Here is a 57,671-nt window from a genome sequence, read left to right on the forward strand (position 1 = left end):
TTGATAGTGTCCAGGACTCAGTTCTTTAAAAATAACTTGCCCTTTTGCATCGGATGTCGCAACAGCTACTAGCTCATTGTTTTCATTTCTAAGTTCAAATTCTGAATTGGCAAGTGGACGACCTGCTTCATCAATTTTAATAAACTTAATTTGTGCTTTATAGTTGATGAAATCATCAAGGGTTTTTTTAAGGCTTTGATTCGTTGATTTTGGTACAACGACATCAATCAATGTACTGTTTAAGACATAGCCATCTAAAGCACTAACCTCTTTAATTGTATATTGACCTTCATTAACATTTTTAAATTGTACATATCCTTCTGAATTACTTGTTGTGGATTGAATCACATTTTGATCTTCATCCACTAATTCAAATCTAACATTGCTTAAACCATTGTTTTTCTCATCCTTTTTAGAAAACTCTATGGATGCTTGGTAGTTTGTAGCTTCAACTTCTTTCACAACTTTTTTATCAGATTCATTTTCAATGGTAAATGTAATTTTTTCATTGTTGATTAAGTATGAATCAGGTGCCTTTACTTCTTGGAAGTAATAATCACCAGGTGCTAAGTTATCAACATTTATTTTACCTTCAACATTCGTTGTGTAAGTTCCCACTAAGTGCTCATTGTGGTATAAGTTAAACTTAGCATTTTCCAAGAACTTCGTTGAATCTTCACCATCAACTTTAATTAATTCTACAAATCCTTGATGGTTTTCAAAAGAATAAGTAAAACTTTCTGTCACCTGATCAGTATCAGAAATGACAAATTCTAGTTCACTTGTATTTAAAATATGATTTTCACTCGCTTTGATTTCTTTAACCTTATAAAAGCCAGGTAAGATTCCTTGTGAATGATTATTGAAGGTAGCAAGACCATCAGCGCCTGTGACATTGGATGTCTCGATTAGCTTCCATGTTCCATCATCAAGTTTTGAAAAAAGTTCAAATTGAGCACCATTTAGCTCTCCTTGACTCGATGATTCTTTTTTGATGTTGATTTTTCTAAATTTGTTTTCAACATGACCAAGATCATTTTCACTGTTTGTTTTAATCGTAATGTAGCCATTATGATCAGCAACTGGTTCTTCGAAGACTTTTTCAGAAATTACATGACCATCAACGGTTGAAATTTCTTTAATTAAATAACGACCTGCACGCATTTTGTCCGCTTTAACCATCCCTTGACTATCGGATGTTAATTCAGTGACAAAGACTTCTTTCCCACCTACCAGATAGTAAAATTCAAACTTAACACCTTCAAGGGCATTCCCGTTCTCACTTACTTTCTGAAAGCTCACTTGGGCATTCTTTGCAGTCGCTGCACCAGCAGAACTCAAATTACTACTTGTCACGCTATCCGTAACAGTAATGTCTTCACTGTCAACTGTATCTGCTTCCATTTTAACATCATTTTTTACATTGAATGAATGACCTTGTAGATTTTCAGGAGCTGAATACATGACTTGATAAGAAACGAAATAGGCTCTTTCGACTCTTGTTTTCCCATCAGGATGCAATTCAAGTGTAAAGGACTCATTTCCTTCAGTATCTGTGGTAAACACAACACTATAATCTGTTCCTTCTTGAAGGGCTTTCCCTTTTTCAAGCGCACCATTTGAAAATACGTTACTGTCATACACTTTAAGTGAATCTCTGACATAACTTTGATTCATATCCACTTGATCAATGACTTTAATATTTTCTAAAACAGACTGAGAAGCATTAATACGCATTTCCCAATTTAAGAATGGAGCAAGACCACCTGTTACTTGAGATTTACTCAAATGATTACCACTATTTGGAACCAAGACTTCTTCTTGGACCACGGTTGAGTTACCTTTATCATTCACCAAAATTGCTTTGTTAATGTAATCACCGGTGATTAATTTATCATTTAAATTTGCCTTGTATTTTAGTACAATACTCTCTTCTAATCCATGATCAACAGTAATCTTGAACTCTTTTTCATTTACTAATTCTTTGTCTGAAATGATTTTATCCGCCGACGTGTAAGCTAAACGCTCAAAGGCTAACGGATTTAAGTTCGCATTTTGATCATAATCAAATTTAGCATATTCAAAAATTAACGGTAACATAAAGTCTTGATTACCTGATAAAACGTCATATACTTTAGTACTTTCTGTTAATTTATTGGCATTAATGAATAAATACCATGTAATTTCTTTTGTCTCAGCATTATAGCGTCCAAATTTCGCCCCATCTTTTAATGAGTAATCAGAAATCGTTTGCTCAGCTGTCGATGATCCTTTGTAATGACCATCAGGCAAATCGCTATTTTCAAAATATAAATCAGCTTTATTGATCGCTTTTTTATCAAGTTTATAATCATTAGCATTGTTTGTATCTTCTGTATCAATCAAGCTCGTATCAAATGTTGAATAAAACGAGATAAAGAATTGACTATCACTTGATTCATTCATTTCAAGGGTAAAACCAGCATCAGTTTCTTTTAAAATGTATTCAGATGCTTCAACACGTTCAATTTTTTCCGGTCGAATACCACGATTATCTTTCGTAATCTTTGTAACTTCGATTGAATTTAAGTCAATATCATGACCTAAAGAAGCTAATGTGTCCGTAATTAAAATATTTTCCATCATTTGATAACTTTGGTTAATCGTAATTGTCCATGGAATTCTTTGATTTTTATAATCAACACGGCCAGCTCGTTTAACGATAAAACCATTATTTATTCCAGGTTTGGCACCCCCGATTTGAGTACCATCTAATTCAATCACGTTCATGAAATCATTAGGATTTGGATTAATGATGGTGTCTTTAATTTTTGTTTTATAAGTAATTTCAACAACATCTTTGATTTCTCCATAATTAAAATCAAAACCACCCTCTTTATTCTGGGTTAAATATTGTTGTGGGTTCTCAATCTTTTTACCGCCAATTTTAATTTCTAAACTTTCATCGATAAAATTCATAACATCGCCATTAAAAACATCAGTTAATGATGGGTTTTTTATGAGACGTTTGTCAGAATTATAAACAATTTTCCATGTCATTTCACGGTTAGCCATATCGTATCCTAATGACGATTTATGAGCAATTGGAGCGAATCTTAACTGAGCTTGAGCCGATACACGTTGAACTTGTTCGTCTGTTTCACTGTTTTTAATCACTGCATGATTATGAATAACTTCAGGATTTTTCTCATTTCCGGTTAGTGGAATTTCTTTATTATATTTCGTTTTAACAATTATTTTATAGGCCTCATTAATCGTACCTAAGTCAACCTTAACATCTTGACCATCAATCATAATGCCTTCGTTGACTACAAGTGTCTCAACAATTTCTCCACGTGGGTTATAAATCAATTTATAAACCTCAACACCATCTGGTAAAATTGTTAAAGCAGGATCAATGCTATCTTCAACCACAATATTTTCTAATTTATCACCATTACGGTTGACATTAATAGTCCATTCGACAAATTCTTTGTCCTTAACTTGACTTGTTTTTGAGTTATTATTTGCGACACGTTCTTCATCAATTACAACTGAGACATAATCCTCTAAAGTAAATGGATTTTTTATTTCAATTGTTTGTTTTTCTTCAAATAACTCTTCTTTCAGTTCAAACTCTAAATTAATGTGTCCTTCAACATCATTAAAAAGGTCACTACTTTTTAATTTAAACATCAACTGACCATTCTCAACTAAATATTGGCCAATTATTTCACCATCCAACATGACGTTCTGAAGTGGTCCATCTTGATTCACTGACTTAATGTCAATAACATCTGGGAGTTTAAACGTAAAAAAATCTCCAGTCACTAAAACTAAATCTGGATTAATCGCCCAATCAACGATGTAATTTATTTTTTTATTTTTAAATGATCCTGGTGTTAAAACTGTTCCATCTTCAAGTTCTTTACCATCAATCAATAATTTAAAATTTGAAAACTTTACATTGTCTTGATTGTCCTGAAGGATATTTTCGGGATCACGAAGATTTAATTCAGTTTCTGTAACAATTTCTTCTTCTTGAATTGCTTCCTCACTTAATGTTTCTTCTATTTTTTGATTGTTTTCATTGTTATGTTCTTCCTTAACAGAGTCTTCTTTCTCTATATCTGGGGATAAAGCGTTGATATCGGTTGTGCTTGGGGCTTCGACATCAGCATAAACGCTCATTTGCCCAATAAGCAACATAAAAACAAGTGCTATAGTTAGCACATTCTTTTTCTTCATCAATATTCTCCTTCTTCTAACTCTTTCGCATTCAATACTATATCACTTTATTTTTTTAAAATCATCTTTATCGACTATCATCTTTTTCCTACTTTTAGTAATTTTTGATAATCTATTACTCTATGGTCATGTTTTTCAGGAAATAATGTTTCATCATAATCACAATTTCTCAAAAGAAAAAGCATTAATCATTCGATCAATGCTTCTAATTCTCACTACTTTTTACTTTTTCTCTTGATAATTAATCCAATCATTGAAAGTATTCCACCAAGATATATTTGTGTCGAGAAACCCATTCCAGTTCTTGGAAGAGTTGGTTCTTTTTCGGCTGCTAATACATCACTATCGCTAGGTTTTTCTGGTTCTTTCGATTCGGGTGAAACTTCTTTTGGTTTGTCTGGTTTTGCAGGTGTTATTTCAATATTATGAAGTACAAATCCTTCATCTGCATCTCCGGACAATATGACATCATAATTGTCATAATATTTTTCAACAATTGTATAGTCTATGACAACACCATTCTCATCATAATCATTTAAATCATCAAGTGTATAAGTCCAATTTCCTTCATTCGTCAAGGTAACTGTATCGATCCATTTACCATTCGCGAGGATATCAACTTCCACACTTTCAAGTTGGGTTCCTTGCCATGTTTTTGTAATTTCAATTGAACGATTGCCATGATTTTTATTAATAATCTCAAAACTATTTTTTTCGTTTTCAATAATCTCTGCATTAAATAATTCTGCATCTATTTCTTCTATTGTATAGCTTATCTCTTGACCATTACTTTCATATCGATCAAGCCCCTCAAATTTATGCAACCATGAATTGTCATCACTCAATGTGACCGTCTCTATCTTTGTTCCATTTGCTAAAAGATGAATGACGACCTCATTGTTTGCTTTACCAATCCATTGTTTCTTTACACTAACTTCTGTTTGCCCTAAGTTTGTATTCGTAATAACAAAATCATTCTTACTTATTTCTTCGATTGTTGCATCATATTTCATCGCATCTTGTTCTTGAACTGAGTACTTAATTTCTTGACCTGTTTTTGTATACTTTTGTAAATTTTCAAATGTATAGGTCCAGCCTGTCTCTGCATTCAAGCTTACTTGATCCACCAATTTTTCATCCGCATACAAGTAAACTGTTGCTTCTTCTTTTTTCCCAATCCATTCCTTCGTAATTGAAACATCTGTTTCCTGAAGATTGTGATTAGTTATTTCATAGTTATTCAATGATACTTGAGTGACCGTGGCATTGTACAAATCACCATTTACTTCTTGAACTGTATAGTCAATTTCATGACCATCGGTATCATATTTATCGAGTTTATTGAATTCATGATGCCATGCATTTTCATCATTCAATTTAATTGTATCAATGAGTAAATCATCGGCAAATAAATTAATCTCTACAAATTCCTCAATTTTACCATTCCATATTTTTTTCACGTTAACGGAAGTTTCTTGAAGGTTCTTATTTGTTATTTCATATGAATTCTTTGCTGTTTCAACAACCTCATAATCAAAGTTTTTGCCATTGACTTCATCCACGGTATAGATAATTTCATGACCATGCTTATCGTATTTATCTAATTGTTTAAACCCATGACTCCATGAATTACTTTGATTGAGTTCAACTGTGTCAACAATATCCCCATTGGCCAACAAATTAATAATGACCGCGGACTCTTTTTTACCAATCCATCGTTTGGTGACGTTAACCTCAGTCTCTCCTAGGTTCTTGTTGGTAATTTTTGTGGTGTCACCAACAACTTTACTTGAAACATCAAAGGTTGCATCAAACACTTCTTTAATCTCATAACGGATATGACTGCCATCTTTATTGTAGACGTCTAAGTTTTTGAAAACATAAGACCAAACATTGTCTTTTCCTAATGAAACTTCTTTATATTTGACATTGTCTTTATAAAGTTCCACAGTAATTGGTCCCGTAATTTTACCAATCCAGTCTTTTTCAACTTTTCTTGATGTTGTTCCTAGATTTGTATTAATAATTTCAAAAGAATTAACATTTAATTCCTTGATTTCTGCATCAAAGTCTTGATCATTTAGCTCTTTAACAGAGTAAACGATTTCACGTCCGTCTTGATGATATTTATCCAAATCAATGAATGTATACTTCCAATCATTATCTGGGCTGAGTGTTATGGTCGAAATTTCTTGAAGATCTGCCAGCAAAGTAATTTCAACATCATTTTCTGCTTTCCCAATCCATGTTTTCTTAACATCTACCTGAGTTTTTCCTAAATTAGTGTTTTCAACTTGGAAATGGTCAGGTGCAAGTTCTTTAATACTTGCATTGTACTTCTCTGCATCCACTTCCTTAATGGTGTACTCTATCTTTTCACCAAGTCTAGTATACTTTTCTAGATTTTCAAAGGTATGTGTCCATTGATTTTCTTCTGATAATTTCATACTTTGAATTAAGTTATCATCTGCATAGAGTTCGATGGTTACTGATTCTTCTGCTTTCCCTTTCCAAAGTTTATCAACAGTTACCTTGGTTTTACCAAGATTTGTGTTAGTGATTTCATAAGAGTTGTGAGCAATTGTTTCTATCTTCGCATTGAATAAATCTCCATTAGTTTCTTTGACAGTATACGTAATTTCTTTTCCAGCCGCATCATATTTTGGTAGGTTCGTAAATGAATGTTTCCATTCATTCATATCGTTAAGATTCACTGTTTCAAGAAGTGTTTCATTCCCTAATAAATTGATTTCAACCTCTTCAGCTTTACCATTCCATACTTTCTTAACGTCTACTTGAGTTTGGCCTGTATTTGTATTAATGATTTCAAATGATTGAGCAGCGATTTCTTTTATGGTGTAATCATAACGACTACCATCTACTTCATCCACTGTATATTTTATTAAATTTCCATCTGCATCGAATTTATCTAAATCATTAAAACTGTGGAACCAGTCGTTTTGGTCATTTAAAATCACTTTGTCAAGAATTTGTTCGTTCGCGTACAACTCAATTTCTACCTCGTTCACCGCTTTACCAATCCATGTCTTTTTAACATCTACTTTTGTTAAGCCTAAATTAGTGTTGGTTATCTCAAAGGTATTCGGTTTTGTTTCCAATGTAACAGCATTGAATCGATTGCCATCCACTTCATGAACAGTGTAAGTAATTGTTTCACCATGAACGTCATATTTATCTAAGTGTTCAAATTTATGTTTCCATTGATTTGAAGCATTAAGAGCGACTGTTTCAATGACTTGGTCATTCGCTAATAGTTCAACATCTATTGACTCTTCAGCTTCACCAATCCATTTTTTGACGACTTCAACAGATGTATCTCCTAAATGTGTATTGATAATTTTATAACCATTGTCTTGTTCAATAATCTCAACATCAAATTGTTCACTATTCATTTCTTCAATCGTATAAATTGCTTCGGTCCCATCGTGATTATATTTTTCAAGTTTTTCAAAAGTAAAGGACCAATTATTGTCTTGGCTTAATGTAACATCATTAATCCCATTACCATTTTTATAGAGTTTTACAACCACAGGTCCTTCCTGTTTCCCAATCCATTCTTTGTTAATGTGGAGGGAGCGTTCACCTAAATTTTTGTTTGTAATAACAAATTCATGGGCTTTAATCTCTTCAATCAAACCCGAGTATTGTTCAGCATCTTTTTCTGCAACTGAATAATTAATTTCCTGCCCATTATCATCATAAAGACTCAAGTTATCGAAGTGATACTTCCAACCGTTTTCTTCTGATAAAGATACAGTTTTAATGACTTTCTCATTGGCAAGTAAGTCAACAACAACTTGTTCTGCTTTTGCACCAATCCATTCTTTTTTCACATCAACACTTGTTGAACCTTTGTTTGTATTAATCAGTTCAATATGATTAGTACTTTGTTGAACATTTTCAACATTATATTTTTCGCCATCGACTTCTTCAATTGCGTAAACAATTTCAGTACCATCGTGATTGTACAGCGGAAGATTTTCAAATTCATAGAACCAAGCGTTCTCCTCATTTAAGATCACTGTCTGATTTACTTTATGGTCAGCTAATAAGTTAACCTTGACCAAGTCTTCTTGTTTTCCAATCCAAGTCTTACTGATTGAGAGTGTTTTTATGCCGGTGTTTGTATTAATGATTTCAAATTCATTTTCACTAATTTCATTAATTTGAGCATCGTATTGATCACCGTTTACTTCTTCAACCGCATAGTTAATGATATGTCCGTCATCATCATACTTTTCTAAATTTTCAAATACATGGCTCCAATTGTTTTGATCATTTAACAGAACCTGATTAACTTTGACATCATTTGCCATCAAAGTTGCTTGAACTTCTTTTTCAGCTTTTCCAAGCCATGTTTTCTTGATACTAACGTTTGTTTTTCCCTTGTTTGTATTTGTTATGTTAAAAGTATTACCCTCTTGATTGATTTCAACTTTATACTGGTCACCATTCTCTTCGTCAAGAGTATAGTCAATGGTCTGTCCCATTGCATCATATTCATCAAGATTGCTAAAAGTATGGGTCCAATTATTCTTATCATTTAACTTAACGCTATCTCTTAACTCAGCATTTGCTAATAAATGAACGATCACTTCTTCTTTTTTACCAATCCATGATTTATTAATAACAATGTCTTTGCTTCCCAAATTTGTATTGATCACTTCAAACGAATTGTCACTTATTTTTTTAATTTTAGCATCGTATAACTCACCATTGCTTTCAGTGATTGTATACTCAATAGGCGTTCCATTGTTATCATATTTATGGAGTGCATCAAACGTCGTTGACCAATTGTTTGAACTATTTAAGACATGTGTATCTTTTAGACTACCATTCGCCATTAAATTCACTTCTACTTCATCAATTGCTTTCCCAATCCATGTTTTTTTGACTTCAACATTGGTCAAGCCTAAATTAGTGTTCGTGACTTCATAATTATTTTCAGAAAGTTCGTTTATCTTCGCATCATAAAGGTGCCCATTGACTTCTTTAATTTCATAATAAATCTTTGAACCATCATCATTATAGACCGGTTGGTTTTTAAACTCATGCATCCAATGATTACTTTCATCAAGTTGGACCGTTTCTATTTTTTTAGAATCTTTGTATAACTCAATGACAACATGATCTTCTTGTTGACCAATCCATTTTTTCTGTACATTTATTGATGTTTCCTTCAGGTTTGTGTTAGTAATTGTAAACTGACCATTCACGTGTTGAATGTCAACTTTTTCAAATTGATCACTACCAAGTTCTTCAATCGTATACTTTATTTCTGTTCCATCTGGATTAAATTTTTCTAAATTACTGAATGTATGGGTCCAATTATTATCGTGACTGAGTTCTATCTCCTTCAAACCATTTCCATTCTTAAATAACTTGATCGTAACAGGACCTTCAACATGTCCTCGCCATTTTTTATTCACTGTTAGATCTCTATCGCCAAGATTGGTATTAATTATTTCAAACGAATTTTTGTCTAATTCAACAATTTTTGCGTCATATAAATCACCATTTACTTCATTTACAGTATAGATAATCTCATTCCCTGCTGTGTCGTAAAGTGGTAAATCATCGAATCGATAATGCCAATTATTCGTATTATTTAAGACTGTTTTTGTTACAAATTGATTATTCCCCATTAGTTCAACTTCAACGAATTCACCAATTTCACCACGCCATGTCTTTGTGATATCAACATGTGTCTTACCAAAGTGTGTATTGATAAGTTTAAATCCTGTATCTGTTGATTCAATTTGATAGTTGTATTGCTCCCCATCAACTTCGTTCACAGTATATTTTATTTCTTCACCCTTTGCATCGTATGTATACAAGCCATCAAATACATGATGCCATTCATTATTCGGATTTAATTCAGCCGATTTTAAAACCTTCCCATTCGCCAAAAGCTCAACGATAACAGGTCCTTCAGCTTTTCCAATCCATTCTTTCGTTATTTCAATTTCTCTATCTACAAGATTTGTGTTAATAATTTCAAAGGAATTTCCTGATTGTATAATTTGCGGATTGTATTTTTCTGCATTAAGTTCTTCGACTTCGTAGACAATCGCTTTCCCTGCATTGGTTAACTTAGGAAGATTTTTAAAAACATGGTTCCATTGATTTGTGTCATCTAAAGTGACTGTATCAATAATTTTTTTATCTGCTAGTAAATTGACTTTAACAGCTTCACCTTGAAGCCCAAGCCATGTTTTTTTAACCGAAACATCGGTGATTCCGCGGTTATCATTAATAATGTCAAACCCTGTTGGAGTCTCTTTGATAACTGCGTTATATTTATCACTGTCGTGTTCCTTGATTGAGTATTCTATTATTCCCTTATCATCATACTCTGGTAGTTTTTCAAAAGTATAAGTCCAATTGTTTTCTTCTCGTAATTCAATTGTTTCTTTAATTTCACCATTGGCGAGTAAATCTACTTTAGCAAAATTTTCAACAAAACCAAGCCACTTTTTATTGATTGTTAATGCGGTCTCACCATAGTTTTTATTGATGATTTCATAATGATGATTACCAAGATTTTTAATTTCTCCTTGATACTTGTCTAAATCAACTTCATTGACAGAATATTCAATCACTTTCCCTTGTTGATTTTTTTCTTTTAAATTAGAAAACTCGTGTTGCCATTGGTTTTCTTCATTTAAAACAACCGTTTCTTTTACATGACCATCAGCAAGTAATTCTACTGTAACAGCTTCACCTATTTTTCCTAACCACGTTTTCGATACATTCACATCAACTGTTTTAGGAAGTGTGATGGGAACCGATAGAGGCCACATATGAATTTCAGATGTTGTATAAATATTCTTTACAATTTGGTTACCATTAATATTACCTGCCGTGTTATAAATTGTTGCATCTAAAGCTAGAATTTGACCTGTACTAAAAGCAGCACCACTATTTCCATTGTTTACAATAGTTGTTGCATAAGGATAATTATTAATAATGTTAATACCTTGAGCACTTGGGTATGAACCAAACGCTGAACCAGGATGCCAACCCGTTTCAATATTATTATGATGTTGACCCGCTTCACTTGCACCATACTTAATTGGCAATTCTCTAACTTGCCCACCTTTTAAGTAAGATATGATAGTGAGTTCAGTATCAAATATGCTCTTACTCTCAAACATTAAATAATCAATTTGATCATGCAAATGTTCTGGAATCACAATTTGTTGTCCTGGTTTAACCAAAACATATGTTTCCAAGCCTCGTTGTTTTATATCTTCTTCAGATATAGTAAATTCAGCAACTTGTGCCATTTTCTTTGATTCTGCTTTTAAATTGGAATATGCTTTATCCCAATCCACATAGGTATCAGTTTCATAAATTGCCTTTGATTCTGTATTCGCATTTTTACCATTAATTGTGTAACGCCAATTTTCGTACTTTAAATCATTAACAAGTCCAACATAAAAATTAATGGGTTGGTTAACAGAATACTTCATTTCAACTAAACCTTTAATGTAACTTGAATTTAGTGTTTTAAAGTCTCCTGTTGTGTCTGAAAAAGCGACACCGCCAACGCCCTTTGTATAGGTTAGCTTATTCATATCAATGGACGACACACTAAAAAGATCCTCTTGGGATATTATTGCACCGTTAATATGCATACTGGTGACATCACCAAAACTAAATACATTGTATTGACTAAAAATATGTTCTGCAGTGTATTGTCCACCATTTGACTCAAATGTATCATCGGTGGTTAATTCAACATTCGCAGTTTTAGTATTTGCTTCAGTTATAAAATCCATCTTAATACTTGTTATTAAAATAGTTAATGATAATAAAGAAATACCAATTTTCTTCATGTTTTTTCTAATAAAAGACACAGCGTCTTCCTCCTCTAACTCATCAATAATCTTCGACGCATAGTGGTATAGTCCACACCCGCGGTATATACCATGATATAATGTTTATACTCTAAGAGCAAATCATATTTTTATAAATAAATAAATAATTGATAATATTAAAAAAACTCCCTGATTAAGGGAGTTTAAGTATTTTACTTTAGTAGTGTTTTTTGTAATAGTCCATGAGGCATTTATATCCTTTTTCATTCACATGTAAGCCATCTTGATACAACTCAGTCATTAATTGTCCTTCTTCATTAAATAAAGCGGGGTATAAATTAATGAAGTTTACATCCAGTAATTCAAGATGATATTGATATTCTTTATTAAGGAGTTCAATGAGATCTCGTGTTCTCATCCCACGATTTGTCGATTGCATACTGTCGAGTTCATCAATGTTAGGTAACGTAGAAATTAAATTCAATTCTGCATCTGGTAAATTCCTTTTAAGAATATAAAACAAGCGTTGAACATTTTGGGCAATATCTCGAGGACTATCCATAACTGTTTGTCCAAGATCATTCGTTCCTATATGAAGGTAAACTTTCGCTGGTTCAAACTTAATAACAAGTTCGTCAAGCAAGCCTTCCAATGCTTTTGAACTCATTCCACCAATTCCATTATTAATAACAGGAACATTTGAAGGCATCAATTCCACTAATGAATCCCCAAAGAAGAGCGTTCCTCCTTTAGGTGTAGTTGATTGTTTATCGATAATTTTCAGTATTTTCTCTAAGACATCTTTTCTAAATTGATAAGTATCCATATTATATTTCATGTTTTCTTGCATAATAAGCCCCCTTTATTCCTTGATGTACGTTAATGTATCTTCAAGTAACTTTTGTTTTTTAGCAAACCCTTTATTTAAGAAATGGGAATAAATGATATCCATTAACACCAAGGCTGGAAATTGAGGTGAGATCACATTTCCAACATCTAAACCTTCGATGCTTGCACTCACTAACACTTCATCACAAACTTCAAACATTTTATCGCTTGGTAGTGCCGTAATCATAATCGTCTTAGCGCCCCGTTCTTTGGCCTTCTCCAAATATTGAACAAGATTTTGCCCACTCATCGATATCGCAATGACCACTGATTTTGGATCCATTAGGACACTGTTCATCTTCATGAGGTGTGTATCAACAACAGATTCAACATGAAGTCCTAAGCGCATAAAACGCATTTTAAACTCTCGTGCACATAAACCTGAATTTCCTTTTCCATATATATAGACATAATTTGAATTGTTAAGCATAAGAACGATACGTCGAATTTGCTCTTCATCAATCAAACTATAGGTTTGATTCAAAAGATCTTTATACGTAAACAAGACATTTTGAGTTAATAAATCAAACTTTATTTCTTCTTGATCTAAAAAACGTTCATAAACAAAAATGAATTCTCGATATCCTTGATACCCTAATCGTTGTGAAAAACGAGAAACTGTCGCTTCTGAAACATAATTCATTTTCGCAATATTTTGAGCACTAAAATCTATCTTCTCTCGATTATGCAAGAAAAAATCGGCTAATTCACGTTCACTTGATGAAAACTCATTATACTTATCCTGTATCTCTTGAATAATTGTATCGTTCACACTTTGTCTCCTAGCTTTTAATTTTGAGGTTTAGTCCAACTTCAAACATACGTTTCCATGGCATCCATACATTAATCGTTTCGATTTTTATAACTTGAGCTAACTTAAGTTCATTATATCGTATTTGTATTAATTTCGCTATTTCTTCTTCGACAAGTGCTTGTTTATCTTTAAAATTATAATAAGATAAACCATGGATTGGTAAATAAGCATTAACAATTTCTTGGCGGACCTCAGCTTGGTAAAAACCATCTTCTAATAAACGATAGATTATTGGTTCGTGTCGATTCTCATACGCCTGATCAAAAAAGTAAATACTACTCCCTAAGACTGTACCCAATGTATTGGAGTTAGTATTCCAACCTGCATATGCTAAAAGCTTGTCAAAAAGTTCAAACTCATCTAAGTATTTAATCAGTTGTAAATCACCACCATTTGAGAATGCAGAATCACAAATTGATACCTGGTATCCTTTGTCAATCAATCGGTTAATTTCTTTAACAAAATAAAGTAAATTTCGATGTGATGTATAAGTAATATCACGATTTTGTTGATCAAAAGCTTCTTCCATAACCTTTCCTGGAGCATTAATAGCTAAAATAAAATCGGCTTCCTCTGGACTATTTACAAGCATAGACTGTGTAACATCTAAATGATATTTCAAATTCTCATGCATTGGTCTATCTTCATAGTTTGGAACAATTGTAGGCCCTAAGGTTGAACTGTAGAATGCATAAACCTTGGTCAGTCTATTTTTTGTATCATTCAAGCAACGCGCGAGTAGAGATGTTCCGACTTCATCAGCGCCAGGATAAATATTAATCTTACTTTCCAAATCGTGCTGACTCAAATACTTGACAACCTTTTGTTGAGCAATGGCTGTATAGCCATACTCAGATGAATCATCTTGGGGAATAACTAAAAAATCAAGGATTCCTTCTTTGACTAAGCGAGCAACTTCAAGATTATAGTTTAAATTAAAATCTCGACGCCATTCATAATCTTGAAGATAGTTTTCTGGTATCTCAATTTCTTTTAGTTCCTTCATTTCAATGTCTGTTAGACTATCTCTGTTTTCTTTATCTTTAAGGTATGCCCTCCGATGCAAGGCATAGCCATGTGTTTCATAATAATCGGGTTCTTCCTCTGACGAATCATATTGAGGTGATCTCATAATGCATTCAAAGGCATACAAGTTTAAGGTTGGGTTTAATTTCTTGAGATTTCTAATCTTGTTGATGGACCACTCAACGTCTTCTTGACTTAAATGGTGAATTCTTGAGGGAATTAGCCCTCCAAATAACAAGGTATCGATACTAAGAACAGCCCCTTGAACTTGAGAAATATTTTCTTCAACAAAATGCCATAATTTCTTTATATCAGCGGATATTTTTTTTTCACCTAATAATTCTATGGGTGGAACAATGAGTTCAACTGCATCATTCCCTTTAACAATCTGTTGTGGTATTTCATAGTTACATGGTCTTTCATCTAAGGGTATATATAAAATTTTCATCTCTATCTCTCCTATCTAAAGATAAAGACCGCTTTACGGTCTTTGTCTTTCTATTTTTAATATTTCATCAAGTGCATCGAGTATCTCATGAATGTTTTTAGCTTTGGGGTGCTTATCTTTCCCAATTAAATATGCTTTTTCAGCAATATCAAACATCGAATAATCATTTTCCGAATCACCGATGGCATAAAGGGTCATTGACTCAAATAATTGAGTTAATGCTGCACCTTTTGAAACACCACGAGCCAGAATCTCAAGTGAGGTTTCTGATGTTTTAACAGCGTCCAACTGGTCGAATTTTTGTTCAACTAATTGACGTGCACTTTCAATTTCATCTTTATTACCAATCAGTAAGAACAAGACGACGGGTTGATTTAAAATAATCTCTTTAAAATCTGCTTTAATATGACTCGAATCATAAAACTCTTTTGGAAAATCTGGATCTCGGTCACTGTGCCAAAAACGATTACTAATGGTATTCATTTCAACTCGTATTGACAAGTCTTTGACTTGGTCATAGAACTGCAACGCCTGACTTGAATCAAGCAGTGTTGCTTGTAGTTTGTTGTTATGATAAATTACAGCACCATTTTGTGAAATGCGTCCATCAATGGGTAAGTGATATTGCAAGCATATATTTTGAATATCATGGTCAAGTCTTCCTGTATTGACTAATAATTTGAAGCCTAATTTATGAAGCTGATGAAGACGATCAATCGTGTCTTTACCACCAATAATCTGATTGTTCTCATCAATTAATGTTGAATCTAAATCAAAGGCAACGACTTTATGCATTAATTTCTCTTTGCTTATTCATAATCATAACAAATGGAGCATAAATTGCGACAGAAGCGACAAAAATTAATGAAGTGGTAAGTACCGCTCCCCAACTTCCTCCAGTTGACAAGAATGATCCTAAGATTGGTGGTGTCGTCCAAGGAATTAAAATATATGTATGACCCATAAATCCGATTGTGGTTGAAATTACCCCAATTAACAAGCCTGCCATAGTTGATAAAATCATTGGAACAATTAAAATTGGATTCATAACAACTGGCAAACCAAACATGATTGGTTCAGAAATATTGAAAAGTGCAGGTGCAAATCCTAACTTAGCAATGCTTCGATAATCTTCTCGACGAGAAACAATTAAGATTGCGACAATTAAGGCAAGCATATTTCCTGCACCACCCATGAATGCTACAGAATCTAAAAATGGTTTTGTAATAACATGAGTCATGGCTTGACCAGCTGTATGTGCAGCTTCATTTGCTGCTAAGCTTGTTAAATAAATTGGCTCTAAGATTGGATTGAAAATAAAGGCAGTATGGATTCCTAATCCCCATAAAAGCATATAGAGGAAATAGATAACCGTTAACCCAATTCCTGAACTTACAATGCTTGTAAATGGTGTTTGAATGACACTAAAGATTAAATCATTTAATGGCATTCCAATTTTGTTTGTGATAATTCGAATGATTGCGAAAATTAAAATTGTAAACATAACTGGAATTAATTGGTTAAATGATCGTGAGATTGATGGTGGAACTGTATCTGGCATTTTAATTACAAATGCTTTTACCTTTGAAAACAAACGAACTAGTTCGACCGTAGCAATCGCTGCAATAAATGCTGAGAACATCGATGCTGCACCGGTGTAGTGTGTATTAATATACTCTATTCCCATATCTGCATCAAATGTTACTGGCATCAGAATAAATAAACTGACAACCGCAATTGCAGGAACAACTGAACCTGTATCACCATAGCTTTCTGATAATGATTTAGCCGTTGTGAATGTTAATAATAAAGCCATAATTGACATGGTTGCCGGCACAACAACTGCCCCAAACTCTGTCAAAGAAGTAAATGGCATATTGAATAACTTATTTGTAAAACCATTTTCTCCAATAATAACATTATTGATAAGTACAAAGAATGATCCAACGATCATAACTGGTAGAATGGCTACAAACCCATCTCTAATTGCTGATAAATATCTGTTTTGTGCTAACTTATCAGCGATTGGTAGGAAAAAATCTTCTAATTTTTGCATCATAATTAATCTCTCTCCTTTTTATTAATTTCGTCTGCAAACCGTTTAGTGATAACTTGTGGTCGGGTAATAATTGAACCAACAACCACACTTTCACACCCCAATTCTAAAACTCTTCGAGCTTTTTGAGGTGTATCAATATTCCCCTCTGCAATAACAGGATGGTTCACGTTTTTAAGTATTTCGCGAATAATCTCAAAGTCATTGTCTTCAATTCTTAAGTCTTTGCTTTGGTTTGTATAGCCCACTAACGTTGTGCCTATGTAATCAAAGCCTATAGAATCAGCATGAATGGCTTCTTCAATGGTTGAACAATCGGCCATCAACAAGATATCTTGATGTTTCTCTTTAATTTTTTTTACCATCTCTTCAACTGTTTCACCACTGGGACGACGTGACTTTGTTGCATCCATTGCAATCACATCAACGCCACTTTCCACCAATGCATCAATTTCATCCATTGTTGGTGTGATATACACATCACACTCAGGATAATCTTGCTTAATAATGCCAATCACTGGAACATCAACGAGTTGTTTGATTTCTTTGATGTCCTCAATCGAATTTGCTCGTATGCCAACAGCACCACCTTCAACTGCTGCAAGTGCCATACGCCCCATAATAAACGAAGAATGCAAGGGTTCATCGTCTAATGCTTGACAGGAAACATGTAATCCCCTTTGTAATTTCATGGGTCCAATCCTCCTTTACGTCACCATTATTTATGGTTTATCTAGAAAAGACAAGAAAAAGAAAGCAGATTGAAACTACTTTCTAATTTTTTATTTAATTATTTTCTCACCGTTGTTATTAAATGTTTTCCATATCCACAACACTACCACCACTTGCTTTTCGTACATGGATTTGTTGAGGGATGATTTGTTTAAGTTCAGGAACATGGGAAATAATGCCAATAATCCTTTGTTCACTGGCTAAGTCCATCAATGTTCGTATTGCTTGGTCCAATGATTTTTCATCCAAAGTACCAAAGCCCTCATCGACAAACATCGCATCAAGGACAACACCTCCAATGGTTGATTGGGTAACATCACTCAAACCTAAAGCAAGTGCTAAGGACGCTTTAAACGATTCACCACCTGAAAGTGATTTCACTGACCTTTTCTTGCCTGTATAACGATCTAATACTTCTAAATCTAAACCACTTTGAGTTCTACGGTTGCTGGCTTCCTCTTGACGATACAGTTCAAATTGATCATTGGTCATTTTTTTGAAACGTTTATTTGCCTCCTGAATTATAAATTCAAAATAAGCAGATTGCACATACTGTTCTAAGGAAATTTTATCTTTTCCTTCCAGTTGTCCTCGACTTGTCTTGGACAGTAACGATACATTTTGATAACGTTGATTCAATTGCTTAAATCGAACACTAACCTCTTGATAATCTTGCAGCAATGTTTCGTGATTTTTTAAAGCATATTTTAATGCATCATTATGGTCTGTCTTACTCTTTATCTTTTGATTTATTTGTTCTTGTTCTATTCGATAGGCTTTGATATCTTTTTCTTCTTTTGATGATAATCGTTGCTCTAAATGGACAATTATTTCATTGAAACGTTCAGTATCTGTTGCATACTTATTAATTTTTCTTGTGTATTCATCAAGCATTGATTCTTGCTTAATCAATCGCTCAAACTCTTTTTTATCCTGAATATTATATTTAGCCAAAGCCTCTTCGAACTGTTTTGTTTGGTTGCTTAAGACCGTTTTATTCAGTTTACATTGTTTTTCATATTCAGTGATTGAATGATTTGTTTGATGACGTTCTTTCTCTAATCGTTGCAGATCCTTTTGATACACGTCTACCTTCTTTTCATCATGAGACAGTGACGCTTGATTAATTTTTACCTGCTTTTGTGCTTCGTTCATTGTCGGATAACGAAGTCCCTTTTGAATGGTTTTTAAAAGCTGTTCTTTTAGATTTACATCATTTTTCATGGTATGAATCTGACTTGATTCGATGGTTGTCTCTATCGCTTTCAACTTAATTTCAATCTGTTTTACATAGTCACGTTGCTTTTTTGCTTCTTTAACTTTTTGTTGTAATACGTTAAGTTTTTGATTGAGTGACTCAACGGTTGAGTGAATACGATGTGTAGACTCAACTTGTTCTTGTGCTGTCTTGCCATAGGCTGCCAATGATTGCAATTCAATCTCTTCTTGTTGAATTTGATTGTTAAGTGCAGCTAATGTTTCAGATAACTTATTTCTATTTTCAAGCAAAATGTTCAGTGCATCTTTCAATTGATCAAGTGTTTCCTTATCCACAAGAGTCTCACTCAATGAGCTTGGGCTAGGATGATCTAATGATCCACACACTGGACACGGTTTATCATTGATTAATTGTTTGGCTAACAGTCCGGCTTGTGAATGATAAAATGTCGTTTCAACATGAAGATATTCTGTTTGTTTTATATCGATATTCTTTTGTAATTCACTGTAATTTTGGCTCAAGCTATCTTTGTTTTTCTTGTTTTCTTCCAATTTTTTAAGTACAGTCTTTGCTTTATTTAGTTCAGCTTGTTGTCGCTTTGATTCTTCCAGTGACTGATTCAATTTGCTTATTTCAAGCTCAGCACCATGAATTGATTCGCTTTGCTTTTTTGCTTTTTCTAATGCTTGGTTTAAGACTACTTTTTGTTCTTTCGCATGCATTAATGTTACTTCTTCTTTAACCGTTTTTTCTTTTAACACCGTTAATTCTTTTTGATGTTGACCAAGTACCTCATAGTCTTTGAGTGTCTCAATCAATCTGTTCAAATCAATTTTTCGCTGATCAAAGGTTTCACGTAACTGAAGCATATCGGCTTCTTTAGCCTTTAAGTCTAGTTGTAGCTTATCCAATTCTTTAAGTTTTTGTTTACTTTCTAACAACTTGCTTTCTTCTCGTTTTAAGTCCATGCTCGTCTTCTTTAATTCAAGATAAATTGGATTGATGGATTGAAGCGAAATTTGGACTTGATCTCTTAATTTACTTAACCTTAAAATGTTATCTTTTTCTTGAAGATGGTTCATTTGTCGTTTTATTTGATCGTGATAACTTTCTAAGTCTTTATTATGTTGCTCAGCTGAACTTATTGTTTTAATGAGGATTTCTTTTTGTTTAGTTAGCGCCTCAATACCTTCTGTCAGTTCTTGAATCTGAACAGTGTTTTCAGTGATACTCTTTTTAAGATAATCTTCGACTTCAGTGATTAAAACATCTTCATCTTTACTCACTTTTTCTTTTATTTCTACAACTTTTTGTTCTTCTACTTTTAACTGATTTTTTAATTGTCGTTCATCATCTGCTAATTTATCTTGGATTTTTTCATAAAGACGGGTATCAAAGATTGTTCTAAATATTTGTGAGCGTTCACTACTGCTTGCATTTAATAGTTTTAAGAATTCCCCTTGCGCAATCATCACAATTTGTTTGAATTGTTTCGCATCAATCCCTAAAAGGTCAATGATGGTTTGATTTACTTCTTGAAGATTATCAATTTCGATGCCATTGGGTAAGATCAATGACGAGCGAGCAATTTGTTCTGTCAATCCAGTTCCTGATAACTTTTCTCGCTGATAACGTGGGTTTCGACGAATTGTATACTCTTTGTTTTTATGTGAAAAGAGCAGCTCGACAAACGTTTCATCGCTTGGACTTGCATAATCAGACCGCATCATTGATGCATCACGGATTGAACCACTTACTTCTCCATATAAAGCATAGGTAAGGGCATCAAATATACTTGTTTTGCCACTGCCTGTATCACCTGCAACAAGATAGAGTCCGTCATGGAATTGACTAAAATCGATGAGAGTTTCTTTAGCATACGGTCCAAATGCTTTCATTGTTAATTTGATGGGTCTCATTCTTCATCCACTCCTTCTAAAACACTTATTAAATAGTCTTTTTCTTCATCGCTTAATGATCGTTCGTTTTGTTGTTTAAAAAACGTTGAAATTAGCTCGAAGGGCGCCATTTCTAGAATACCTTCTGCGCGTTGAAGATCTTGTTGTTCGTTTTGTTGATTATTTTTTAATTCCATTGTCAGTAAGTTTGGGTACACATTCCTTAAACGTCCGATTGGATTATAGCTTAAATGATCATCAGTTAAAATAACATGAATCAAATCATCAGACTTTTCTTCTAAACCTTGAAGATAGATATCATCAAATGTTCCTTCTAATACTCTCACATCTCTTAACGACTGCAGCGGTCTATAAAAAACTTCGAGGGTATTCGTGATGTTTAAAATAGGCACAGTTTTCTTGTGACTAACTTCTGAAAAGCTATATTTTAACGGTGTACCAGCATAGCGTATGGTATCTTTATGAATGCGTTGAGGACGATGTATATGACCTAATGCAACATAATCAAAAGCATCAAAGAGGCTGGCATTAACAGAATCTATGCCTCCAACCATGGGTCCAATTTCAGAATCTGATAATTCTGGTTCAAGTTCTCCGCTTACAACAAATTGATGAGCCATTAGAATATTTCTTTCATCTTGATTAACTTCACAATCCCTTAGCACTCGTTTGACAGCACTGTGGTGAGTACTTTCTGTGTAATCCGTATGGACATTTCTTACAAATGACGGTTTAATAAATGGCATCATGTAAATGTTTATCGGTCCATACTCATCCTCTATTTGAACACTCACCAGTTTTCCCTGATAATCTGAAACAATATGTATTTTCTCTTTGCGCAAGATTGAATGTCCAACCCCTAATCGTTCTTGAGAATCATGATTCCCTGATATCACAAAGACATGAATATCTAAGTCATGCAAGTCACTTAAAAAATCATTCCACAGTGAAAAGGCTTTTTCACTGGGGCTGTTTTTATCATAAACATCACCACTTATCATGACACCGTCAATATTTTCTTCCTTAAATATTGTGATTAGTTGTTGTAAAATATCACGTTGTTCTTCATATAAATCATACTCTCCCAATTTACGACCGATGTGTAAATCAGCAATATGTGCTAGTTTCATTGTATACACCCCTTTATCACTAATTGTATCATTATTTTTAAGTCACTATAAAAAAAGAACAAATATTTACATTTGTTCTTAAACATTGGTGCTATCGACACTGATGATGTTTTCAATGGTTGTAATATAACGAATGAACTCATCGAAATCAAAGTTACTCGATGTGATTCTAAATGTCATAATTGCAACCAATTCATCGCCATAAAACTTACTATCATAGCCAATGATCTCTGCTTGTTCATCTACTTTTAAAAGTGCTGTCATCACTTTTTCAGATGTTTCGCTCTTTTTCAAGTATTTAATCGTAACCTTTTCAGTCTTTTTAACTTTGATGACTCGTTTAAAGATGAACAAGGTACTGATAATAAATAGAAAACCAATAATTGCTAATGGGTACATGCCCATTCCAAGGGTAATTCCAATAATAGCAACAGTCCAAATTGAAGCGGCTGTTGTTAGGCCAGATACATGACGTTTTGTCACGATGATTGTACCTGTACCCAGAAAACCAATTCCTGATATTACCTGAGCAATAAGCCGTGTGGGATCACTGCCTAAACCCGTGGTAATATCTCCCATTGCCAAATTTTGATGATAAATTTGTTGTGTCAATAGCAATTGAACAATCGCAATCATGGTACTTGAGACGCCAACAATAATGTGGGTCTTGATTCCTGCACTGCTTTCGTTCATTTCTCTTTCGTAGCCAATTAAACCTGAAAAAAGCAACGATAAAGAGAACTTAAAAACAAAATCAAGCAGGTTTGGTGTTGAGTTTGTGAATATGTCCATTATTTCCTCCATTCTCCTCTATATTATGACCTATTTAAGCGCTATCAACAAGTATATTATGCTGTGAGTCCACAAAAAAACTCAAATCATTGCCCTGAAGGTGATTTGAGTTTCCTGTTTGTCGTATATTTTATTTATTTTAACGCTAATTCATAGTTCACTGTTTTGAGAGGATGCCCCATAATCTCTCCATAACCACAGTCTCCTCGAATAAAATTATGTTGTTGATAGAAATTTTCTGCTGATTTATTTCCGACTTCAACTTCCGTCACAATCTTATCGACTTTAAGCTTATACTCTCTCACTAAATACTTGATCAACAAAGCACCAATGCCTGATCGTTGATGTGTTGGTAGAACATACATTGCGAGTAAATAACAAGTATCTTCTTTTATTTGGGTGTACGCATAAGCAACAATGAGGTCATCTTCTGTTGCCACTAAAACTTCTTTTGCATTAATTCTCTTTGTTAAAGCTTCTTCTGAGTAATTGTTTTTAATATATTCTTCTTGAATATTTGTTGGAATCATTGATTCGTATGCTTGAGCCCATGTTATGGTTGCTATTAAACGAATAGCAGTAATATCCTCCAGCTTTGCATGTCTTATCATAAACTGCACCAACCTTTCACTCATTATTATAAAGTTTTTAAATATAAATGCAATCTTGTGAAGTTTGTCTAACAGTTCAAGTTCCTAATAATCATGACACTTTTAACAAATTTATCTCTATACTTCAATGAATTATCAGGTTATTTCATTGAATATTTACATATGATTTATAAATATAAGGTATAATGATAACAATGTATAGAAAAGAGGATGATTAAATATGAGCAAAACGCTATATCTAAATCGCAACACAGCAATTATAAACTTTAATCAAGGATTTCCTGGGCAAACAGTTAGTATTATTAATAGTGAGTCTTATAAGACGCTATTAACAGCATTTATCAACCAAACCTCAAGACATGCTCGTCGACGTATTGAAGCATACACAGGTGAGGATGTTGTGAATGAATTAATTGAATTCACCCGTCAACTTCATGTTTATAACCTTGAAGATATTAAACATCCTTTAAGTAATAATCTTGAACTGGTGGAACGACTCATTGAAGAAATTTATGAATACTGGCGTAATTACCAACGATGTTCAGTCTTACATCTTGGAAAAAAATCACCATCTCAAACCGTTAATTTTATTGCTAAAGACACTGAATTTAATGGTCGTATTCTTGCATTCTATCGTAGTTTACAAGAAAAAGTTCAAGGGCGTAAAAATAAAATTTACCGACAATTGAAAGCTGGTACCAATGCATCAGTATCAGTTATTGAGAAAGCATCACAAATACCAAGTCAATATGACAGTTTTAAAAACATACTCTTTGTTGATTCTGTTTTATTACACTCACCCCTTATTTTACATCCGAAAACAAATAAACGTGAGGGACATTTCCAAGAGACATTCGAAAACCCAATCGAGAATCTGTGGTTATCAAAGGACGATTTTTACTGTTATCCAGCTAAAGTAGGTAGCTTACTCGCTTTTGTTTACTTTCACAAAGATTTTATTTTCTCAGGTTTATCTTTGGCTAACTTATTTGAACTTGCGACAACAGAAGAAATTGCTGAACGAAAACCAGATATCATGGTTGTTTTTGGACACAAAGAAGATAGCGATGAAATGGTCTTTCACTACGATAAAGAAAATGAAATGGTCGTATCAAAGGTTGCTTACCAAGAAAAAATCGAATATTTTGGTTACATGAAGAAAATGATTCTTACGAGTTTCAACGTTGCAATGATGCATCGTTCTTATTTACCAATCCATGGTGCCATGGTCAATATTTACTTAGAGAACAAAGAAAAATATGGTGTTGTTTTCATGGGTGATTCAGGCGCTGGAAAATCAGAGATCATTGAAGAAATTGGTAACCTAGGCGACGATAAAATTGATCATATCGATGTTATCTTCGATGATATGGGAGTTTTCATGAACCACGATGGAACAATCGTTGCGCAAGGATCAGAAGTTGGAGCGTTTGTTCGTCTCGATGATTTAGATCGAGGTCTACCATATCAAGCAATGGACAGAAGCATCTTCATGAATCCTGAGTCAAGCAACAATGCACGGGTTATTATTCCGATTTCAACCCATCTAACCGTTTCAAGTGATCATACGATTGATTATTTCTTCTATGCCAATAATTATGATGACAAGATTGGTGTTAACTTCTTTGATGATTTAGATGAAGCAAAAGCAACGTTTGTTGAAGGTAAACGGATGGCTAAAGCCACAACACATGAAGTAGGTATTACAAAATCCTATTTTGCTAATCCATTTGGACCACTCCAAAAACAAGAAATGTGTGATGTCTTGATTGATGAATACTTTACAACATTACAACAGAATGGGGTAAAACTTGGGGAAGTCTATACAAACCTAGGTGTTGAAGGTCGAAATGAACAAAGTTTAAAAGATTCTGCTCAAGCCGTTCTTGATTTATTAACAAAATAATACCATGAAATCATTCATAACCCTTAAGCCTTTGTTTCCAATCATGCTCGATTTTTCTGATGAAATTCACAATAAAGACTATGAAGGCTTTACCTTCGAAGATCCAAAGAGCAAACATACAGTCCGCTCACGACTTGCTAAGAAAACAGCTACAAAGCCAGGATATTTTGTTAGTTTTTGGGAAAAAGATAGTCATAATAAAAATCAAGCTTATGCATATGAAGATAGCCCAGATATTATCGCCATTAACATACTTGATGACCAGCATCAAGGCGTCTTTTTGTTTCCTAAAGACGTACTTCTGCATCATAAAATCTTACGAAGTCATGAGTCAAAAGGAAAAATGGGGATTCGAGTCTATCCACCTTCTTGCAAAAACTTAAACAAAACTGCTCAACACACACAAGCATGGCAACAAAACTATTACAAAGAAAAACGATAGGAAAATCCTATCGTTTTTACTTACTCAATATCGAAAACTTTGCCTGGATTCAATCTGTTTTCGGGGTCAAAGGCTAATTTGACACGTTGTAAATACTTAATATATGTTGGATCCATCATTTGATAAAAATATTTTTTCTTAATTAAACCAATACCATGTTCTGCGGATGGTAGTCCTTCATACTCTTTAATTTTTGCATAGAGTAAGGTTAAGACGTCATCCCTTTTTGTATCCCACTCAGTTTGACTTAAATCACCGCGTAGAACACAGGTGTGTAAGTTACCATCACCTGCATGACCAAAACTCATAATTGACACACCGTATTCATGTTCTAATTCTTTTGTATAATCATAAAGTTTCGCAATCAAGTGAACAGGGACTGTTTCATCGAGTGTCACTTGTTCTGTGTAATTAACAACTGCTTGAAGAAGATTATCACGCAGTTTCCAAACGTTTCTATTTTGTATTTCATCAAGCTCGACAAAATCATCGGCATCTTTACCAACAACATCGCGCAATTTCTTGACTTCTTCTTGAATAAATTCTGTCGAGGTTCCGTCAATTGTTACGAGTAAAAATGCTTGACCTTTATCTGTTACAAACGGAATTTTTGTTTCATCCATACTCATCTGCAACATATCTCTTTCAAAGAATTCTAAGGCTGAAGGTGACAAGCCCGCTTTAATAATTTTATTAACGTTTGTACTTGCTGTATGTAAATCATCAAATGCAAGGATAAGCGATTCACTGTACTGAGGAAGCGGAATTAATTTTAGTTTTATTTGAGTTGTAATTCCAAGGGTTCCTTCTGATCCAATAAATAAGTGTTTTAAATCATACCCTGAACTTGACTTAACATTTTCACTCCCAAGCTCTAAGGTTTCTCCGTTTGCTAAAACAACAGTGAGTGCACGAACATAATCGCGCGTGACGCCATACTTTAATGCTCGCATTCCACCAGCATTCGTTGCGATGTTTCCACCAATACTTGAATTCTTTGAGCCAGGATCTGGGGGATAAAAGAAATGATGCTTTTCAACATATTCTTGAATCGTTTGTAATTCTACACCTGGTTCAACCGTGAGCGTCATTGTCTTGGGATTTAGATCAATGATTCTATTCATAGCTGTCATATCAAGGATTATTGTGTTTAGATTGGGAAAGGTTGCTGCAGAAAGCCCCGTCCCTGATCCTCTAGCAATAATATTAAGATCATGTTCATTTGCATAATTGACAGCGCTTACAACTTCTTCATGATTTTTGGGCACAAAGACAGCATGAGCACCTTCACTTTTCCCTAAAAATTCGTCTTCTATGTAATGTTTGGGAATATCATTACCAGTAAAATATTTTATGTTTAATGTCTCGATTGTCATAGTATCCTCCTATCTTTATTATAAAGAATAGAAATGATATTCCCATTGTTTTGCCCTGTTTCTTCTTACTTTATGGGTATTAAAATTTCACATAGGTTTTGTTTTAGTAATGGACTATCATATCGTTCTAGGACAGCATTTTTTTCATCAAACTGTAAGTCGTTTTCGATGAGGTATTGAGGAAAATTACGCCAAAATTCATGGATTGCTTTTTCCGTATGATCAAGGACAATCACTGCATAGTTTCCATCATTAATTACACCCTCATTCAGTTCTTTTACTAAGTCTTTCTCTACATTGATAATTCCAATATCATAACGACATAAGTTAGGATTTGTTATTTGAGGATTATCAAGTGCCTGTGCAATAATCACAAGGTCATCTCTCATTAAATTTTGTTCGTCTAAATATTTTTTAAATTGTTTCATATGACGTCTGTTTTCAGGTCCATATGGACCTATATACCGCTTGTAAAATAGTGACTTATTCTTTAAAACTTCTATTTTCATCGTTCATTCCTCTTTCTTTTTCACCGGTGATACTGGCATCATAACGTTCATTAAAATGATAATCAAGTCGGTTTAAACTATTCTTTTAAAATTATGGTAAACTAATTAAAAGAGGTGAAACTATGGAATTTAAACAATTGGTCATGAGTAATTTAAGTGAAGTAAATCATCTCTATCAAGACGTTGTTAAAGATTTGGATAACAATGGCTTATCCATTTGGGACCATACTTATCCCTTTGAACGCTTTGAAAAAGACATTAATCAAAAAACTATGGTTGGACTTTTTAGTCAATCAAAAATAGTCGCTTGTGCTAATCTTACTTTTTCAAATTCAATCAGCGATCTAATTGATTGGGATTTTCCATTCGAAAAATCCTTGTATATTGATCGATTTGCAGTGTCTGTGGATCATAGAGGGAATAAAATTGGCTATCATTTCCTAAAACACATTGAATCATTTGCATTAAAAAACAACTGCTGTTCAATCCGTCTATCAGTTGTTGATTTTAATACTCCTGCAATTAACTTTTATGAGGCTTATGGATTTAAGCGTGTTGAGGGAAAACGTTCTTCTTTTATCGATTCCAACTCTTCTTACAAAGAACTTGCTTTTGAATTAAACATAAAATAAAAATATGCAATCGGCCTTCTAAAGCTGACTGCATATTTTTTATTATTCTGTGTATTTTTTGATATATTCATTACGAAGCATGCCATAGCAGATGAGATTTACAGGTTTACCGTGTTGAAATAACATCTCACGCATTTCACCTTCTTTAACAAATCCCATTTTTTCATAAAGACCAATTGCTCGTGTATTGGTTGAAAAGACGTGAAGATAAAGTCTGTTTAAATTGAGACCGTAAAATCCCCATTCCAATAGTTGTTTCATAATTTTAGTTCCAAAACCTTGACTCCAATAATCTTTATTTCCAATTACAATCGCTAATTCAGCATGGCCATTTCTTTGATCTAAATTCATGAATGCACAGGTTCCTAGCGCTATGTCATCATCGTAGGCAACAAAAGTTTGTCCATCAACCATGATTTGACTCCATTCAGCCACTTCATTATAAGACATCGGACGAATAAAGCCTGATTGATCAAACTGAGCGACTTCTGGATCATTTCTCCATGAATAATATAAAGGAATATGATCTTCCGTAAATTTTTCAAATCGTAACATAAATTCTCCTATCTACTGGACTAAGCCAAGGTATGGAGCAATTGAAATTATAATTGCTGCCGCAAACAATAGTACTGATAATATTTTAACTGTGAATTTTAAATAACGATCATAGGGTACATTAACAAGTTCAAGTGTTCCCATAAGTGTCGCACCTGGGTATAAACCAGACATAAAGTTAACACCCGCAGCAAAGGCACTTATCAAGATGATTTGTCCACCAGCTGCTCCAAGTTTACTTGAGACAAAGAGTGCCGAAGCAACAGCTCCCAAGATTGGCATAGAAATACCGGCAACACCACTTGTTGATTGTAAGAATAAACCAATCAGCACATATGCTGCCATTGCAAAAATTCCAAATATCCATAATGGAACACTTGAAAGTGCATTGGATATGTAGTAGATAAATGTAATCGACATTCCTTGCGTTGCATCACCCATGATGATTGCAATTCCGCGAGCGATAGATAAAACAACAACAACTCCTAGGAGATCTTTTAAACCATCTAAAAACACATCAAGAAATTCCATTTCACTCATATTATTAATCACTTTAAGGATCAATGATCCACTTAAAAATAAGAACGCAAATTCATTAAATCCCCATGTTCCAAATGGGCTAACATGACTTGCTCCAAGAATTGTTCCTAGGAATGGAACCTTCGCAAGAGCAGTAAATGGTGCATTAACAAGGTTGTAACCTGCTTCACCTGTTAATTCAAGCCATGGAAAGAATCCAACAATCATCAAGAACACTAGGATAACAAAAACAAAAACGGATCGTTTTCTTTCTTTTGTAAATTCTGGCATTTCAGCTTTTTGATCGACCAATGTTTTCACATCTTCTAAATCAGCTAAAATTGATTTAGATTTATCGTCTTTCACTTTATTGGCATAGGATAACACAAAGGCTGTTGCGATAACATACAGTATAAGAAATGTAATCGATCGAAGGATAATCCCTGAACCTAGCGTTAATTCTGGGTTACCAATGGCTGAAACAGCTGCACCTGTGGAAAATGGATTCACAACACTTGCCATGTTTCCCACCGTAGAACCAATAAACAATACTGCAAGTCCAGTCATCACATCATAACCCGCTAAGACAAACATCGGAACAACTACGACAGCAAAGGCAGTGATTTCTTCCCAAAAACCAAACGATGTTCCTAACAAAGCAAAAACAAACATCATAATCGCAATTAACACAGACCCTTGAAATTTATTTAAGAGTTCGCCAATTCCTGCTTCTAAAGCTCCTGTTTTATTAAGAACAGCTAAAAATCCACCTGCCACAAGAATTCCTACTCCAACATCAGAGGATGCTTGGAATCCTTTTATCGGTGCCATAAGAACATCCCATAAACCAAATGGTTGCATTCCTTGGCCTTGTAATATTTGTCCATTATCACTCAAAACAGCATCCAAGACTATTTTTCCTGTTTCTTTATCAAAAACAGATTGTGGAATAAAGTACGAAAGAATCGCTGTCACAACAAGTGCTATTGCAACAATCGTATAGGCACTTGGCATTTTAAACTTTTTCTTCATTCTACCTCACCACTAAATGCATGAAAGCTTCAATATAAACTTCCATCGCTTTCTTAATATCTTCAATCACAATATACTCATTCGCTTGATGTTCAGTCTTTTCAGTCCCTGGGAAACCTGCGCCAAATGCAACAACATTTTTCATTGCACGAGCATACGTCGCGCCACCACTTACAATCGGTTCTGACGCTAAGTCGCCTGTTACATTTTGATAAGCTTTCATGAGACCTTGAATTAATTCTGATTCACGTTCAACATATATCGATGGCAATTCATCGTATAATTCAACAACGACACGATATTGATGACTGATTTTCTTTAATCCTTCATCAACCTTATCGCGTGAAAATGTTACTGGGAATCGCATATCAATGCCAACTTTTTGACTGTTGCCATCAAATTCAACTTTCCCAACATTTAACATCAATTTTCCAGACACTTCATCTTCAACCGGTCCATAAATACCTTTTCCATTTGGATCCGCTAATACATCGACAATGAAATCAATCATACGATTTCGTTTTCCAACTTTATGAAGTGCTTGAGCAGCATAAACAATCGCATTTTCACCCTGGTCTGCTGCCATGGCATGCATTGCTTTTCCATAAACGATTAAATCATCCGCTTTAACTTCATAACGAACATTCATCGCTTCTAATTCTTTTATCACATCTTCATCTACATCAATAAAGGCTTGTGATGGAACAGCATTCAACGGTCCACCACCTTCTAAACGAATGTCAGATAGTTCGTGTGATGTTAAGAAATATTCGATTAATCCTTTTTCAGCATAGGTTAAGGGGAATGATGAATCAGGTGTGAACCCCATTGTAGGAATTTCTTCTTTTGCGGTATAAGCCTTCATGCATCTCCACAATGATTCTTCATCCGTTCCAAAGATAAAACGAACGCGTTTATCTAATTCTTTACCTTGTTCTAATAATATCTTTAACGCATACATTGATGCCAACGTTGGTCCTTTATCATCTGAACTTCCACGACCAAACAATTTTCCATCTTTTTCGACTAATTCAAAAGGATGTGTGTGCCACTCATTAATATCACCAACAGGAACAACATCAATATGCCCAAGCACACCAAATAATTCCTCTCCTTCTCCAATTTCTGCATAACCATAATATCCTTCAGGATCAATATAAGTCTTAAAGCCCATACGTTTAGAAATTGCAATAATTTCTTCCAATGCTTGTTGAATTGGAGCACCAAATGGTTTGACACCATTTTCATCCAATACACTCTCAACTGCTACTAAGCTCTTTAAATCATTCTTATAATCTTCAAAACTATTATCAATTAGTTCTTTTATATTCATACTATTACCTCCATAGTCCTATTGTAACAAATTTTCATTGTGCACTAAAGATAAGCTCTGTATTATTTCAAAGAAAAAAGACACTATTGTGTCTTTGGTTCAAAATATTCAAATATCATTGCATCCACGTTTTCAAATTGTGGATCTTTTTCATGAATTGTCCACGAAACAATGTTCCCCCCCATTGCTTGGTAAAGTTTAAGATTAATGCTTAGTGGGAATAAATTTTTATGAACTGCCATAAAATCAGGACGAGTTAAAACATTGATCCACAAATGAATCCATAAGTATGGAACAAAACGAACATCATATTCCTTTTCTTGCATAATCAATTGACCACGGGTGTAATTTCGACGATGAAGTCTAAACCAAAATACAATGCGTGGGTCAAACGATTCCACAACAAACTCACCCTCATAATCATCAAGCTGTTCAACAGTCTTTGTTGCCAATCGTTTATAATCACCCAACGGTTTCAACTCTACAATTAATGGTACACGTCCAGCTACACATTCTAAAACTTCTGAGAATCTAGGAATAGTATGACCATTAATGGTCATTAAATCGATTTCCCAGCTATTCAAATCACTGAGTTTGTCATTGTTTCCCAGTAGTCGTACAAAATCACCATCATGGAAAACATACACGACATCATCTTTCGATAACTGAACATCAAGTTCGATTCCGTATCCTTTTTGGCAAGATTTCTCGAATGCCGCAAGGCTATTTTCTAAGACAATATTATTTTCATCGTGATGACCACGGTGTGTAAAGAGTCCTTTCACATGCCTTTTTCGAAATGGAGGTTTGATTAACAATACATAAACCAGAATTATTATGATGATAATTTTAAGCATGATTTATGACATCTTCCAATTTAGAATCACCATGATGAACCTGCATCATCGTCAAGAAAGCAACGAGTAAAAAGAAAGCAGCATAGGGAAATAATATTTGATAACCAATCATATCAAACAATAAGCCCGATAAAATGGGAGTTATAATTTGAGCTGACATTGAAAAGGTATAGTAAAGACCCGTATATTTACCAATATCATCTCCACTTGCCATTTCGAGAACCATGGGTAATGAGTTTACGTTAATCGCTGCCCAAGCAAACCCTGCTAAAAGGAAATTACCAAACATTAAAGGCGTAAACTGACGATACAGTCCAGCAGTTCCAAAGGCAAAGGTTAGGACAACAACACCGACAAGAATCATTTTTTTACGACCAATCTTTTCTGACATCTTTCCAATCGGAATAAATGATAGGATTGCTCCTACATTTGCGATGAGTAAAACAGTGGAAGCTTGTGATCCTGTAAAACCAATTTGAATCGTTGCATATCGAGAAAATGCAGAGATAACAGCATTGTACCCCATAAACCAAAGGGCAATGGAAAGTAGAAGAAAGATCATTGAACGACGAACTTCTTTTGCCATCTTTATTCCTGTACTATCTGTCTTCTCTTCATCACTTAGATCGATTCCAAGTTCTAAAGAAGTTTCTTGCATTTCTAAGGACCACTGTTTTTCATTGACCGTAAAGACCATCACTAACATAGCAATCAAGATAAAGGTTGCGACTGCAATAAACAATCGATGATAGGACCCCATTTTATCAGGACTCAATAAACTAATCATCACTAAGACCACTACACCACCAACTGCCCCCATTAAATTAATGATAGCATTAGCACCTGACCGAAGTGGCTTGATTGTAATATCTGGCATTAAGGCCACTGCTGGTGTGCGATAGGATGCGACAGACAACAACACCAATGCTAACCCCAAAGCAAACGCAATAAAATTACGGGCTTCAGCGGCATAAGGAATAATAATCATAGAAATAATCGTTAAAATCGAACCGACGACAATGTAGGGCATTCTTTTCCCGTACTTCGTATCTGTTTTATCAGACAATGCCCCAAAAAAAGGTAACAATAACAGGGCAAGTATGTTATCCAATGACATGACGACCCCTGCCCATGTATCAGAAATCATAAATTCATTTTTCAAAATTAATGGAATGACAAAATCATAAAGTTGCCAAAAACCTGAAATTGTCATAAACGCTAAACCAACTAAAAAAGTTCGTTTTGTATTTAATTTCATAAGAGCCTCCTCTATCCCCAATTAAGCTAATAATACCATAATTAAACCCCTATTAATGCTAATTCATGAAGTCTTAACAATCAAAACTCCACACAAGATAATCGATAACATTAAAAACAACAACCAATATAAGCTCTGATTAATCACTGCAAGATTCAAAGCAACGTTATCTATTTTACTGAGTTTAATATGTTGTTTAACCCAAAAGTTAGCCCAAACTTCCATAAAGACAACCATCAACCAGTGCAATATTTGAACAAGCGTCAATAGCACCAACAACCATTTTAAAATAAGGTATCCTTTAGGAAAAAAGAAACTCACAACACCACTCAATAAACTTAGAATTAATAAACCATATAACCCCATTTTTAATGCAATAAAAAGTTTCAAGATAATTGACGTCTTGATGGATCGAAACGTATGTGCATGACCAAGTTCATGCGCAATACTCAATCTATCTTGAATGGTATAATTTTCTTTTTTTATAATGGAAATCGACTGATCAATACTGTTACACGAATAGTGTTGATCCTCTTTTACCTCTATCTCTTCATATGTGTTAAGCCACAGCTTTATATCATGATAACTCCATTGTTCGTGATTATTTGCATCCTTTTTAATCCACTGATGTTGGACAAACTCTAAGAGTATGATGACAATCAATAAAATCCCCAACAGAACTTGAATCCAAATCATTGATGACCTGAAACCACTTCTTTTACTAGAATATTTGTCAGTTCTAATACTTGAGGTGTCAGTGTCGTTATGATGTCAGTTTTAGTGGCTTCTGGATAAAAAAAGTATAACCAGATAAGCGCTCCTACATACTTACCAAACTCTGTATTAAGATGATACCCATCTAGACACATTGGAATGTCTTGCAACTCTTTTGTTTCTCTAATCACAGAAACAGCATCCGCCGCCAAGATAACATCAAGCCCTTCACGTTTTTGAATTTCTTTGGCAGTTTGATCAATCATCTCATTCATCCTTTGCTGAGAATGATCATAGTGACCATAACTCTCATGATCACAGTCCTTTTCATATGACCATGTTTTATGTAAAACAAGACGTGCTTGGGGTTGATGTTTTTTTAAATAATCAATTAATTCATTGATGTATGGATAATAGGTCTTAATTAAGCCACTCTCACCCGAAAATTGTTGGAGTGTTATAACATCCCACGGTTCACTTAACACAGTCCTTAAGCCAACCTTTTTTTGACATATTGCATCAACTTGATATTCATACACTTCCTCATTTGTTTGTAAATTATGAGCATGAGTTTTGAGCGAACAACCTGGAATATATAAGTTCACAACCTGTGCATCGTAATGATTTAATGCAAATAAACGATTTAAATTTTCAGTAGTATTCATTGAAAAACTATTACCAATTGCTAAAATTTTCATTCTACACCATCCTTATTAACTATATTATAAGCCTTTATCATGGCATTACCATGATTATCTTGCTAAGTCTTTTAACAATTTAGAGGATAAGTATTTACAACACTGAATCAGTGTGCTAGTATAGTTAGGACAGTGATACAGGAGGAAGTATTAAGATGAAAAAAGCAATTGATATTAAAAACCTAAATAAATACTACGGAAAATTTCATGCATTAAATGATGTTTCATTAAGTGTTTATGAAGGGGATATTTACGGGCTTATTGGAAAAAATGGTGCCGGTAAAACAACATTATTTAAACAAATTTTAGGGCTTTCAAATTACCAGGATGGTGATGTGAGCATTCTCAGTAGTACATCTGAAGATCAACTAAGAAAAGCAAGAAAAGACATTGGTTTCTATATAAACTCTACTTTTTTTCCTTATCTTAGCGCAAAAGAAAACCTTGAATATTTTAGAATTTTAAAAGGAATTGAAGATAAAGATGAGGTTGATCGCGTTCTAAAAATTGTTGAATTAGATAAAGTTAATAAAAAATATAAATCTTTTTCAATGGGAATGAAACAACGTCTAGGAATCGCGAATGCTATCATGGGAAATCCTAAAATTGTAATCTTAGATGAGCCAATTAATGGTCTTGACCCTCAAGGAATTGTGGATATTCGTAATCTAATTAAAAAGTTAAATAAAGACTATAACATGACCTTAATCGTATCATCCCATATCCTGAATGAGTTGAGTTTAATTGCCACTCGTTTTGGAATGATCGATCATGGTGTTTTACTAAAAGAAATTACCAGCGACGAATTGCAAGAACAGAAGGACTCAATCATGATTCATACAAATAAATATGACCAAACATTGAAATTTTTGGAAAACAATGCAGTTACGACTATCATTAACCAAAACAATGAGAATGAAATTCAAGTCACAACGTCACTTGAAGCAGATTTACTTTTAAAACAATTAATGCAACATGACTTAGGGATTGAAGAATTTTACTTCCATAAGAGCAGTTTAGAAGAATTCTACTTTTCATTAACTGAAGGAGGAATTAAATAATGTTAGGACTATTTAAAGCAGATTTTTACCGTATTACTCATAAACGTTCGTTTTACTATTACACGTTATTTTGTACAGCAATGTTTACCATTATTGCCATTATGGCAGGTGGACGCGCTATGTCGGATGGAGCGTTTGCTGATTTTGGTATCATGATGATTACCTTATCACCGATGATTATTGGAATCTTTATTTACACACTCTACTTTGGTGATGATATCCGTTACAAAAATGCCCAAGCAACTTTAGGTTATGGTTACACTCGAACATCTCTATTACTTTATAAATTTATATTCTTTGTCTTGTTAACCATATCGGCAAGTGCATACTTATTTCTAATTATTTTTGTTAACTCATTTATCTTTGGAAAAGTACTTCCTAGCCAAGTTACTAATTCAATGGTTTTAATTAGCATCATGGCATCGTTAAAAACAATAATATTTGCAACACTTTCAAATATTATTCTTTACAAGACTCAACAAACATCTGCCAGTACTGTGGTTTTCGTTATGCTAGCAACGTCAACATTAAATATGCTTTTAGGTCTTTTACTCGGACAAAACTTCATTATCAATGTTATTGGTAATCTTACGCCTTACCTGGCAACTACCCTTAGCAACACTGTAATGAATGAATGGATGGCTAATGGAATAGGCTACTCAAGCAACTTATTAATCTTATTGGGTTATATTCTAATATCCTTAACTGCAGCAGTGTTCTTATTTGAAAAGAAAGAACTAGAATTCTAATCCACATAAAAAAACAGCTAACTTCAATCGTTTAGCTGTTTTTTTGTGTCTATTTTTTTATGTTCAATTTTCCCAGACAATTCTCGTTGTTGTTATTATTATTCGATCGAGCACAAACCTTATTGTCTTCTAAATTTAAATATAACCAATCTTCATCAATTCCATTTTTATTCGTACTTTGAATAAAGATAAAATCGCCTGCTCCCATCAAATCAAAAAGCCAAAGATTCTGATCAACTTTTTCATTCTTGTCTCTAAAATAACTTTTCACTTGTGGATCAGTATCTGAACTGAATATATTTTTGACTATTTGTGCAAGTATTAAAGAAAAAGGAAATGACTTGGTAGTTTATGATTTTAATAAAATAAGAGAATTGGCAAAGTATGATTCTACAAGTGTAGAACGCTTTGTAAATGACTTAAAATCAACGTATAGTAAACTCCTTGCAACAAATTATACGCTTGATGATGGCGACGTAATTGAATCATTTACTTTATTTAACCATTACAAGATAATTAGTTCAGAGCAAACTGTTGAAATACAGGTAAACCCTAACTTTAAACACATTCTTAACGACCTAAACTTAGGCAATTTCACTCGTTTTGAATTGCAAGAATATACCAGCATAAACTCAACCTATTCAAAGGCTCTTTATATGCGCTTAAAACAATGGAAGATTATAGGTAAATGGGAAGTTAATCTTGATGAATTTAAACGTGTTATGGCAATACCTGATAGTTATAGAAAGAGTAATATAGACCAAAAAATATTAAATCCAGCATTAAAGGATTTAAGTCCTTATTTTGACAAATTGAAAATTAAGAAATTAGATATGAATAAACGAGCTAGTGGTCGTGGTCGCCCCGTTAAATACATTCAATTTACATTCACGCCACAAGATGACAAAAAAGAATGGTTAAAATCAAAAAGAAAAAAGATAAATAAACGACCACAACCAATTTATGATAAATTTGTTTTTGAAGAAATTTCTGATGAACAAATTGAAAAAACTGAAGAACTATTAAAATCATTAAAATAGCAAGGGTGTGGGATATCCCACAAATATAAATTATCTTCTGTAAGAAGTAATTTGGTAATGTCCGTACAAAACACTGTGATGTTTGTGTACGGACATTACCCTTGCTTGCTATTCGTTTAACCCTCATATTATACATAGAAATAACACACTGTTGTAACCGATTACAACAGTGTGTTATTATTGATTTAAGAGGAGGGATTTATATGAGGAAAAAAATGAAGTTTATAAGTTTTGGAATTCTTTGTTTTTTTGTCACAATAATTTCAACTATACCGCTATCAGCTGAACATTCGAACCTGAGTACAGAGTATCAAAACTTCATATCTAGAAGAGTTAGGTCATTTTCAAGTTACAATTCTTTGGATGAAAATGATATTAAAGAACTGGAGAAACATGATGTAGATAAAGACTTTTACTTGTTTTTTGAAGCGTTTGTAGGAAGTGATTTTACAAATTATATGTCTACAAGTGAGGGGAGTATTATTATAAATGAAGAATCAAAGGTTCCAATTCTTTTAGACGGATCTATTGAAAATAAATTAATTGTATTAATCGGAGATACACAATATGCTATAAAACAAGAAGATAATTTATTTGGAAGTAATCTGTTACTAGAACATCATAACGGAAAAAAAATGTATCTCCATGAAGAAACATTTAATAATGCGCCTGTAAGTAACGAAAATCATAATCCAATGGCCAATGTACGTTCTGGAGCATATTGGAGATCTCCATCTGGTCCTGTTAGAGGGAAAACAGGTTCTTGGCTCGCTGTTCTATCATTAGCTTTAGAGGCTGTTGGCTGGGTAGGAAAATTCAAGCATCCCGTTGTTGGTACTATATTCAAGGCTGTTGGTTCTGCTGTAACAGTTGGTTCGTTAGTTTACGTAACTTTATATACTGAAACTTATCAGTCACAAAGAAGTGATTGTAGAACCTATATTCGTCAGCAGACTTTGTACTATAAACATAGTAATTATTCGGGTTATCAAAAAACTAGATTCAGTTTCTTCCACAGTGTTCGTCCTGACTATGCTGGTGGATCATGTAGGAAATATTAATTCATATGAAAAAATATATTATATTTCATTCTCTTTTTATTATTTTATTATCAATTATTTCTCTGTCAATAGATAAACTAGATACTTATAGAAAACTGAATTATTTTATAATAGGTTTTGTTGTTATTGGTTTAATAAAATTTGTTTTGGATAAAAAAAAATAATTTAACTATCTTAGCTTATTTTTTGATGCATCAAAGTAATAGGTTAAATGAGTAGCAAGCAAGGACTATGTATACACACCAACTCTCACGTGTTTTGTATATACATAGCCAATTTTTTCTTTCAAAAGATAATTTATACTCGTAGGATATACCACACCCTTACTATTTTTAAAAAACGCCATTAAAAACAGTTGTTTCTACTCTAGCAACTTATTAATCTTATTGGGTTATTTTCTAATATCCTTAACTGCAGCAGTGTTCTTATTTGAAAAGAAAGAACTAGAATTCTAATCCACATAAAAAAACAGCTAACTTCAATCGTTTAGCTGTTTTTTTGTGTCTATTTTTTTATGTTCAATTTTCCCAGACAATTCTCGTTGTTGTTATTATTATTCGATCGAGCACAAACCTTATTGTCTTCTAAATTTAAATATAACCAATCTTCATCAATTCCATTTTTATTCGTACTTTGAATAAAGATAAAATCGCCTGCTCCCATCAAATCAAAAAGCCAAAGATTCTGATCAACTTTTTCATTCTTGTCTCTAAAATAACTTTTCACTTGTGGATCAGCATCTGAACTGAGATCCCACTTTGCTTGATCACCTTCATACCGAAGTCTGATTTGATTCGTGAGAATCTTATTTCCTTTTTTTACCTCTATTTGAACATAGTCTTTATCAACTTGTTCGATATTATGATAGGTTATTTTACCTGTATCTTGTGAACATCCTACAAGTAATAACACTAAAAGTATACTTAAAACTATATTTTTTTTCATGGCCCCTCTTCCTTTCAATCAAAATATAATACACTTAAATCCTAATATAATTAAGTTTGGATTTCAACTCAAATTTTATTCCATCAAAAAAGCTATCACGTGTCGTGATAGCTTTCTATTATTTAATTTCGTATTTGCTTTCGCCTGTTTCAAGGAATGAAGTAAGTGATGTTAGTGCAACTTCAACCATGTCACTGACTGCTTGATCTGTATAAAATGCACTGTGTGGTGAAACAATCACGTCTTGATGATTCATAAGGTAAGCTAAATTATGATCTGTTAAACGTGTATTTCGGTGATCTTGGTGAAATACACCCAATTCACCTTCTAAGACATCGAAGCCACATGTAGAAATATGTCCATTGTCTAAATATTTAATTAAGGCATTGGTATCAATTAATTCACCACGTGATGTATTGATGACAATTAAACCTTTTTTTGTTTTTGCAAATGTTTCTTCATTTAATAAGTGATGTGTTGATTCAAGTAGAGGTGCATGTAAGATAATCACATCCGCTGTCTCTAATAATTCATCAATGCTTACATAAGTAACAAACTCTTTAAGTCCTTCGTTTTCAAACACATCTTGTGCGATGATTTTCCCACCAAAGCCTGCCAATTTACGGGCTGTAGAAGCACCAATACGTCCTGTACCAACGATACCAAATGTTAAGTTATGCATTTCTCGGCCTTGAATATTATTCAATGAGAAATCTTGATTTTCCATTCGTTTCATGACTTTTTTCATGCGACGAACTGCCATTAGTGTCAACATAACTGTGTAATCAGAAACACAGTCTACTGAATAGGTCGCATTAGAGAATTTAATTCCATGTTCTCGAACTGCTTCCATATCAACGTTGTTGAAGCCAGCACTTCTTGATGCGAGGTATTTACAACCTAATTCACTTAATGTTGCAATGTTTTCTTTACTTGCATCACAATTCCCTAAAATACTAACAGCTTCATATCCTTTAGCAAGATGAATGTTTTCACTTGATAATGAACTGTATACTAATTCTACCTCAATATTTAACGCTTTTGAAAAACGTTCAAAGTCTGCAAGCTCATCAGGTCTTGCGGCATATGCTATAATTTTTTTCATTTTTTATTTCCTCCCTTTAATGTTAAATCTAATCAAATTTAATTGCGTAGTCTTCATCGCTTACAAGTTTAACTGTTCGCTTGAAAACAAAATCAAATACAAATCCCATTGCAACAGGAATAGCGATAAATGCTAAAGCTGTAATTAGTAAATTGGACATTGTATAACCAACAATATTTAAATGATTGAGTGGTCCAATTAAGCCACTAATTCCAAATCCAGCACTTGCTGGTGTTCCAACAATATTTAGAATTCCTGCAAAAGCGCCACAAACTGCCGCATTCGCAATAATTGGTATCATCATGCTTGGCTTTTTAATAAAGTTTGCCATTTGCATTTTTGGTGATCCTAAGAAATGAGCAATACTTGTTCCAAAACCATTTTGTTTGTAACCTGAAATTGCTAATCCAAAACCAGCTGCACAAATTCCTAAGTTCGCTGCGCCTGATCCAACACCACTTAAACCAATGGTTAAAGCAACACCCGCTGTAGATAACGGTGAAACAATCATCACAGCAAAGGTAACACTAATTAAAATTCCTGCAACGATAGGTGTTAAATCCGTAAACTGAGAAACCAATGTTCCCACAAGTCCTGTTAGTTGAGAAACAACTGGTAAAAGTACAAATAATCCTAAGCCACCAATGACTGTCGTCACTAAGGCCGGAACAACAAGGATAGTATACGCTTTTAGACGATTACCAATCAGTTGAATTGCAAAGACAGCAAGACCAGCAACAATCCCTGCATTCACAACATCACCAATACCAACTAATGTTAAGCCAGTTTCAGTAAAACGCATAACTCCTGAACCAATGGCGGTTGTAATTGCAAGTGTTCCCGATTGAATTGGGTTTAATTTGAATTGCATTGCAATCGTTAATCCCATAATAACCGGTAAAAGGCTTGTCGCCATTCCCGTTAATTGAGCCACTTTTGTCCATTCAAACGCTTTGGCTAATTCCCCTAATAATGCACCGGGTATCAGTGCAACAACAATACCAACACTCATTCCTGTTAGTACTTTGTTTGTAAATTCTTTAAATCCTATTTTGTTTTCCATGTGAAGAAAACCCCCTTACACCTAAAATCTAAACTATGACCTTAGGGTAGAGTAAAGTGATTTTATCGAACTTTTACCTGATATTGTTGAATCATTTCATCCTCTGAATTTGTAAAAGTATAATCAACTAAGCAAAAATCAAGAATCGGTCCATCAACCTCATACCCTTCATTTTTAATCCACTCTAAAAACTCAATAAGCGCTTGTTTACTGTGGTATCCGCCCTTTTTATACATACAAACATATTTCCCTGAGGGCAATATTTGCTCTGTATTCATCCTTAACCCATCAGATAATCGGATAAAAGACCCCGCTTTTTCATCAATATTTAACGGATCAGGGTAGATGGTACCATACTCCATTTGTGAAAAAATGTCTTTTTCAATCAACTCTCTGAGCAAAACCCTATATGCAAGCATGATATTTTTTTTGCTTACATTTCCCTCACTCACCGATAACGCTATTCGTCGTTCATCAAATAATTTGATTGCAGGTTTATTTAAATCTCGTTCATCTAAATGTTGGACACGATCATAAAATGATAACAAAAACTCCAAATCTTTTTTTCTTTGTGAGATTAATTTAAATTCTTTTTCAACTTGTTGGTGGCGTTCTTTTAAATTACCAATTAAGTAATCAAAATCTCTTGTTTCCAACATTTGTTTTATTTCGGTTAATGTAAACCCTAAGTCTTTAAAGTATATAATTTGTTTTAGATAAGGAAATTGCTTCCGTGAATAATAGCGATACCCTGTTTCTTCATCACTATACTCTGGAGAAAAAAGCCCAATCCGATCATAATAATGAAGTGTTTTACGTGTAATCTTGTGTAAATTAGCAACTTCATTAATTAAAAACATCTCTTCATCCATACTTAACACCTCGTTCTTATTATAACAAGTTTGCGTCTTTCATGCTTTGCTTTCAATCATAAGAAAAGAAAGTCTAGATGACTTTCTTTAATACGACACTTTCATATGGCCTTAATTTAAGATCTTTTTTAATCTTAAAATCCGAGTAATTATTAATAACGACGTCATGATAATCTTCCTTTAATTCATAGTCAACAACCTTATCATAAAAGTTATGAATGCAAAGATATTGATCAGCCCTTGTATAAATAAATAAATTGGGATGATCAAGATCGATGAATTCAATATCTCCATCAATCAAAATAGGATCGGACTTACGAATAGCAATGAGATTTTTATAGAAATAAAAAATTGATTCTTTATCCGCTAAAGCATCTTCCACCGTCCATAAAGTTTTAGCTTTAGAAAAGCCTAACCATGGCTCAGCATTACTAAAGCCATAATGAATATCGTCATTCCAAGGGATCGGGGTACGTCCATTATCGCGTGATCGTTCTTGAAGTATTTTTAAAACTTCTTTTTCGGAATGGTCTTTCAATAATATTTTATAGTAATTCAATGATTCAATATCTTGATAGTCACGAATTGAATCGAAATAAGCATTGGGGAGTCCTATTTCTTCACCTTGATAAATATAAACAACACCTTTTAATGTGAAGATCATGCTCGCCAACATTGTGGCACCTTCAAAAGATTCATTGGTAAATCTTGAAATTGCCCTGGGTTGATCGTGATTGTTTAAAAACAATGACATTGACGCATCGTTTTCAATCATTCCTTTTTGCCAATCTGCATAAAGATGCTTAAGTTCTAAAAAATCAAATGGTTTTAATGCCCATTTATTTCCATCCTTATAGTCAACTTTAAGGTGATGAAAATTGAAGACTGTACTTAAACCACTTTCACTTTTTTTAGAATATTGACTGGCTTTTTCAATGCTAGTGGATGATAATTCTCCCACGGTCATCACATCATCAACCAATGCAAAACTTTTTGCTCCAAGTTTGCGTAAGTATTGACTAACGTTGGGTCCATCAGTGTATAAACGTCGTCCATCACCCTGATGATCATCTTCAAACACATCTGGTTTGGAAATTAAATTAATCACATCAAAACGAAATCCTCGTACACCTTTATCCAACCAATAGCGACATATTTTAACAAATTCATCAAATACAATCGGATTCTCCCAGTTAAGATCAGCTTGTGTTTTATCAAATAAATGAAGGTAATATTTATCTAGTTCTTTGACGTATTCAAATGCTGACCCTCCAAATTTAGATTGCCAATTGACCGGATTATCAACGAAGATATAACGATTCATAAAATCAACATCGCCTTGAAGCGCTTTTTGAAACCATGGATGTTCTGTTGATGAGTGATTAAATACCATATCAAGCATAATATCCATCCCTCTTAAACGAGCTTGATCAATTAATGCTTGCAAGTCAGCATCAGTTCCAAAGCGTGGATCTACATGATAATAATCACTGACATCATAGCCATTATCAACGTGTGGAGAACGAAAAACAGGTGTTAACCAAAGCACATCGACGCCTAAGAGTGCGAGATAGTCAAGGCGTTGGATAATCCCTTGAATATCTCCTTCTCCACGTCCCCTGGAATCATTGAATGATTTTGGGTAAATCTGATAAACAATTTTATTCTCCATTGTTTTTTCGTTTTCCTAAATAAACTGTAATTCCAAAAGGAACCACCATTGCAACCAACGCTATAAACATAAACTTAGGATAATCAACCAGATTAAAGGATAAAATGCCTGGTAATCCACCAACACCCACAGAATTAGCCATCAGGCCCATACCAACTGACAAGATTGCTGCAATACTTGAACCAATCATTGCCGCAATAAAGGGATAGTGATACTTTAAGTTAATCCCAAACATAGCGGGCTCTGTAACCCCTAAGTAACTAGATATCGCTGCAGGAATTGAAACTTGTTCTTCTTCCTTATTACCACGATTTAAGAATATTATTCCAACGACTGCACTTCCTTGAGCAATGTTACTAAAGGCAATCATCGGCCATAATAATGTTCCACCAAAGTCATTGGCTAATTGTAAGTCAATAGCATTGGTCATATGATGAAGCCCTGTAATTACCAAAGGTGAGTAGAAGAAACCGAAAATCGCGGCAAAGATAACTCTGACTTGGGAGGTCAAACCAGCATAGACACCACTGGAGATCGCACTCCCAATCTTCCAACCAATTGGCCCTAAAACAACATGAGCAAATAATACAGTGGGAATCAGGGCAAACAAAGGAACAAAAATCATTGATATTGCATTAGGAATAATCTTTTTAAAGAATCGTTCTAAATAAACAAGGGTAAATCCTGCCAACATGGCTGGAATAACCTGTGCTTGGTAACCAATCATTTGAATTTGTGTAAAACCAAAATCCCATACAGGTATTTCCGCAACAGGAGTTCCTGCAACAGCATATGCGTTAAGAAGTTGTGGAGAAACCAATGTGATTCCTAAGACAATCCCTAAAATTTGAGTTGTCCCCATCTTACGAGAAATAGACCAGGTAATACCAACTGGTAAAAATTGAAAAATTGCTTCCCCAATTAACCATAAGAAATGATTCACACCACCCCAAAACGGATAAACACTCGCAATGGTCGCTTTACTTCCATCAATCAAAGTTATAATCTTAACACCTTCGAGAATATTTCTAAACCCTAAAATTAATCCCCCAACGACAATCGCTGGAATTAAAGGTGCAAATATTTCCGCTAAATTACTGGCTAATTTTTGCAAGAAATTTTGCTGTGTCTTTGCCAGTTCCTTAACCGTGTCTTTACTTGTTCCTTCAATTCCACTTAACGCAGAAAGTTCTTGATAAAATACATCAACATCATTCCCAATAATAACTTGGAACTGACCTGCTTGCGTAAAACTCCCCTTGACACTTGGAATGGCTTCAATTGCCTCCACATCAGCATTCCCAGGCTCAACCAGAACAAATCTCAAACGTGTAACACAATGGGTCATGCCCGAAATATTATCCTTACCCCCAATTGCATCCAAAAGTATCTGTGCATCGTTTGTATAGCTTGCCATAACTCTTCCTCCTTTTTCTAGACATCAATCAAGAGTAGAAAATAATAAAGACCTTTCCTAGGCCACTATAAAAAGTAGCTTCTAAGAAAGGTCTTGCCCAAATTACATTAAGGTTACAAGCCTACTTTAATCATTTAAGACTAAAGCCTCGTTATTATTTTCATTCATCAGAATCGATGTCATTTTTTAAAGAATCATTGAAACGCTGTAAGCGCTACGATTCTTTTCATCTTCATTATCATATAGGTCCTACACTTTGTCAAGTTTTTATTTAGTACCCTTGCCTATGGTTTATCATTCAAATAGATGTGGACATTAACTCCAAACGATGAATATGAATGGTTAAGTACACCATTTCCTGTGATTTAAGAGGCGTATCAAAGCGTTTTTCAATATATAAACGAATAGAGTTTGCAACACCGTATGCTTTAGGAAAATCTGTCATTACATTTTTTAGTACGATTTCATCAAAATCAATCTGTTCTTTCGATACAACACGATGTAAGAGCATTTTTAAATGAACCATAATTCTTTGTGTCGCTAATTCTTCTGGCTTAAGAGCAATAAGATATGTATCACGGATAATGTTTAAAAGATCAAACACTGCATCAATGACAATGGTTGATTGATTATTAAGATTATCGTTTAAACCATTCACAACATGAACTGTTAAAAAGCCAACCTCATCAAATGGTAAATTAATAGCAAACTCTTTATTGATACGTTGAAATACCTTTTCTGAAAATCTGAATTCTTCTGGATATAAGATTTTTAAATCATAGATTAATAAGTTCCGAATTTCTTGTCCATCACGATGACGCTGCATTGCAAAATTTATATGATCGATTATTGTTAAAAAAGCGTGCGAACCGAGAGTTAAACTCAACAACTCACTTTCCTCTTTAATCAAGCGATACAATTTCATAAAGACATCTTCAGGTATTTCCTCGATTAATTGGCTCGATTTGTAATAATCTTCACGTTTAAGTTCGAATATTTTTTCTATTTTTTCATTCGGTATCTGTTGAAGGGGTTTTGAATTAAAGCCAATACCTAAACCTACAACGATATATTCTTGAAAATTATGCGTTGCTTGGACAACATTATTGTTTAATATTTTCTTAATTCTATACATATTGCCACCCCTTTCTCTTATTCCATTATAGTGTAAGTTTTAATTTATTTCCATAATAATAAAAACAAGCAAAGCTTAACTTTGCTTGTATCGTCGTACAACAATGGTCGCTGCAATTAGATTAATAATGCCAACCATGAGATTAAAATACATCACTAATTTAATATTTCTATTTGCTAGAACCCCCGTAATGTAGGGAATCAACATCACAGAAATGCTTGTTGCCATTGTATAGACACTGGTAACCCTACCTTTAAAATGGGGGTAGAAATCAATCATAATCGCAAGTGCGATTTGCCATATTCCTCCAGCAGCAAATACACCGATAAAGAATGTAGCGACCTTAATGAATAAAACACTGGGTATTAAGATAATCAATGTTAATAAAACAACAGAGATCGAGGAACAAACCCAAAGAATCCAGTGATCACACCGAGTCTTTTTTGATACATATGCAGTAATGAATACAGATATAAAAGATCCTAAACTATAAAGAGAAACTAATTTCAATGCTTCAGCACGTTCCATATTCACAACTTGCATCGCATACTCTGGCATCCACCAAGCAATGATATTGAATAGTGTAACAATTGTAAAACCTAATGTAACAAGAGCTACCCCTTCTAATTTAGAATCACGTTTTAGATGTGTGTCAATCTTATTTATGACATTTTGTTTTGGGTTAAGTTCTGGAAACTTGCATCGCCACATTACAATTAGATTAATGAGCAATAAAAGAATGCACATGACAAAAGTATATCCATAATAAAGGTCTTCGATTAGGAGAAATCCTACAATGTAAGGAAGAATAAATTGTCCAATCGAAATAAATGCTTTGTTAAAAACTGAAACACTGCAAGAGAAATTTGGGTAAATTTCTGCAATGGCTGGGTACGTCCCAGTATCTAAAAATGCATTCGCGAAACCTGCAAATAAAGCAAAAAAAGCAGCTAAATAAATGAGATGACTGAACATAATGCCAGTAAAGAAAATAAGATAGGAAATCATACCGATAAGAATAATTGGTTTTCTTCCCAGTCTATCAGAGAGATAACCACTTAAGTACAAGACAAGAACTCGACCTAAACCAATGCAAGAAATAACAAGAGAGACCCCCTTTGCATCGGTTTGAAGTTGAACCATCAATTCTTTAAGATGTTGCGATAATATAATTGCAGCCATCCCTTGTAAAATATAGTTAAAGAAGAGCGAAAAAACAGTGATCTTTTTCTCTCTATTGTTCATTGTCGCGCTCTTTTTCTTCGTCAATTCGATGAAGAACACTGATAATATCATGAGCTTCACGTACACCATCAATTATTTTTCGTGCCCGTTTACTATCACCAATGTTTAATATTTTTATGCCTTTCGTAGCATTTAAATGTCCAAGTTTTTCTAAGAGTGGATTAAAAGATTTCATACCTAGGCATACAAATCCCTCATCAAAAAATAGTTCTTTTTCTTGATTACGATGTTCGACAACAAAACTATTTTCTTTCACTTCTATAAGTTTAGTATCTGTTAACATTTCAACACGATCATCATCAAGAACATGCAATGTATGGAGTTTAGTAATCAGATCTAAATCTTTCCCAACTTCGTCTTGTAGTTCAATCACTTTAACAGACTTCGCATTTCGTTTAGTATAGTATTCTGCTACATCAAGCCCCACTGCACCACCACCAACAATGACAATATTCTTGTCTTGAGTTTCTTTGAAATTACCCATGTTATGAATTAAATCAAAAATAGTATGAACGCATTTATCATCCTTGCTTAGATTTGATAATAACCCTTTAATCGGTGGTAAAAGAGGAACAGAACCTGTCGCATTTACAATGAGATCATACGACATTTCTTCAATATCTTCTTCTTGAATTTGAGTATTCAAATGAACAGATAAACATTCAAGTTTATTTGCACGTTGAATTAAATAAGTAGAAAAGTCTTCAATTCTGCGCTTTTCTGGTAGTTTACTAATATCGACTGATAATCCACCTAAATACGATTTTTGTTCATATAAATCAACCGTACAATTTAACTCAGCAGCAGTACAGGCAGCTTCTAGTCCTGCTGTTCCTCCCCCAATAACCGCTACTTTTACATCATGTTTAACTGGTGATAACTTATAATCATCTTCATAAAATATATCAGGATTTACAGTGCATCGGATTGGTCGTCCTAAACGAATTCGATGATCGGCACAACCAATATTACAAGAAATACACTTTCTTAATTCTTCGATCCGACCACTTTCAACTTTTTTAACCCAATTTGGTTCGGCAATCAAACCACGACCCATTGCAATTAAATCAGATTCATTGTTTTTAATAATTTTTTCAGCCACAAATGGTGTTCTTATATTTCCCGAGACGATTGTCAGTTTATGAGGAAACCGTTCTTTTACAGCTTTTGATAAATAGGATCGCCAGCCATCTTCGAGATGCATGACATCAATTTGATAAAACAAGCTATCATTTAGTGCACAGGATACATCCAAAATATCGATTTCTTCGACAAAGTATTCTAATAAATCTAATGTTTCTTCGAGTGTATTCCCATTTTCTAAAAATTCATCTGCACTGAATCGAAGCATGATTGGAAAGTTATTACCGACTGCTTTCCTTATTGCCTCCACAACTTCTTTAGCAAATCTTGCTCTATTCTCAATCGAACCACCATATTCATCCTTGCGATTATTTGTGATAGGTGATAAAAATTGACTGATTAAATAGGAGTGTCCTGCATGAATTTCTACCGCGTCAAATCCTGCTCTTTGAGCACGATGAGCTCCTTCGGCATACTTTTCTATAATTGATTTGATTTCAACTTGAGTCAATGGTCTTGGAATTGCTCCGTTTTTCTTCGACGGTAAATTCGAAGCTGATACTTGTTGCAATCCATCCAATCTCAATGGACTTGCTGATGCGCCAGCATGATTAATTTGAACTGAACAGCATGCACCATAAAAGTGCATCCGTTCAGTAAATTTATAGAGACCTGGTAAATATTGATCATTATCCATTCTTAATTGAGTCGTTCCGTTTGTGCCCATGGGATAGTCAATACATACATTCTCTAAAATAATAAGACCTGTGCCCCCTTGGGCACGTTGTTCATAATAGGCAAGATGGTCTTTATTCATCGAACCATCAATATTCGCAAAATTGGTTCCAATCGGCGGCATAACAATACGATTCCGTAGTGTCATTGCTTTAACCGAAAGTGGTGATAATACATTGTTAAATGACATAGTACACCTCTAATCTTCTCTTAACTTCTGCCCTGTCCACATTTTAAAATTAATTTCGGCTTGCCCAATGAGCATTCCTTCTCCATTAATTATCTGACAGTTTTTTTCCTTCGCATGGTCTAACAGTACCGTTGTTTCTGGATTATAAATTGTATCCGCAACAACCATTCCATCTTTAATGAAATTAGCATGAGGCAACGCCATCTTATCCTCATGTGGTTCCATCCCCATTGATGTCGCATTAATTAATATGCTACTTTTCAAGATTGCTTTTTTTAATTGCTCTTCATCAAGCAAATCAATCAAATGAACAATCGTATTGGTTTGACTTTCAAGTCGTTTCACTAAGTCTTGAGCTAATTCAAACGATGCATCTTTAATATTGAACAAGTATAATTCTTTTACATTTTCTAAACATAATTGGGCAGCAATGGCAGTACCTGCACCCCCAACACCTAATAATGTTACAATTTCCGACTCCAATTTAACACCATGTTTTTTTAAGTTGTTTGTAAACCCGATCCCATCAGTGTTGTAACCGACCACCGCCTCATCTTCAACGACTAAACAGTTGACAGCTCCCACTAATTCCGCGCTTTTATCTAAACGATCTAAATATGGAATCACTGACACTTTATTAGGCATGGAAACATTCGCTCCCAAGAAATTTAATGCTTTAAAACTATCGACAGTTTCTTTGATATTTGATCCATTAACATTAAAAGACAGATAAATTGCATTGATATCTAAACGTCTAAACGCTTCATTGTATAAGTCTGGTGATTTAGAATGATCGTGTGGATCTGCAAATAATCCCAATAATCGTGTTTTTGCATTGACTATGTTTCCCATTATCGTTCTTCTTTCTCAAAAATAGATTTTAATCCAAAGACTTTTTTGTAACGTGTTGCTAGAATTACCATCAAAATGAAGCCAACAATCGCAACGCCTGCATCAAGAAGCATGACTTTTGTGAAATCAACATTTAATAAGTATTGGGCTATTTTGGGCATGACGAATGTTGCGGACGCCATAAATATATTATAGATCCCTGTATTTCTCCCTTTACGTGCTGGGAAAAATCGTGATAACAAGGCATTTCCCATTTGTAAAACACCACCCGCTGCCGTGAAGCCGACGATAGGTGCTCCAATCGACAAGGTTGTTGCACTTGGGAATAAATAAATCATCATTAATGCAAGCGATGATATCAATGTATAAATAACTAACAGCGCCATTTCTCTTATGCCTTTTGACATCAGCATTGATGATACAAATACTGCTAAGAATGCTCCAAATGTATAAGTGGTCGTCAAGAAACGAGCGGACATGTCACTCATCCCAACAACGTCAGTTCCATAAAGTGTAATCACTTGTTGGAAAAGATAAAAGGTCGACATACAGAAGAAAGCATAAATAATAATCATGACACCCTCTACATTATATCGAGGTTCAACCACGAATATTTCTTTGGCTGCTTCACTCTCTGTTTCTTCTTTAGCAATCTTTTTATGATCTGGAAAATCAGCTTTAAGCATGATAATAGTGTTGATAATTATAATAACAAGCGGCAAGACAATTGACCAACCATACCACATATTTTTTCCAGTCAAGAAACCGATGAAGATTGGTAATAACATACCAGATGTTGAAATGAATCCTTTAACGATAACTGAAGCTGTACTTTGGTTATTTGGATAAATCTCCATTAATGCTGGATAGGAAGCGGCATCCAAGAACGAGGTCGCTGCTCCTGCAATAAATGCCACGAATGAAGCAACAAATAGATTTGTATTCACGAGCAATAAACCAAAGAACAGAATGTATCCAAACATCCCAATTAACGCTAATGGCTTACGCCCAAATCGATCCGATAATTCCCCGGCAAAAAATAAGATTAGAAATTTACCAATTCCTACCGCAGAAATAACGCCCATAACACCAGCCTTATCTGTGTTCCATAATACAGCAAACGATGCTGCGTTTTGTGAAATAATAATTGCTTGGATCCCATGAACAAAATAATTCATGTAGATTGCAAAAGCAGTAAGATTGTACTTGTTTTTTTTCATTTTTTCTCCTTATGAGGTCCATACGAAAAATCAAATTCATTCATGACAAAATTCTTAAAATTCCTTAAATTATCTGACTCATTAATATCTTTTCGAGTTACAAGATAAATTGTACGCTTATACTTCGGTTTATGAATCGGTAAACAATAAACATCTCGACTTTCATAAATCATTTTCATCGGTGCAATTGCATACCCTATATTTTTTTCAATTAATGCTAACATCGATAACTCATCATCAATTTCAGTTAAAACTTTAGGTGTTTCCCCAATTTCAGAAAATAAATCTAAAATTTCATTCCGAGTTGCGTATCGATTTGCATATTGAATTAACGATTTGGATGCCATATCACTTAAATCTATCGATTTCTTCCCTTGGTAAATCGTCGTTTTAGGTAGAATTGCTACATAGTCCTGATCAAAGAGTGGGGTAATTTCTTCTGATGGACTGGTCAGTGCAATTCGATTAATAAAAATAGCATCAAATCTCCCTTGTCTTAACCCTTGAATCATTTCATAAGTCCCCTCACCACTTTTTGTATCACTCTCAAAAATATCGATGATAACGTTGTTATTGGGATAGGTCTTATAATAGAGATCAATTAATCCTGGGATATAATCAGCAGTCAGTGAGTATAAAAAAGCAATTCTTATATGATTACTTTGATCACTTTGAAGTTGATGGATATGTTCAACGCCATCATTTATCAATAAAAAGGCCCGTTCAATGTACGTGATAAATTCTTTCCCACACTGTGTCAGTTGAACATTTCTTCCTATTTTTTCAAACAACGTTACATTTAAATCAGCTTCAAGTTTATTCATCGCAATACTCAGTGTCGGTTGAGTTATGTGTAATAACTCTGCTGCCTTTGTATAATGTTGCGTACGTGCAAGAACTAAGAAATATTCTAAATGATTGTAATTCATCGTTTTTCCTCTTCTCTTTTAAAAGCACAACTTTAGTCTACTTTGTGAAATCATTCTCTACCAATTAATTTTATCAATACACCAAGCAATCTATACATATTCTTTATCAATTGCCTCATTTTCGTGGCATTATTGTAGGTTTAAGAGTTAACTACCTTAAAGTTTGTGAAAACAATAGCATAATGTAAGAACTTATGTATATAAAAAAGACTCCATTCAAGATGAAGTCTTTAAGAAACACTATTCTAAATATTGAATCACGGCTTGCGGAACATCTTCCTTTGCCACTATTTTTTCTCCCAAGACAAGCGTATCACTTGTTTCAACCTTTACATAATCACCAGGTTGTAATAATTTTTGTGGGTCCTCTGTTTGAAATGTGAATTCAACAATTCGACTGTTTCCTTCTAAATCCCAGGCTGTAAAGCGATACTCTTTACCTTTATCAACTTCTTTTCCATCCATATTAAAGAGTGGGTCAATCTCAGTTGATTGATCAGTAGGGACCTTAACATAAAATTCTCCACTTGCAAGATATCTTTTTTGATAATAACGTCCACCCAACACTAAAATAAAGATAAATAACACCATTCCAAAGAAAAACATTATTTTTTTTGACATAGAATCACTCCGTTTCGTTGTACCAACACATTAATACAGTTGAGTGAGATTGTCAAATGATTAGATTAAGTTGTTTTTCAAAAAACTTTTGTAGATACTATCCTCTTCAGCGATGCCTATCTGTTCATTGGCTATTTGTTTGAGTCCGTCTTTTGCATTACGCATCGCTACAGCGTGATCAACAACCTCAAACATTGGAACATCATTTAATCCATCACCATACGCATAAGATTTAATGTCGGGATCATACTGGCGATAGACTTTGTTTATAGCTGTTTTCTTATCAATTCCTTTAAGACCAATCTCGCCACTTTCAGGACCAAATTCAAACACCGTTGCATGATATATTTCAAACTCGTTTTTAAATTGTTGTTCAATGTCTTTAAATGGAAACTCTGTTGAAATAAATGATAATTTATTTATATCATGATAAGGAATCTCTTTTCCTTCACTCTTTTTTAGGATATCTAAAAACCAGCTTGGTTCGGGATTCTCTTGGTTTAAAAATAATTCTGGGCTTGTTTGATAGAGTTTATAGGCTGCTTCTTTTATTTTTGGAATACAGTATTCATTGATAAATAACCCTTGATTGCTTTCTAAGTAATACCCAATTTCTCGTTCATTTAAATAATTTGTAACATCATGTAATGATTGTTCTGGCATGGTTGTGTGTTGTATTACCTCACCTTTTAATTCAATGTATGCACCACCCGCACCGATAATTCCATCAAAGCCAATCTCCAGGATATCATCCGTTATTTCAGCTAAGGAACGACCGGTAGATAGAATAACGTCATTCCCTAAGTCTCTTGTTTTTTTAATTGCTTTTTTTGCACTTTCTGGAACGAAACCATCTTGTCCTGTCAGTGTTCCATCAATGTCCATAAATATAACGTTTTTCATACGTCCTCCTTTTAAAAAAGAAAGAGCAACTGCTCTTCCTTTAGTTTACTCTTTATTTAAGATATTTGCGCCATCAGTTTCTATGACTTCTTTATACCAATGGAAACTATCTTTTTTATAACGTTTTAATGTTCCATTCCCCTCATCATCTTGATCAACATAAATAAACCCATAACGCTTGGTCATTTGTGATGTACCACAGCTAATCAAGTCAATGCAACCCCAAGTTGTATACCCCATTATTTCAACACCATCTTCAATTGCTTCATACATTTGCTCGATGTGTTTTTCGATGTAATCGATTCGATAGCTATCATTAACTGTACCATCTTCATTCAAAGTATCCAATGCTCCCAAGCCATTTTCTACTAAGAACAACGGTTTATTATAACGATCATATAGTTTATTGAAGGTAATTCGTAATCCTACAGGATCAATGGGCCAATCCCATTCTGTTAATTCTAAATGTGGATTTTTAATCGGTGAATCAAATGCTCCAGCCGCTTCTGATGCATTCGCATGGTCAGATGATGTTGTGTGGGTCATATAGTAGCTAAAGGCTACAAAGTCTGCAGTATGTGCCGCAATAATCTCATCATCACCGATCTCTTTTTGAATCACGATATCATTTTCTTTAAAGTATCGTTGCATATATCGTGGGTACTCACCACGAACATGAACATCAGGATAGAACATATTTAATTGATCTGCTTTTAATGCTAATAACTGATCAGCAGGTTTCGATGTCATCGCATAGGTTTCAATCCGATTAATCATACAGCCAATTTCAAAATCAGGGTTTATTTCACGACCTTTTTTCATTGCCAATGAACTTGCAACAAATTGATGATGAGATGCTTGGAAAGCAGCTTCGGTTGTATTTTTAACAGTATCTGCTAATACACCACCACCTGTATAGGGACTATTTAAGTTCATGTTCATCTCATTAAACGTAATCCAATACTTTACTTTGTGTTTATAACGCTCAAACAATGTTTCTGCATATTTAACAAACAAAGGAATTGGCTCACGACTCATCCAACCATTGTATTTTTGAGTTAAAGTAATTGGCATTTCGAAATGTGACATTGTAACAAGTGGTTCAATATTATATTTTGCCAGCTCATCAAAAACTTTGTCATAAAATTCTAAGCCCTTTTCATTTGGAGTATCTTCTAATCCCGTAGGAAAGATTCGTGTCCAAGCAATTGATAAACGGAAAACTCGAAAGCCCATTTCTGCAAATAAACGAATATCCTCTTCATAGTTATTGTAGAAATCAATTCCCCATCGCTTTGGAAATTTATACTTTTCAGGATTTGTTAAATATTCATCTAATTCCGTTGAACTAACATTAAAGGTAAAGTTATCAACAACATCACCTGCATAAGGATCTTTATAAGCAACTAAGTCTTGACTTGATAAACCTTTACCATCAACATCGAATGCACCTTCTATTTGGTTAGCAGCAGTTGCTCCACCCCACAGAAAATCTTTAGAAAAACGTTTCATATTTTATTATTCCTCCTTGTTTTATCTGTTTTGTCATAGCGATGTTAATGATCAATTCTACGTAATTAACACCACGCCAAACAACTTACAGTCCTATTATATTCGATATTGGAAATATTGTCAATTATTGTTGGAAAGTTTACCAATTTGTGTATTTACATGGATATTAATGTATAATAGAGACAATCAGTAAAGGAGAATACATCATGAATCAAAGAAAAATAGATGCTTTAATTGAACAAAAGTCGAAAAATCTAACTTCAACTGAAATCGAAATCGCAAACTATGTCAAAACTAACCCGGAACTGTTAACCCAAATTCCCACAATCACCAAACTATCCGAAGTTTCCGGATTTTCTGTTGGTAGTATTGTTCGGTTTTGTAAAAAATTGGGGTTTGAAGGATACAGTGAATTCAAATTTTTTATCGCGAATAATTTAATTGAAATCGATTTAAATCATGATGACGACTATCTTGATGTACTCTTAGACATTTACATTCGGGAGATTTCACTATTAAAACAACAATTAGATCTTAAAGCAGTGTCCAACCTTTCAAAAAAAATTGTGGAGAGTGATACCGTAGTTATTATTGGTAAAAACAATAGTTACACAGCCGCCAATCAATTAAAGTTACGACTCATTCGACAAGGTATCAAAGCAATCAGCCTTGATGATGATAAAACAATCTATAATTATGCAGATATTTTAGATCTAAATGACAT

Annotated in this window: 44 protein-coding genes (2 of these 44 cut by a window edge); 8 read left to right on the forward strand and 36 right to left on the reverse strand. The window is 34.0% G+C overall.

Annotated features, from left to right (window positions below):
* From GVV10_RS05900 to GVV10_RS05955, 12 genes are all read right to left on the reverse strand, one after another.
* Positions 1-4,227: the 5' portion of a SpaA isopeptide-forming pilin-related protein gene (locus tag GVV10_RS05900; protein WP_159520597.1), read on the reverse strand. It extends 2,196 nt beyond the left edge of the window; 4,227 of the gene's 6,423 nt are visible here — the first part of the coding sequence; its start codon is at positions 4,225-4,227; its stop codon lies off the left edge, out of view.
* A 215-nt stretch (positions 4,228-4,442) separates the two neighbouring features.
* Positions 4,443-12,110: a Cna B-type domain-containing protein gene (locus GVV10_RS05905; protein ID WP_201290007.1), complete on the reverse strand. Its 7,668-nt coding sequence runs from the start codon at positions 12,108-12,110 to the stop codon at positions 4,443-4,445.
* Between the two features lie 178 nt (positions 12,111-12,288).
* A complete protein-coding gene (locus tag GVV10_RS05910; protein WP_159520609.1) occupies positions 12,289-12,921 on the reverse strand; it encodes a GDSL-type esterase/lipase family protein in 633 nt (210 codons plus the stop codon).
* Positions 12,922-12,933: 12 nt separating this feature from the next.
* Positions 12,934-13,731, reverse strand: coding sequence for a MurR/RpiR family transcriptional regulator (locus GVV10_RS05915; RefSeq protein ID WP_159520611.1), 798 nt, complete (start codon positions 13,729-13,731; stop codon positions 12,934-12,936).
* Positions 13,732-13,741: 10 nt separating this feature from the next.
* Positions 13,742-15,247: a DUF4127 family protein gene (locus tag GVV10_RS05920; RefSeq protein WP_159520613.1), complete on the reverse strand. Its 1,506-nt coding sequence runs from the start codon at positions 15,245-15,247 to the stop codon at positions 13,742-13,744.
* Positions 15,248-15,280: 33 nt separating this feature from the next.
* Positions 15,281-16,042 (reverse strand): HAD-IIB family hydrolase, encoded by a 762-nt coding sequence (locus tag GVV10_RS05925; protein WP_159520615.1) that lies wholly within the window; start codon positions 16,040-16,042, stop codon positions 15,281-15,283.
* On the reverse strand, positions 16,035-17,306 hold the full coding sequence (locus GVV10_RS05930; protein ID WP_159520617.1) for a PTS sugar transporter subunit IIC: 1,272 nt from the start codon (positions 17,304-17,306) through the stop codon (positions 16,035-16,037). Before GVV10_RS05930 ends, GVV10_RS05925 begins: the two co-directional genes overlap by 8 nt.
* Positions 17,307-17,308: 2 nt before the next feature.
* Positions 17,309-17,995, reverse strand: a complete 687-nt coding sequence (locus GVV10_RS05935) for an N-acetylmannosamine-6-phosphate 2-epimerase (RefSeq protein ID WP_159520619.1) — start codon at positions 17,993-17,995, stop codon at positions 17,309-17,311.
* A gap of 118 nt (positions 17,996-18,113) precedes the next feature.
* A complete protein-coding gene (locus GVV10_RS05940) occupies positions 18,114-21,173 on the reverse strand; it encodes an AAA family ATPase (RefSeq protein ID WP_159520621.1) in 3,060 nt (1,019 codons plus the stop codon).
* The gene (locus GVV10_RS05945; protein WP_159520623.1) at positions 21,170-22,303 is read right to left on the reverse strand and encodes an exonuclease SbcCD subunit D; all 1,134 of its coding nucleotides are present in this window, start codon (positions 22,301-22,303) and stop codon (positions 21,170-21,172) included. The genes GVV10_RS05940 and GVV10_RS05945 overlap by 4 nt, the downstream gene beginning before the upstream one ends.
* 78 nt (positions 22,304-22,381) lie before the next feature.
* On the reverse strand, positions 22,382-23,095 hold the full coding sequence (locus GVV10_RS05950; RefSeq protein WP_159520625.1) for an MgtC/SapB family protein: 714 nt from the start codon (positions 23,093-23,095) through the stop codon (positions 22,382-22,384).
* Between the two features lie 134 nt (positions 23,096-23,229).
* Positions 23,230-23,706 carry a GNAT family N-acetyltransferase gene (locus tag GVV10_RS05955; protein WP_159520627.1) on the reverse strand — a complete coding sequence of 159 codons (477 nt, stop codon included), beginning with the start codon at positions 23,704-23,706 and terminating at the stop codon, positions 23,230-23,232.
* Between the two features lie 220 nt (positions 23,707-23,926).
* On the opposite strand from GVV10_RS05955, the gene GVV10_RS05960 reads away from it, so the two are divergent.
* Both GVV10_RS05960 and GVV10_RS05965 read left to right on the forward strand, forming a co-directional pair.
* Complete coding sequence (locus GVV10_RS05960; RefSeq protein WP_159520629.1) at positions 23,927-25,612, forward strand: phosphoenolpyruvate carboxykinase (ATP); 1,686 nt, start codon at positions 23,927-23,929, stop codon at positions 25,610-25,612.
* Positions 25,613-25,616: 4 nt separating this feature from the next.
* The gene (locus GVV10_RS05965) at positions 25,617-26,054 is read left to right on the forward strand and encodes a MepB family protein (RefSeq protein ID WP_159520631.1); all 438 of its coding nucleotides are present in this window, start codon (positions 25,617-25,619) and stop codon (positions 26,052-26,054) included.
* A 20-nt stretch (positions 26,055-26,074) separates the two neighbouring features.
* On the opposite strand, the gene GVV10_RS05970 is transcribed toward GVV10_RS05965, so the two are convergent.
* Positions 26,075-27,430 (reverse strand): FAD-binding oxidoreductase, encoded by a 1,356-nt coding sequence (locus tag GVV10_RS05970; protein ID WP_159520633.1) that lies wholly within the window; start codon positions 27,428-27,430, stop codon positions 26,075-26,077.
* Positions 27,431-27,495: 65 nt separating this feature from the next.
* The gene (locus GVV10_RS05975) at positions 27,496-27,939 is read right to left on the reverse strand and encodes a GyrI-like domain-containing protein (protein WP_159520635.1); all 444 of its coding nucleotides are present in this window, start codon (positions 27,937-27,939) and stop codon (positions 27,496-27,498) included.
* 122 nt (positions 27,940-28,061) lie between these two features.
* On the opposite strand from GVV10_RS05975, the gene GVV10_RS05980 reads away from it, so the two are divergent.
* Positions 28,062-28,571, forward strand: a complete 510-nt coding sequence (locus GVV10_RS05980) for a GNAT family N-acetyltransferase (protein WP_159520637.1) — start codon at positions 28,062-28,064, stop codon at positions 28,569-28,571.
* Between the two features lie 42 nt (positions 28,572-28,613).
* On the opposite strand, the gene GVV10_RS05985 is transcribed toward GVV10_RS05980, so the two are convergent.
* The 7 genes from GVV10_RS05985 to GVV10_RS06015 all read right to left on the reverse strand — a co-directional run bounded on the left by GVV10_RS05985 (position 28,614) and on the right by GVV10_RS06015 (position 35,537).
* Entirely contained in the window at positions 28,614-29,126 is a 513-nt protein-coding gene (locus GVV10_RS05985; protein WP_159520639.1) for a GNAT family N-acetyltransferase, read from the reverse strand.
* A gap of 12 nt (positions 29,127-29,138) precedes the next feature.
* Complete coding sequence (locus GVV10_RS05990) at positions 29,139-30,677, reverse strand: YfcC family protein (protein WP_159520641.1); 1,539 nt, start codon at positions 30,675-30,677, stop codon at positions 29,139-29,141.
* A gap of 1 nt (position 30,678) precedes the next feature.
* Positions 30,679-32,010, reverse strand: a complete 1,332-nt coding sequence (locus GVV10_RS05995) for a Sapep family Mn(2+)-dependent dipeptidase (protein ID WP_159520643.1) — start codon at positions 32,008-32,010, stop codon at positions 30,679-30,681.
* An 83-nt stretch (positions 32,011-32,093) separates the two neighbouring features.
* On the reverse strand, positions 32,094-32,867 hold the full coding sequence (locus GVV10_RS06000; protein WP_159520645.1) for a glycerophosphodiester phosphodiesterase family protein: 774 nt from the start codon (positions 32,865-32,867) through the stop codon (positions 32,094-32,096).
* Positions 32,860-34,125 carry an MFS transporter gene (locus tag GVV10_RS06005; RefSeq protein ID WP_159520647.1) on the reverse strand — a complete coding sequence of 422 codons (1,266 nt, stop codon included), beginning with the start codon at positions 34,123-34,125 and terminating at the stop codon, positions 32,860-32,862. The genes GVV10_RS06000 and GVV10_RS06005 overlap by 8 nt, the downstream gene beginning before the upstream one ends.
* A 63-nt stretch (positions 34,126-34,188) precedes the next feature.
* Complete coding sequence (locus tag GVV10_RS06010; RefSeq protein WP_159520649.1) at positions 34,189-34,821, reverse strand: hypothetical protein; 633 nt, start codon at positions 34,819-34,821, stop codon at positions 34,189-34,191.
* Positions 34,818-35,537, reverse strand: a complete 720-nt coding sequence (locus GVV10_RS06015; protein WP_159520651.1) for a DUF4886 domain-containing protein — start codon at positions 35,535-35,537, stop codon at positions 34,818-34,820. The genes GVV10_RS06010 and GVV10_RS06015 overlap by 4 nt, the downstream gene beginning before the upstream one ends.
* 155 nt (positions 35,538-35,692) lie before the next feature.
* Here GVV10_RS06015 and GVV10_RS06020 point away from each other — a divergent pair, with 155 nt between their 5' ends.
* The 4 genes from GVV10_RS06020 to GVV10_RS06035 all read left to right on the forward strand — a co-directional run bounded on the left by GVV10_RS06020 (position 35,693) and on the right by GVV10_RS06035 (position 39,448).
* Positions 35,693-36,598, forward strand: a complete 906-nt coding sequence (locus GVV10_RS06020) for an ABC transporter ATP-binding protein (RefSeq protein ID WP_159520653.1) — start codon at positions 35,693-35,695, stop codon at positions 36,596-36,598.
* Positions 36,598-37,347 (forward strand): hypothetical protein, encoded by a 750-nt coding sequence (locus GVV10_RS06025; RefSeq protein ID WP_159520655.1) that lies wholly within the window; start codon positions 36,598-36,600, stop codon positions 37,345-37,347. The genes GVV10_RS06020 and GVV10_RS06025 overlap by 1 nt, the downstream gene beginning before the upstream one ends.
* 290 nt (positions 37,348-37,637) lie before the next feature.
* Positions 37,638-38,387 (forward strand): replication initiation protein, encoded by a 750-nt coding sequence (locus tag GVV10_RS06030; RefSeq protein ID WP_328705627.1) that lies wholly within the window; start codon positions 37,638-37,640, stop codon positions 38,385-38,387.
* Between the two features lie 203 nt (positions 38,388-38,590).
* Entirely contained in the window at positions 38,591-39,448 is an 858-nt protein-coding gene (locus GVV10_RS06035; RefSeq protein ID WP_159520660.1) for an MFS transporter, read from the forward strand.
* A gap of 504 nt (positions 39,449-39,952) precedes the next feature.
* On the opposite strand, the gene GVV10_RS06040 is transcribed toward GVV10_RS06035, so the two are convergent.
* The 15 genes from GVV10_RS06040 to GVV10_RS06110 form a co-directional block, all read right to left on the reverse strand.
* Entirely contained in the window at positions 39,953-40,393 is a 441-nt protein-coding gene (locus GVV10_RS06040) for a hypothetical protein (RefSeq protein WP_159520662.1), read from the reverse strand.
* Positions 40,394-40,511: 118 nt separating this feature from the next.
* Entirely contained in the window at positions 40,512-41,498 is a 987-nt protein-coding gene (locus GVV10_RS06045) for a D-isomer specific 2-hydroxyacid dehydrogenase family protein (protein ID WP_159520665.1), read from the reverse strand.
* Positions 41,499-41,526: 28 nt separating this feature from the next.
* Positions 41,527-42,561, reverse strand: a complete 1,035-nt coding sequence (locus GVV10_RS06050; RefSeq protein ID WP_159520667.1) for a PTS transporter subunit IIC — start codon at positions 42,559-42,561, stop codon at positions 41,527-41,529.
* A gap of 62 nt (positions 42,562-42,623) precedes the next feature.
* Positions 42,624-43,433, reverse strand: a complete 810-nt coding sequence (locus tag GVV10_RS06055; protein ID WP_159520669.1) for a MerR family transcriptional regulator — start codon at positions 43,431-43,433, stop codon at positions 42,624-42,626.
* A 73-nt stretch (positions 43,434-43,506) separates the two neighbouring features.
* Positions 43,507-45,105, reverse strand: coding sequence for an alpha,alpha-phosphotrehalase (locus tag GVV10_RS06060; RefSeq protein WP_159520671.1), 1,599 nt, complete (start codon positions 45,103-45,105; stop codon positions 43,507-43,509).
* On the reverse strand, positions 45,095-46,522 hold the full coding sequence (treP, locus tag GVV10_RS06065) for a PTS system trehalose-specific EIIBC component (RefSeq protein WP_159520682.1): 1,428 nt from the start codon (positions 46,520-46,522) through the stop codon (positions 45,095-45,097). Before treP ends, GVV10_RS06060 begins: the two co-directional genes overlap by 11 nt.
* 298 nt (positions 46,523-46,820) lie before the next feature.
* A complete protein-coding gene (locus GVV10_RS06070; RefSeq protein WP_159520684.1) occupies positions 46,821-47,657 on the reverse strand; it encodes a PRD domain-containing protein in 837 nt (278 codons plus the stop codon).
* Positions 47,658-47,732: 75 nt separating this feature from the next.
* Positions 47,733-48,902 (reverse strand): MFS transporter, encoded by a 1,170-nt coding sequence (locus GVV10_RS06075; RefSeq protein WP_159520686.1) that lies wholly within the window; start codon positions 48,900-48,902, stop codon positions 47,733-47,735.
* Entirely contained in the window at positions 48,892-50,910 is a 2,019-nt protein-coding gene (locus GVV10_RS06080) for an oxidoreductase (RefSeq protein ID WP_159520688.1), read from the reverse strand. The genes GVV10_RS06075 and GVV10_RS06080 overlap by 11 nt, the downstream gene beginning before the upstream one ends.
* Positions 50,911-50,919: 9 nt before the next feature.
* The gene (aroE, locus tag GVV10_RS06085; RefSeq protein ID WP_159520690.1) at positions 50,920-51,762 is read right to left on the reverse strand and encodes a shikimate dehydrogenase; all 843 of its coding nucleotides are present in this window, start codon (positions 51,760-51,762) and stop codon (positions 50,920-50,922) included.
* Positions 51,762-52,982 (reverse strand): MFS transporter, encoded by a 1,221-nt coding sequence (locus tag GVV10_RS06090; protein WP_159520692.1) that lies wholly within the window; start codon positions 52,980-52,982, stop codon positions 51,762-51,764. The genes aroE and GVV10_RS06090 overlap by 1 nt, the downstream gene beginning before the upstream one ends.
* Complete coding sequence (locus tag GVV10_RS06095; protein WP_159520694.1) at positions 52,979-53,911, reverse strand: LysR family transcriptional regulator; 933 nt, start codon at positions 53,909-53,911, stop codon at positions 52,979-52,981. Before GVV10_RS06095 ends, GVV10_RS06090 begins: the two co-directional genes overlap by 4 nt.
* A gap of 240 nt (positions 53,912-54,151) precedes the next feature.
* The gene (locus tag GVV10_RS06100) at positions 54,152-54,532 is read right to left on the reverse strand and encodes a YxeA family protein (RefSeq protein WP_159520696.1); all 381 of its coding nucleotides are present in this window, start codon (positions 54,530-54,532) and stop codon (positions 54,152-54,154) included.
* A 60-nt stretch (positions 54,533-54,592) separates the two neighbouring features.
* Positions 54,593-55,435, reverse strand: a complete 843-nt coding sequence (locus tag GVV10_RS06105; RefSeq protein WP_159520698.1) for a Cof-type HAD-IIB family hydrolase — start codon at positions 55,433-55,435, stop codon at positions 54,593-54,595.
* A 45-nt stretch (positions 55,436-55,480) separates the two neighbouring features.
* Positions 55,481-56,947: a glycoside hydrolase family 1 protein gene (locus tag GVV10_RS06110; protein WP_159520701.1), complete on the reverse strand. Its 1,467-nt coding sequence runs from the start codon at positions 56,945-56,947 to the stop codon at positions 55,481-55,483.
* 206 nt (positions 56,948-57,153) lie between these two features.
* On the opposite strand from GVV10_RS06110, the gene GVV10_RS06115 reads away from it, so the two are divergent.
* Positions 57,154-57,671, forward strand: the 5' portion of a protein-coding gene (locus GVV10_RS06115) for a MurR/RpiR family transcriptional regulator (protein ID WP_159520703.1). The gene runs 256 nt beyond the window's last position; only the first 518 of its 774 coding nucleotides appear in the window; its start codon is at positions 57,154-57,156; its stop codon lies off the right edge, out of view.

This window comes from Erysipelothrix urinaevulpis, from assembly GCF_009828835.1.
In the GTDB taxonomy this organism is placed as follows: domain Bacteria; phylum Bacillota_I; class Bacilli_A; order Erysipelotrichales; family Erysipelotrichaceae; genus Erysipelothrix; species Erysipelothrix urinaevulpis.

Bases quoted from the DNA above. Each gene is read 5' to 3' on its own strand.
- GVV10_RS05910 (WP_159520609.1), bottom strand. From the start codon at position 12,921: ATGCAAGAAAACATGAAATATAATATGGATACTTATCAATTTAGAAAA.
- GVV10_RS05920 (WP_159520613.1), bottom strand. From the start codon at position 15,247: ATGAAAATTTTATATATACCCTTAGATGAAAGACCATGTAACTATGAA.
- GVV10_RS05925 (WP_159520615.1), bottom strand. From the start codon at position 16,042: ATGCATAAAGTCGTTGCCTTTGATTTAGATTCAACATTAATTGATGAG.
- GVV10_RS05930 (WP_159520617.1), bottom strand. From the start codon at position 17,306: ATGATGCAAAAATTAGAAGATTTTTTCCTACCAATCGCTGATAAGTTA.
- GVV10_RS05935 (WP_159520619.1), bottom strand. From the start codon at position 17,995: ATGAAATTACAAAGGGGATTACATGTTTCCTGTCAAGCATTAGACGAT.
- GVV10_RS05940 (WP_159520621.1), bottom strand. From the start codon at position 21,173: ATGAGACCCATCAAATTAACAATGAAAGCATTTGGACCGTATGCTAAA.
- GVV10_RS05945 (WP_159520623.1), bottom strand. From the start codon at position 22,303: ATGAAACTAGCACATATTGCTGATTTACACATCGGTCGTAAATTGGGA.
- GVV10_RS05950 (WP_159520625.1), bottom strand. From the start codon at position 23,095: ATGGACATATTCACAAACTCAACACCAAACCTGCTTGATTTTGTTTTT.
- GVV10_RS05955 (WP_159520627.1), bottom strand. From the start codon at position 23,706: ATGATAAGACATGCAAAGCTGGAGGATATTACTGCTATTCGTTTAATA.
- GVV10_RS05960 (WP_159520629.1), top strand. From the start codon at position 23,927: ATGAGCAAAACGCTATATCTAAATCGCAACACAGCAATTATAAACTTT.
- GVV10_RS05965 (WP_159520631.1), top strand. From the start codon at position 25,617: ATGAAATCATTCATAACCCTTAAGCCTTTGTTTCCAATCATGCTCGAT.
- GVV10_RS05970 (WP_159520633.1), bottom strand. From the start codon at position 27,430: ATGACAATCGAGACATTAAACATAAAATATTTTACTGGTAATGATATT.
- GVV10_RS05975 (WP_159520635.1), bottom strand. From the start codon at position 27,939: ATGAAAATAGAAGTTTTAAAGAATAAGTCACTATTTTACAAGCGGTAT.
- GVV10_RS05980 (WP_159520637.1), top strand. From the start codon at position 28,062: ATGGAATTTAAACAATTGGTCATGAGTAATTTAAGTGAAGTAAATCAT.
- GVV10_RS05985 (WP_159520639.1), bottom strand. From the start codon at position 29,126: ATGTTACGATTTGAAAAATTTACGGAAGATCATATTCCTTTATATTAT.
- GVV10_RS05990 (WP_159520641.1), bottom strand. From the start codon at position 30,677: ATGAAGAAAAAGTTTAAAATGCCAAGTGCCTATACGATTGTTGCAATA.
- GVV10_RS05995 (WP_159520643.1), bottom strand. From the start codon at position 32,010: ATGAATATAAAAGAACTAATTGATAATAGTTTTGAAGATTATAAGAAT.
- GVV10_RS06000 (WP_159520645.1), bottom strand. From the start codon at position 32,867: ATGCTTAAAATTATCATCATAATAATTCTGGTTTATGTATTGTTAATC.
- GVV10_RS06005 (WP_159520647.1), bottom strand. From the start codon at position 34,125: ATGAAATTAAATACAAAACGAACTTTTTTAGTTGGTTTAGCGTTTATG.
- GVV10_RS06010 (WP_159520649.1), bottom strand. From the start codon at position 34,821: ATGATTTGGATTCAAGTTCTGTTGGGGATTTTATTGATTGTCATCATA.
- GVV10_RS06015 (WP_159520651.1), bottom strand. From the start codon at position 35,537: ATGAAAATTTTAGCAATTGGTAATAGTTTTTCAATGAATACTACTGAA.
- GVV10_RS06020 (WP_159520653.1), top strand. From the start codon at position 35,693: ATGAAAAAAGCAATTGATATTAAAAACCTAAATAAATACTACGGAAAA.
- GVV10_RS06025 (WP_159520655.1), top strand. From the start codon at position 36,598: ATGTTAGGACTATTTAAAGCAGATTTTTACCGTATTACTCATAAACGT.
- GVV10_RS06035 (WP_159520660.1), top strand. From the start codon at position 38,591: ATGAGGAAAAAAATGAAGTTTATAAGTTTTGGAATTCTTTGTTTTTTT.
- GVV10_RS06040 (WP_159520662.1), bottom strand. From the start codon at position 40,393: ATGAAAAAAAATATAGTTTTAAGTATACTTTTAGTGTTATTACTTGTA.
- GVV10_RS06045 (WP_159520665.1), bottom strand. From the start codon at position 41,498: ATGAAAAAAATTATAGCATATGCCGCAAGACCTGATGAGCTTGCAGAC.
- GVV10_RS06050 (WP_159520667.1), bottom strand. From the start codon at position 42,561: ATGGAAAACAAAATAGGATTTAAAGAATTTACAAACAAAGTACTAACA.
- GVV10_RS06055 (WP_159520669.1), bottom strand. From the start codon at position 43,433: ATGGATGAAGAGATGTTTTTAATTAATGAAGTTGCTAATTTACACAAG.
- GVV10_RS06060 (WP_159520671.1), bottom strand. From the start codon at position 45,105: ATGGAGAATAAAATTGTTTATCAGATTTACCCAAAATCATTCAATGAT.
- treP (WP_159520682.1), bottom strand. From the start codon at position 46,522: ATGGCAAGCTATACAAACGATGCACAGATACTTTTGGATGCAATTGGG.
- GVV10_RS06070 (WP_159520684.1), bottom strand. From the start codon at position 47,657: ATGTATAGAATTAAGAAAATATTAAACAATAATGTTGTCCAAGCAACG.
- GVV10_RS06075 (WP_159520686.1), bottom strand. From the start codon at position 48,902: ATGAACAATAGAGAGAAAAAGATCACTGTTTTTTCGCTCTTCTTTAAC.
- GVV10_RS06080 (WP_159520688.1), bottom strand. From the start codon at position 50,910: ATGTCATTTAACAATGTATTATCACCACTTTCGGTTAAAGCAATGACA.
- aroE (WP_159520690.1), bottom strand. From the start codon at position 51,762: ATGGGAAACATAGTCAATGCAAAAACACGATTATTGGGATTATTTGCA.
- GVV10_RS06090 (WP_159520692.1), bottom strand. From the start codon at position 52,982: ATGAAAAAAAACAAGTACAATCTTACTGCTTTTGCAATCTACATGAAT.
- GVV10_RS06095 (WP_159520694.1), bottom strand. From the start codon at position 53,911: ATGAATTACAATCATTTAGAATATTTCTTAGTTCTTGCACGTACGCAA.
- GVV10_RS06100 (WP_159520696.1), bottom strand. From the start codon at position 54,532: ATGTCAAAAAAAATAATGTTTTTCTTTGGAATGGTGTTATTTATCTTT.
- GVV10_RS06105 (WP_159520698.1), bottom strand. From the start codon at position 55,435: ATGAAAAACGTTATATTTATGGACATTGATGGAACACTGACAGGACAA.
- GVV10_RS06110 (WP_159520701.1), bottom strand. From the start codon at position 56,947: ATGAAACGTTTTTCTAAAGATTTTCTGTGGGGTGGAGCAACTGCTGCT.